Source organism: Roseospirillum parvum (assembly GCF_900100455.1).
GTDB lineage: Bacteria > Pseudomonadota > Alphaproteobacteria > Rhodospirillales > Rhodospirillaceae > Roseospirillum > Roseospirillum parvum.
Window position 1 is genome coordinate 1 of record NZ_FNCV01000006.1, and the last position, 55516, is coordinate 55516.

57 protein-coding genes and 3 tRNA genes (1 of these 60 cut by a window edge) are annotated in these 55516 nt (G+C 68.4%); 49 read left to right on the plus strand and 11 right to left on the minus strand.

All coding sequences use genetic code 11. From position 1 onward, the window contains the following. Nucleotides 1-154: 154 nt before the first annotated feature. Complete coding sequence (locus tag BLR95_RS09865; RefSeq protein WP_092619174.1) at nt 155-2623, minus strand: Lon protease family protein; 2469 nt, start codon at nt 2621-2623, stop codon at nt 155-157. A gap of 93 nt (nt 2624-2716) precedes the next feature. Then, entirely contained in the window at nt 2717-3952 is a 1236-nt protein-coding gene (locus BLR95_RS09870; RefSeq protein ID WP_092619177.1) for a CaiB/BaiF CoA transferase family protein, read from the minus strand. Between the two features lie 267 nt (nt 3953-4219). On the opposite strand from BLR95_RS09870, the gene BLR95_RS09875 reads away from it, so the two are divergent. Beyond that, nucleotides 4220-5728, plus strand: a complete 1509-nt coding sequence (locus BLR95_RS09875; protein WP_245689426.1) for a BCCT family transporter — start codon at nt 4220-4222, stop codon at nt 5726-5728. Between the two features lie 68 nt (nt 5729-5796). Here the strand turns inward: BLR95_RS09875 and BLR95_RS09880 are convergent, their stop codons facing one another. From BLR95_RS09880 to rlmB, 6 genes are all read right to left on the minus strand, one after another. Then, nucleotides 5797-6444 carry a dimethylsulfonioproprionate lyase family protein gene (locus tag BLR95_RS09880; protein WP_092619183.1) on the minus strand — a complete coding sequence of 216 codons (648 nt, stop codon included), beginning with the start codon at nt 6442-6444 and terminating at the stop codon, nt 5797-5799. A gap of 112 nt (nt 6445-6556) precedes the next feature. Beyond that, nucleotides 6557-6730 (minus strand): hypothetical protein, encoded by a 174-nt coding sequence (locus BLR95_RS15805; protein ID WP_176787776.1) that lies wholly within the window; start codon nt 6728-6730, stop codon nt 6557-6559. A gap of 163 nt (nt 6731-6893) precedes the next feature. Beyond that, entirely contained in the window at nt 6894-7781 is an 888-nt protein-coding gene (locus BLR95_RS09885; protein ID WP_092619186.1) for an NAD(P)-dependent oxidoreductase, read from the minus strand. Further along, the gene (locus BLR95_RS09890; RefSeq protein WP_281241295.1) at nt 7781-8197 is read right to left on the minus strand and encodes a tellurite resistance TerB family protein; all 417 of its coding nucleotides are present in this window, start codon (nt 8195-8197) and stop codon (nt 7781-7783) included. The genes BLR95_RS09885 and BLR95_RS09890 overlap by 1 nt, the downstream gene beginning before the upstream one ends. Before the next feature lie 105 nt (nt 8198-8302). Beyond that, nucleotides 8303-11188, minus strand: coding sequence for an ATP-dependent DNA helicase (locus tag BLR95_RS09895; protein ID WP_092619189.1), 2886 nt, complete (start codon nt 11186-11188; stop codon nt 8303-8305). After that, nucleotides 11185-12066 carry a 23S rRNA (guanosine(2251)-2'-O)-methyltransferase RlmB gene (gene rlmB, locus BLR95_RS09900; protein WP_092619192.1) on the minus strand — a complete coding sequence of 294 codons (882 nt, stop codon included), beginning with the start codon at nt 12064-12066 and terminating at the stop codon, nt 11185-11187. The genes BLR95_RS09895 and rlmB overlap by 4 nt, the downstream gene beginning before the upstream one ends. A 135-nt stretch (nt 12067-12201) precedes the next feature. Between rlmB and BLR95_RS09905 the strand changes: the two genes are divergently transcribed. The 46 genes from BLR95_RS09905 to BLR95_RS10130 all read left to right on the plus strand — a co-directional run bounded on the left by BLR95_RS09905 (nt 12202) and on the right by BLR95_RS10130 (nt 50767). Beyond that, a tRNA-Tyr gene (locus tag BLR95_RS09905) sits at nt 12202-12287 on the plus strand. 118 nt (nt 12288-12405) lie between these two features. Continuing rightward, a tRNA-Gly gene (locus BLR95_RS09910) sits at nt 12406-12480 on the plus strand. 128 nt (nt 12481-12608) lie between these two features. Next, on the plus strand, nt 12609-13799 hold the full coding sequence (tuf, locus tag BLR95_RS09915; RefSeq protein WP_092619195.1) for an elongation factor Tu: 1191 nt from the start codon (nt 12609-12611) through the stop codon (nt 13797-13799). 259 nt (nt 13800-14058) lie between these two features. Next, nucleotides 14059-14134: transfer RNA gene (locus tag BLR95_RS09920), tRNA-Trp, on the plus strand. Nucleotides 14135-14327: 193 nt separating this feature from the next. Next, nucleotides 14328-14525: a preprotein translocase subunit SecE gene (secE, locus tag BLR95_RS09925; RefSeq protein WP_092619198.1), complete on the plus strand. Its 198-nt coding sequence runs from the start codon at nt 14328-14330 to the stop codon at nt 14523-14525. Between the two features lie 11 nt (nt 14526-14536). Beyond that, complete coding sequence (gene nusG / locus BLR95_RS09930; RefSeq protein WP_092619201.1) at nt 14537-15067, plus strand: transcription termination/antitermination protein NusG; 531 nt, start codon at nt 14537-14539, stop codon at nt 15065-15067. A 203-nt stretch (nt 15068-15270) separates the two neighbouring features. Beyond that, nucleotides 15271-15699: a 50S ribosomal protein L11 gene (rplK, locus tag BLR95_RS09935; RefSeq protein WP_092619204.1), complete on the plus strand. Its 429-nt coding sequence runs from the start codon at nt 15271-15273 to the stop codon at nt 15697-15699. Between the two features lie 5 nt (nt 15700-15704). After that, the gene (gene rplA, locus BLR95_RS09940) at nt 15705-16400 is read left to right on the plus strand and encodes a 50S ribosomal protein L1 (protein ID WP_092619207.1); all 696 of its coding nucleotides are present in this window, start codon (nt 15705-15707) and stop codon (nt 16398-16400) included. A 467-nt stretch (nt 16401-16867) separates the two neighbouring features. Further along, a complete protein-coding gene (gene rplJ, locus BLR95_RS09945; RefSeq protein ID WP_092619210.1) occupies nt 16868-17383 on the plus strand; it encodes a 50S ribosomal protein L10 in 516 nt (171 codons plus the stop codon). A gap of 154 nt (nt 17384-17537) precedes the next feature. Continuing rightward, on the plus strand, nt 17538-17921 hold the full coding sequence (rplL, locus tag BLR95_RS09950) for a 50S ribosomal protein L7/L12 (RefSeq protein WP_092619212.1): 384 nt from the start codon (nt 17538-17540) through the stop codon (nt 17919-17921). 454 nt (nt 17922-18375) lie between these two features. Beyond that, complete coding sequence (gene rpoB / locus BLR95_RS09955) at nt 18376-22545, plus strand: DNA-directed RNA polymerase subunit beta (RefSeq protein WP_092619215.1); 4170 nt, start codon at nt 18376-18378, stop codon at nt 22543-22545. A 94-nt stretch (nt 22546-22639) separates the two neighbouring features. Continuing rightward, entirely contained in the window at nt 22640-26860 is a 4221-nt protein-coding gene (gene rpoC, locus BLR95_RS09960) for a DNA-directed RNA polymerase subunit beta' (RefSeq protein WP_092619218.1), read from the plus strand. A gap of 838 nt (nt 26861-27698) precedes the next feature. Continuing rightward, nucleotides 27699-28070, plus strand: coding sequence for a 30S ribosomal protein S12 (gene rpsL, locus BLR95_RS09965; RefSeq protein ID WP_092619221.1), 372 nt, complete (start codon nt 27699-27701; stop codon nt 28068-28070). 61 nt (nt 28071-28131) lie between these two features. After that, nucleotides 28132-28602 carry a 30S ribosomal protein S7 gene (rpsG, locus tag BLR95_RS09970; protein WP_092619224.1) on the plus strand — a complete coding sequence of 157 codons (471 nt, stop codon included), beginning with the start codon at nt 28132-28134 and terminating at the stop codon, nt 28600-28602. 63 nt (nt 28603-28665) lie between these two features. Then, nucleotides 28666-30744 (plus strand): elongation factor G, encoded by a 2079-nt coding sequence (gene fusA, locus BLR95_RS09975; protein ID WP_092619227.1) that lies wholly within the window; start codon nt 28666-28668, stop codon nt 30742-30744. A 96-nt stretch (nt 30745-30840) separates the two neighbouring features. After that, nucleotides 30841-32031: an elongation factor Tu gene (gene tuf, locus BLR95_RS09980; RefSeq protein WP_092619195.1), complete on the plus strand. Its 1191-nt coding sequence runs from the start codon at nt 30841-30843 to the stop codon at nt 32029-32031. 165 nt (nt 32032-32196) lie between these two features. Beyond that, the gene (gene rpsJ / locus BLR95_RS09985) at nt 32197-32505 is read left to right on the plus strand and encodes a 30S ribosomal protein S10 (RefSeq protein WP_092619230.1); all 309 of its coding nucleotides are present in this window, start codon (nt 32197-32199) and stop codon (nt 32503-32505) included. A 94-nt stretch (nt 32506-32599) separates the two neighbouring features. Then, nucleotides 32600-33358, plus strand: coding sequence for a 50S ribosomal protein L3 (rplC, locus tag BLR95_RS09990; RefSeq protein ID WP_092619233.1), 759 nt, complete (start codon nt 32600-32602; stop codon nt 33356-33358). A gap of 8 nt (nt 33359-33366) precedes the next feature. After that, nucleotides 33367-33987 carry a 50S ribosomal protein L4 gene (gene rplD, locus BLR95_RS09995; RefSeq protein ID WP_092619236.1) on the plus strand — a complete coding sequence of 207 codons (621 nt, stop codon included), beginning with the start codon at nt 33367-33369 and terminating at the stop codon, nt 33985-33987. Continuing rightward, on the plus strand, nt 33984-34304 hold the full coding sequence (locus BLR95_RS10000) for a 50S ribosomal protein L23 (protein WP_092619239.1): 321 nt from the start codon (nt 33984-33986) through the stop codon (nt 34302-34304). Before rplD ends, BLR95_RS10000 begins: the two co-directional genes overlap by 4 nt. 4 nt (nt 34305-34308) lie before the next feature. Then, nucleotides 34309-35145, plus strand: coding sequence for a 50S ribosomal protein L2 (gene rplB, locus BLR95_RS10005; protein WP_092619242.1), 837 nt, complete (start codon nt 34309-34311; stop codon nt 35143-35145). Between the two features lie 14 nt (nt 35146-35159). Then, nucleotides 35160-35438: a 30S ribosomal protein S19 gene (gene rpsS, locus BLR95_RS10010; protein WP_092619245.1), complete on the plus strand. Its 279-nt coding sequence runs from the start codon at nt 35160-35162 to the stop codon at nt 35436-35438. 2 nt (nt 35439-35440) lie between these two features. Then, the gene (gene rplV / locus BLR95_RS10015) at nt 35441-35821 is read left to right on the plus strand and encodes a 50S ribosomal protein L22 (protein ID WP_092619247.1); all 381 of its coding nucleotides are present in this window, start codon (nt 35441-35443) and stop codon (nt 35819-35821) included. Then, on the plus strand, nt 35822-36508 hold the full coding sequence (gene rpsC, locus BLR95_RS10020; RefSeq protein ID WP_092619250.1) for a 30S ribosomal protein S3: 687 nt from the start codon (nt 35822-35824) through the stop codon (nt 36506-36508). It abuts the gene before it with no gap. Between the two features lie 75 nt (nt 36509-36583). Then, entirely contained in the window at nt 36584-37003 is a 420-nt protein-coding gene (rplP, locus tag BLR95_RS10025) for a 50S ribosomal protein L16 (protein WP_092619253.1), read from the plus strand. Between the two features lie 4 nt (nt 37004-37007). Then, a complete protein-coding gene (gene rpmC / locus BLR95_RS10030; protein WP_092619256.1) occupies nt 37008-37205 on the plus strand; it encodes a 50S ribosomal protein L29 in 198 nt (65 codons plus the stop codon). A 40-nt stretch (nt 37206-37245) separates the two neighbouring features. Beyond that, nucleotides 37246-37482, plus strand: a complete 237-nt coding sequence (gene rpsQ, locus BLR95_RS10035) for a 30S ribosomal protein S17 (RefSeq protein WP_092619259.1) — start codon at nt 37246-37248, stop codon at nt 37480-37482. 240 nt (nt 37483-37722) lie between these two features. Continuing rightward, nucleotides 37723-38091, plus strand: a complete 369-nt coding sequence (rplN, locus tag BLR95_RS10040; protein ID WP_092619262.1) for a 50S ribosomal protein L14 — start codon at nt 37723-37725, stop codon at nt 38089-38091. Between the two features lie 4 nt (nt 38092-38095). Next, a complete protein-coding gene (rplX, locus tag BLR95_RS10045; protein WP_092619265.1) occupies nt 38096-38413 on the plus strand; it encodes a 50S ribosomal protein L24 in 318 nt (105 codons plus the stop codon). A gap of 11 nt (nt 38414-38424) precedes the next feature. Next, entirely contained in the window at nt 38425-38964 is a 540-nt protein-coding gene (rplE, locus tag BLR95_RS10050; protein ID WP_092619268.1) for a 50S ribosomal protein L5, read from the plus strand. An 18-nt stretch (nt 38965-38982) separates the two neighbouring features. Further along, on the plus strand, nt 38983-39288 hold the full coding sequence (gene rpsN, locus BLR95_RS10055; RefSeq protein WP_092619271.1) for a 30S ribosomal protein S14: 306 nt from the start codon (nt 38983-38985) through the stop codon (nt 39286-39288). Between the two features lie 12 nt (nt 39289-39300). Beyond that, entirely contained in the window at nt 39301-39702 is a 402-nt protein-coding gene (gene rpsH / locus BLR95_RS10060; protein WP_092619274.1) for a 30S ribosomal protein S8, read from the plus strand. Nucleotides 39703-39721: 19 nt separating this feature from the next. Further along, on the plus strand, nt 39722-40258 hold the full coding sequence (gene rplF, locus BLR95_RS10065; RefSeq protein ID WP_092619277.1) for a 50S ribosomal protein L6: 537 nt from the start codon (nt 39722-39724) through the stop codon (nt 40256-40258). 11 nt (nt 40259-40269) lie between these two features. Continuing rightward, nucleotides 40270-40632, plus strand: a complete 363-nt coding sequence (rplR, locus tag BLR95_RS10070) for a 50S ribosomal protein L18 (protein ID WP_092619280.1) — start codon at nt 40270-40272, stop codon at nt 40630-40632. Nucleotides 40633-40649: 17 nt separating this feature from the next. Beyond that, nucleotides 40650-41279, plus strand: coding sequence for a 30S ribosomal protein S5 (gene rpsE / locus BLR95_RS10075; protein WP_092619283.1), 630 nt, complete (start codon nt 40650-40652; stop codon nt 41277-41279). A gap of 6 nt (nt 41280-41285) precedes the next feature. Next, nucleotides 41286-41486, plus strand: coding sequence for a 50S ribosomal protein L30 (gene rpmD / locus BLR95_RS10080; RefSeq protein WP_092619286.1), 201 nt, complete (start codon nt 41286-41288; stop codon nt 41484-41486). A 38-nt stretch (nt 41487-41524) separates the two neighbouring features. Next, nucleotides 41525-42010, plus strand: a complete 486-nt coding sequence (gene rplO, locus BLR95_RS10085; RefSeq protein ID WP_092619289.1) for a 50S ribosomal protein L15 — start codon at nt 41525-41527, stop codon at nt 42008-42010. A gap of 77 nt (nt 42011-42087) precedes the next feature. After that, entirely contained in the window at nt 42088-43431 is a 1344-nt protein-coding gene (secY, locus tag BLR95_RS10090; RefSeq protein ID WP_092619292.1) for a preprotein translocase subunit SecY, read from the plus strand. Next, a complete protein-coding gene (locus BLR95_RS10095; RefSeq protein ID WP_092619295.1) occupies nt 43428-44006 on the plus strand; it encodes an adenylate kinase in 579 nt (192 codons plus the stop codon). Before secY ends, BLR95_RS10095 begins: the two co-directional genes overlap by 4 nt. 292 nt (nt 44007-44298) lie before the next feature. Next, nucleotides 44299-44667: a 30S ribosomal protein S13 gene (gene rpsM, locus BLR95_RS10100; protein ID WP_092619297.1), complete on the plus strand. Its 369-nt coding sequence runs from the start codon at nt 44299-44301 to the stop codon at nt 44665-44667. A gap of 58 nt (nt 44668-44725) precedes the next feature. Further along, nucleotides 44726-45115: a 30S ribosomal protein S11 gene (rpsK, locus tag BLR95_RS10105; RefSeq protein WP_092619300.1), complete on the plus strand. Its 390-nt coding sequence runs from the start codon at nt 44726-44728 to the stop codon at nt 45113-45115. Nucleotides 45116-45378: 263 nt separating this feature from the next. After that, nucleotides 45379-46392 (plus strand): DNA-directed RNA polymerase subunit alpha, encoded by a 1014-nt coding sequence (locus tag BLR95_RS10110; RefSeq protein ID WP_092619303.1) that lies wholly within the window; start codon nt 45379-45381, stop codon nt 46390-46392. A 170-nt stretch (nt 46393-46562) separates the two neighbouring features. Further along, entirely contained in the window at nt 46563-46982 is a 420-nt protein-coding gene (rplQ, locus tag BLR95_RS10115) for a 50S ribosomal protein L17 (RefSeq protein WP_092619306.1), read from the plus strand. A 230-nt stretch (nt 46983-47212) separates the two neighbouring features. After that, on the plus strand, nt 47213-48619 hold the full coding sequence (locus BLR95_RS10120; protein WP_245689428.1) for a Do family serine endopeptidase: 1407 nt from the start codon (nt 47213-47215) through the stop codon (nt 48617-48619). A gap of 140 nt (nt 48620-48759) precedes the next feature. After that, entirely contained in the window at nt 48760-50097 is a 1338-nt protein-coding gene (locus tag BLR95_RS10125) for a replication-associated recombination protein A (RefSeq protein WP_092619312.1), read from the plus strand. 367 nt (nt 50098-50464) lie between these two features. Then, entirely contained in the window at nt 50465-50767 is a 303-nt protein-coding gene (locus BLR95_RS10130) for a hypothetical protein (RefSeq protein WP_245689432.1), read from the plus strand. Nucleotides 50768-50808: 41 nt separating this feature from the next. Here the strand turns inward: BLR95_RS10130 and BLR95_RS10135 are convergent, their stop codons facing one another. Next, nucleotides 50809-52062, minus strand: a complete 1254-nt coding sequence (locus BLR95_RS10135; RefSeq protein WP_092619315.1) for an SAM-dependent methyltransferase — start codon at nt 52060-52062, stop codon at nt 50809-50811. Nucleotides 52063-52327: 265 nt separating this feature from the next. Here BLR95_RS10135 and BLR95_RS10140 point away from each other — a divergent pair, with 265 nt between their 5' ends. Further along, nucleotides 52328-52687, plus strand: coding sequence for a hypothetical protein (locus tag BLR95_RS10140; RefSeq protein WP_092619318.1), 360 nt, complete (start codon nt 52328-52330; stop codon nt 52685-52687). A 94-nt stretch (nt 52688-52781) separates the two neighbouring features. Continuing rightward, the gene (locus tag BLR95_RS10145) at nt 52782-53933 is read left to right on the plus strand and encodes a sensor histidine kinase (RefSeq protein WP_092619321.1); all 1152 of its coding nucleotides are present in this window, start codon (nt 52782-52784) and stop codon (nt 53931-53933) included. A 22-nt stretch (nt 53934-53955) separates the two neighbouring features. Here the strand turns inward: BLR95_RS10145 and lptG are convergent, their stop codons facing one another. Next, a complete protein-coding gene (lptG, locus tag BLR95_RS10150; protein WP_092619323.1) occupies nt 53956-55062 on the minus strand; it encodes an LPS export ABC transporter permease LptG in 1107 nt (368 codons plus the stop codon). 73 nt (nt 55063-55135) lie between these two features. After that, on the minus strand, nt 55136-55516 hold the 3' portion of the coding sequence (locus BLR95_RS10155; RefSeq protein ID WP_092619326.1) for a glycerophosphodiester phosphodiesterase family protein. The gene runs 354 nt beyond the window's last position; only the last 381 of its 735 coding nucleotides appear in the window; the start codon falls outside the window, past its right edge; it ends in the stop codon at nt 55136-55138.

Below are 55516 nucleotides of genomic sequence, written 5' to 3' on the forward strand. Positions count from 1 at the left end.
CCCTCGGCGATATCTGCGACCTCTACACTCCAGACGAATGCTGGAACTACCTCAAGCACGCCGGATATGCGTCAGATTAAAGGCTCACCGCTCTAGAGCACGGCCTCGCGGTTATATGGGGGCACAAAGCGCCCCCATATAACCGCGACGTGCTCTAACCCGGATCGGCCGCCTTGTCCTCCTCGCGCGGGCCCAGGCGGCGGCCGCGCGCCGGGTCCGGCGCTTCGCCGTACAGTTGGCGCTGGCGGCGGTGCAGGGCGGCGAGGCGGGCCGCCACCTTGCGGTTGACCGAGCCGGCCGGATAGCCGCCGTCGTCCTGGCGCTCGCCCGCCGGCAGTCCGGTCAGCGTCTCGATGGCCTGATCGACCGTCTCCACCGGGTGGATGGCGAAGCGGCCGTCCCGGCAGGCTTCCACCACGTCGGCCCTGAGCATCAGATGGCGAGCGTTGCTGGCCGGGATGATCACCCCCTGGTCGCCGCTCAGGCCGCGCGCCGCGCAGATGTCGAAGAAGCCCTCGATCTTCTCGTTGACCCCGCCGATGGCCTGCACCCGGCCGGTCTGGTCGACGGCGCCGGTGATGGCCAGCCCCTGGGCCAGTGGCACCTCGGCCAGCGCCGAGAGCAGGGCACACAGCTCGGCGGTGGAGGCGGAATCGCCCTCGATCGGCCCGTGCGACTGCTCGAAGACCAGGCTGGCCGACAGCGACAGCGGGGTGTCCTCGGCGAAGCGGGCGGCCAGGAAGGCCGACAGGATCATCACCCCCTTGCTGTGCAGCGGCCCGCCCAGATCGACCTCGCGCTCGATGTCGATCAGCTCGCCGCGCCCCATGCGGACCCGACACGAGATGCGGGCCGGGCGGCCGAACAGGGTGGTGCCCAGTTGCATCACGGTCAGCCCGTTGACCTGCCCCACCTCGGCGCCCGAGGTGGCGATCAGCACGGTGCCTTCCTCGATCTCCTCCTGGATGTGCTCGCGCACCCTATCGAGGCGGGCGATCTGCGCCTTCAGCGCCGCCTCGATGTGCGCCTGACCGACGGTGGCGGCGTTTTCCAGGCCGGCCAGATGGTCGGCCTCGCGCATCAGGTCGGCGAGGCTGGCCATGTGGGTGGTCAGCTTGCCCTGGTCCTCGACCAGCCGGGCCCCGTGCTCGATCACCCGGGCCACCGCGTCGCGGCTCAGCGGCTTCAGGCCCTCGCGCCGGGCGATGGTGCCGAGCAGGCCGGCCAGGGCGCGGGTGTTGGCCGGGCTGCGGGCCATCCGGTAGTCGAAGTCGGCGGCCACCTTGAACAACTCGCGGAAGTCGGGGTCGTGTTCGGAGAGCAGGTAGAAGATCATCGGCTCGCCGAGCAGCACCACCTTGACCCGAAGCGGAATGGCCTGCGGGTCGAGGCTTAAGGTGGGCAGCAGGCCGCTCGCCTGACCGGGCGGCTCGATGCGGATTTCCCGCGCCTTGAGGGCCCGCTTCAGGTCCTGCCAGGCGAACGGGTGGGCCAGCACCTTGTGCGCCTCAAGAACCAGGAAGCCGCCGTTGGCGCGGTGCAGGGCGCCCGGCTTGATCAGGTTGAAGTCGGCGATCAGGGCTCCGAAGTGCTGGAGGTGCTCCAGCCGGCCGACCAGATTGGGCTGGGTCGGGTGATCCTCGACCACCACCGGGGCGGTGTCGCCGTCGGCGTGGTGGACCAGACAGTTGACCCGGTAGCGCCGGAGCGCCGCCAGTGGCCCGCCGGGCTGGCTGGCCAGGGCGGCGGGCAGGGCCTCGCCCTCGGCCTCGCCGCGCAGCACCTCGCGCAGGTTGTCGACGATGTCGGCGGTCACGGCGTCCAGGTGCTCCAGCACCTGGGGCAGGTCGGCCATCTCGGCCTTCAGGTCCTCCATCAGGTGGTCCAGGGCCTCGGCGGCGACCTGACGCTCCAGGGCGCGCACCTTGCGCCGGGTATCGCGCTCCCAGCGCGGCATCTGGCGCAGCAGGTGGTCGAGCTGCTCCTGAAGCCGGGCCATGTCGCGCTTCAGGGCCTCTCGGCGCGCCTCGGGCAGCTTCTGGAAGGCGTCGCCGGCCAGCACCTCGCCGTCCTCGCCGAGCGGCGCCAGGGCCAGCCCGGAGGACAGCCGGACCAGGGTCAGGTGATGCTCGGTGGCGGCTTTCTGCACGTCGCCGAAAGCGGCCTCCTGGCGCGCCTTCAGCTCCTGCTCCAGGGCTTGGCGCCGGTGGGCCACCGCCTCGCTGTCCAGGGCCCGGGGCAGGGCCACGGTCATGTCCTCGATCAGGGCGGCCATGGCCTGGGCGAAGGGGCGCCCCCGGCCGTGCGGCAGCGACAGGGCGCGCGGCCGGTGGGGCTGGGCGAAGTCGTGCACGTAGCACCAGTCGTCGGGCCCCGGCATGGCGGCGGCCAGCTCGGCCAGATGGCGGCGGACCAGGCTTTCCTTGCCGGTGCCCTGGATGCCCAGGGCGAACAGGTTGTAGCCCTCGGCCGCCATCCCCATGGCGAAGGTCAGGGCGGCGACCGCCCGATCCTGGCCCACCGGGGCGTCGCTGTCGGGCAACTCGGCGGTGGTGGCGAAGGGCAGGTCGGCCGGGTCGCAGGCCACATAGAGCCTGTCCGGCGGCAGCGGGGAAACCGGCATGGAGGGGAACGCCTTTTGATCGAATGGACCCATCGGTCACAGGGTTTCGGTCACAGTGACAAACCGCCAGCCGGGTGTCCACCGCCACGCCGGTCAGCCGGCGATGATGCCCTGGGCAATCAGGTGGTTCACCTCGGCCTCGGACAGCCCGGCCTCGGCCAGCACCTCGCGGCCGTGCTCGCCGATGCGCGGCGGCGGCCGGCGGTAGGTCGGCGGGGTGGCCGACAGGGAAAGCGGGTTGGCGACCAGGGTCACCGGCTCGGGGCTGGCCGGATGGTCCATGGCCACGGTCATGCCGCGCGCCTTGACGTGGGGGTCGGCGAACACCTCGGGGATGGCGTTGACCGGGCCCGAGGGCACGCCGGCCGCCTCCAGGTCGGCCAGCCACTCGGCCCGGGTGCGGCCGGCGATGCAGGGGCGGATCAGGGCGTCCAGCTCCCAGCGGTTGGCGACCCGCGCCGGGTTGGTGGCAAAGCGCGCGTCGTCGGCCAGCCCGTCGAGCCCCGCCACCTGACAGAAGCGGCGGAACTGGCCATCGTTGCCGACCGCCAGGATGAGGTGGCCGTCCGAGGCCTGGAAGGTGTCGTAGGGCACGATGTTGGGGTGCCCGTTGCCGTGCCGCCCCGGCGGCTGGCCGGAGACCAGCCAGTTCTGGGCCTGATAGGTCAGCCAGGCGATCTGGCTGTCGAGCAGGTTGGCGTCGATGTGCTGGCCCTGCCCGGTGCGCCGCTTGTGGTCCAGGGCGGCGAGGATGGCGACCGCGGCGTAGAGGCCGGTCAACTGGTCGGCGTTGGCGTTGCCGACCTTGGTCGGCGGGCCCTCGGTGGGCCCGGTCAGGCTCATCATGCCGCCCATGCCCTGGGCCAGATAGTCGTAGCCGGCCCGGTGGGCATAGGGGCCGGTCTGCCCGAAGCCGGTGATCGAGCAGTAGATCAGGCCCGGGAATTCATCCTTGAGGTCGTCGTAGGAGAGCCCGTAGCGGGCCAGTCCGCCGACCTTGAAGTTCTCCACCAGCACGTCGGCCGAGGCGGCGAGGCGGCGGATCAGGGCCGGCGCGTCGGGGTGGGCCAGATCCACCGCCAGCGACCGTTTGTTGCGGTTGACCGACAGGAAATAGGCGCTCTCCCGGCTGTCGGCGCCGCTGCCGTCGTTCAGGAAGGGCGGCCCCCAGGCGCGGGTGTCGTCGCCGCTGCCCGGGCGCTCGATCTTGATCACCTCGGCCCCCAGGTCGGCCAGCGTCTGGGTGCAGAACGGTCCGGCCAGCACGCGGGACAGATCGAGGACCTTGAGGCCGGCCAGCGGGCCGGCGGGGGCGGGGGTGTCGGTCATGGTCGGGTGCTTCTCGGTTCGGGGGCGGAACGGGCGGCGGATTTCTCGCGGCCTCCCCGGGGGATAGCCCATGGCCGCCTGAAAATGAACCGTCATCTTGTGGGGGTTTGAAATCCGCCGGTGGATGTGGAAGAAAGACCGCCCTTCGCTTTCCTGAGGAAGCTCAAGGCGGCTTTGGCCGTCCCCACCCACAATCAGGAGGCATTCATGCCTGATACATACAATACCGAATACGAAGTGGGGCAAGATAATATTCAGAAATTCGGGATGGATATTCACAACCCCGTCTTCTGGGTTTCTGCCCTTCTGGTTATTTTCTTCGTCGTCGGCACCATCATGATGCCGGAGCAGGCCAAGCAGGTGTTCGACGGCGCCAAGGGCTGGTCGATCAACAACTTCGACTGGCTGTTCATGGTCGGCGCCAACATCTTCGTGGTCTTCTGCCTGCTTTTGATCGTCCTGCCGGTGGGCAAGGTGCGCATCGGTGGCGAGGAGGCGGTGCCCGAGTTCTCCACCCTGTCGTGGTTCGCCATGCTGTTTGCCGCCGGCATGGGCATCGGCCTGATGTTCTGGAGCGTCGCCGAGCCGACCGCCTATTTCACCGACTGGTGGGGCACGCCCTTGAACGCCGCCGCCAACACGCCGGAAGGGGCGCGCATGGCGATGAACGCCACCATGTTCCACTGGGGTCTGCACCCGTGGGCGATCTATGCCGTGGTGGCGCTGTCGCTGGCCTTCTTCGCCTACAACAAGGGCCTGCCGCTGACCATCCGCTCGGCCTTCTATCCCTTGATCAAGGATGGCTCGTGGGGCTGGTTCGGCAACCTGATCGACGTGGTGGCGGTGCTCGCCACGCTGTTCGGTCTGGCCACCTCGCTCGGCTTCGGGGCCCAGCAGGCGGCGGCCGGCCTGCATTTCCTGTTCGGCTTGCCCAACGGCATCACCACCCAGGTGGGGATCATCGTCGGGGTCACCTCGATCGCCGTCATCTCGGTGGTCCGGGGGCTCGATGGCGGGGTCAAGCTGCTTTCCAACATCAACATGAGCCTGGCCGGGCTGCTGCTTTTGTTCGTCCTGGTGGTCGGGCCGACGGCGACCATCTTCGCCACCATGTGGACCACCGGCCTGGGTTACCTCGAGAACCTGATCCCCTTGAGCAACTGGATCGGCCGCGAGGACGACAAGTTCTATCACGGCTGGACGGTGTTCTACTGGGCCTGGTGGATTTCCTGGTCGCCCTTCGTCGGCATGTTCATCGCCCGCATCTCGCGCGGGCGCACGGTGCGCGAGTTCATCACCGCCGTGCTGCTGGTGCCGACCCTGGTCACCCTGCTGTGGATGGCCGCCTTCGGGGGCACCGCGCTGGAGCAGATCCAGAACAACATCGGCGCCCTGGCCGGTGGCCTGGATGCGGTCGAGCTGGCCATGTTCCAGATGCTCGACAACCTGCCGCTGACCGGCATCGTGTCGTTCCTGGCCATCTTCCTGGTCCTGGTGTTTTTCATCACCTCGTCGGACTCGGGCTCGCTGGTCATCGATTCGATCACCGCCGGCGGCAAGCTCGACGCCCCGGTGCCGCAGCGCATCTTCTGGGCGGTGATCGAGGGCGTGGTCGCCGGCGCCCTGCTGTTCGGCGGCGGGGCCGATGCCCTGGGGGCGCTTCAGGCGGCGGCGATCACCGTCGGCCTGCCCTTCACCCTGGTTCTCATCGCCATGTGCGTGGCCCTCTACCTGGGCCTGGAGCACGAGCGCAAGATGGTCCTGGGCGAGCGCTGAGGCAGTCCCTGGCTCCTATCCAAGACGACCACCAGAGGGGGGCCGGCCGGGCCCCCCTTTTTTGTGGCCTATCCGCCCCGCCCGAGCCGCATCTCCGGGGCCGCCAGGCGCTCCGGCGGGCCGATCCAGGCGTAGGCCAGCAGGCAGGGCTCGTGGTCGCCCACGGTCAGCCGGTGGGTCTCGCCGACCTTGTTGAGGATCAACGAGCCCGGGGCGTGGACCGCCGCGTCGTTTTCCGACCACGCCCCGGTCAGCGAGATGTAGCTCTCCTCGATGTCGCGGTGGTGGTGCTGGGGGTAGGTGGTGCCCGGGGCCAGCAGGACCATGCCCAGGGTCAGCGGCTCGGCGATCACCGGACCGTTGGGGCCGAGCACCTCGGTATAGGCGAAGCGCCGGGCCAGGGCCGGCGGCGGCCGCCGGTAGCCCAGCCGCCAGTCGAGACGCGGCGCGATGCGCCCGACCGCCCGGGCCAGCGCGGCCAACGGCCCATCCACCGCCCGGTCCAGGGCGCGGCCCAGATGGGCCACCACCGGCTGGTCGGCGGGGGCCGCCTCGGCCACCGGCGGATTGCCCTGGACGACGCGGTTCAGGCGCTCGCGGACCTGGCGCTGGTGGGCCCGGATGGGGGCGCTGCCGCCGGCCGAGCCACGGCGGTAGATGCCATCGACCTCGCGCAACAGGTAGGCCCAGTCGGGATGATCGGCGAGGCGGGACATGGCGGACGCAACCTTGGGGCGGACGGTCGGGAAGGGGTTGGCACAGGCACCCGGGCCGCCGGCGGGGGGCGGGTGAACGGGTCGGAACGGGGCGTTCGCGGCTGGTTTCGGCTCAGCCGTTCCCGTGGTCCAGGGTGAAGGCGTCGGGCGTGGCCTGGGCGATGGTGCCGTCCAGGCTGATCCACGCGCCGTCGACCTGATCGTAGGGGTTGGCCGCGATGGCGGGCATGGTCGCTAGGCCGGTGGTTCCGGCGGCAACGGCCAGGGCGGTGAGTGTCTTGCGCATGACAATCCTCCCTCTGTGGGTTGCCGGGAAAAGGGGTGGCGGCGGGCGGCGTTCCGCCGGCTGCCACCCCGACAACGCCCGGCCGCCGCGGTGGGTTCCACCGGTCGGGGAAAAATCCGCCAAAGGGGGAAGGTCAAAGGGGGGAGGCCAAAGGGAGGAAGGTTCAGTCGGCCGTGTCGCCGAACAGCTTGTAGAGGGCCGAATGGTCCAACTCGCCCAGGCCGCGCTCGATCAGGCGGGCGTAGTGGTCGCGGGTCAGGGCGGTGGCCGGCAGCTCGATGCCGGACTGGGCGGCCAGGGCCAGGGCCTGGTCGAGGTCCTTGTGCTGGGTGGTCACCTTGCCGCCGGGTTCGAAACGGTCGGTCACCATGCGCGCCCCGTGCAGGGCGAGAATGCGCGAATCGGCGAAACCGCCCATGATCGCCTCGCGGACCAGGGCCGGATCGACCCCGGCGGCGCGGGCCAGGGCCAGGGCCTCGGCGACGGCGCCGATGGTCAGCCCGACGATGACCTGATTGGCCGCCTTGGCGACCTGCCCGGCGCCGGCCGGGCCGAGGTGGGTGAAGCGCTCGCCCAGCACCTCGAGGATCGGGCGGGCCCGGGCGATCGCCTCGGCCTCGCCGCCGGCCATGATGATCAGGTTGCCGGCCTCGGCGGCCACCGTGCCGCCAGACACCGGGGCATCGATGAAGCTGCCGCCGGCCGCCGCCACCCGCTCGGCCAGCCGCCGGGTGGCGGCCACCTCGGTGGTCCCCATGTCGATGACCAGCCCGCCCGGGGCCAGCCCCTGGAGCACCCCGTCGGGGCCGAGCACGGCCTGTTCCACCGCCGGGGTGTCGCTGACCGCGAGGATCACCACCTCGGCCGCCTCGGCGACCCGGGCCGGGCAGTCGAGGCCCATCAGCCCGACCTCGGCCAGCTTGCGCACCGGCCCCGGCGAGCGGCTGGCGATGGCCACCTTGGCCCCGGCCCGGAACAGGTTGAGGGCCATCGGCCGGCCCATCAGGCCCATGCCGACGACCCCCACCGAGTGGCCGGCCAGCGGGGTCATCAGAGGGCCCGGTAGCGGGCCGCGATGCCGCGCTCGATGGCCGCCGCGACCAGCCGCTCGACGTCCAGCTGGTGGCGCAGGATTTCCAGCAGGCGCAACTCCTCCTGGTGCGCCGTGCCGTCCACCGCCACCGTCTCGCAGGCCAGGGCATAGGCGGTTTCGCGCATCCGGGGGGGCAGGGCGCGGGCGATCATGTCGACCACCCGGTCCAGCCCCTCGTCGTCGTCGAGCAGGGCGGCGCAGTCGCCGGCCACGCGGCTGAGGCTTTCCGGGTCGAAGTTGGCGAAGGCCGGCAGGGTCTGGACCAGCCGGCCGATCAGCCGCAACTCCTTCTCGCTCATGTCCGTGTCGGCCGCCGAGGCGATGACCATGGCATAGATCAAGGCTTCCTCGGGACGGATGGTTGACGCGCTCACGCCCTTGCACTCCTTCGAAAAAAATACCGCGGATGGTTCCACTCTAACCCCGCCGCCCCGGCGACCCCAAGAACAACCGGAAAGGATAGACAACCGGAAAGGAGATCAAGGGGCCAGGAAATCGCTGGTCAGCCGGGTCGCCTCGGCCAGGCTGAGGCGCTCGGGGGTCACCCCCTCGGGGAAGGCGCCGAACAGCCGCGAGGGCATCATCGGGTCGAGCAGCACGAAGACGCCCCGGTCGTCGTGGCGGCGGATCAGCCGCCCGAAGGCCTGTTTCAGGCGCAGGCGGGTGATCATGTCGTCGTGGGCCCGGCGCTGGGCGGCCTCGGGCAGGGCGGCGCGGCGGGCCTTGTGCAGGATGTCCGGGCGCGGCCAGGGGACACGGTCGAAGACGACCAGGCGCAGGGCGTTGCCGGGCACGTCGACCCCGTCGCGCAGGGCGTCTGTGCCCAGCAGGCAGGCCCGTTCCTCGGCCCGGAAGATGTCGACCAGGGTGGCCGGGTCGAGGGCGTCGACGTGCTGGGCATAAAGGGTCAGGCCGGCCGCCTCGAGCGGCGCGGTGAGGCGGGCGTGGACCCCGCGCAGCCGCGAGATGGCGGTGAACAGTCCCAGGCCGCCGCCATCGGCGGCCAGGAACAGGGCCCGGTAGGCGGCCGCCACCTGGTCCAGGTCGTCCTTGCGCACGTCGGTGACGACGATCACCCGGGTCCGTTCGGGGTAGTCGAAGGGCGAGGCCAGGGCGGCGCGGCGCACCGTGCCGGTTGGCCCATCGGGCGCACCGGTGACGGCGGCTGGCAGGTGAGGGATGCCGGTGCGCGCCTCGGCCGCCGCCCAGTCGGCTTGCGGATCGCCCGAGCCGTCGCGCAGGGTGGCCGAGGTGATGAGCACCCCGTGGGCCGGGGTCAGCACCTCGCGGGCCAGGGGTTCGGTGGGGTCCAGCCAGTGGCGGTGCAGGCCGACATCGATGTCGCGCCCCTCCAGGCGATTGACCGCCATCCAGTCGACGAAGCGGGCCGGCTGCGGCGCCGACAGGGCGGCCAGCATGTCGCGCCACGCCTGAAGCGGCATCAGGGCGCGCCGCTCGAGGCTTCGGATGAGCGCCTCCAGACGCTGGCGCAGGGCGGCTTCCGGGGGTTCCCGAGGGGACTCCCAGGGGGCTGTCCCGGGGTCTTCGCGGGGCGTTTCGCCGGGCTGTTGGGCCAGCGTCCGGCGCAGCAGCCGGACCAGGGCGGTGAGCGGCGCGATCAGGCCATCGAGGCCGGCCGCCAGCTCGGTCGCCGCCGCGATCAGCCCGGGGATCGGCGGCGTCGTCTCGCACTCCAGGTCGTGCGGGCTGTCGGCATTGGGGGCCCGGGCATAGACCTGACGGCGGACCAGGGTCAGGAAGTGCTCGGTGGCGCCGTCCGGGGCGTCGCCGGCCAGCCGCGCCCCCCAGCCGGGGCCGGGCAGCACCCGGGCGGCGGCCAGGGCCTGGGCCAGGGCGTCGGCGGCCGGGCCGTGGTCGGCCCCGTCGGCGGCCACCATCAGGTCCTCGGCCCGGCGCTTCAGCCCGCGCGCCCGCGAGCGCGTGGTGTCGGCCTCGGCGCCGCGCAGCCAGCGCCTCAGTTCGGCCGTCTCCTGGCCGCTGAGATGGGCCGCGAAGGCCGAGTCGGCGGCGGCGAACAGGTGGTGCCCCTCGTCGAACACATAGCGCCGGGGCGGCGCCTCGCCGTCCAGCCCGCCGAGCGCCGCCTGGACCAGCACCAGGGCGTGGTTGGCAACCACCAGATCGGCCCGCCGGGCCCGGCGCACGGCGCGTTCGACCAGACAGCGGTTGTAATGCGGGCAGGCGGCGTGGATGCACTCGCCGCGCCGGTCGGCCAGCTCCATCAGGGGGCGCCCGCCGAGCAGCGGGATCAGCCAGCCGGGCAGGTCGCCGGCGACCATATCGCCGTCGCGGCTGGCCCGCGCCCAGCGGGCGATCAGGGTCAGCCCGAGGGCGCTTTGCGGGCTCATCGGCAGGCGCCGCACCGCCTCTTCCAGGTTGAGCAGGCAGAGGTAGTTTTCCCGCCCCTTGCGGACCACCACCCGACGCGCCTTTTCCACCGGATCGGGGCACAGCCGGTCCAGTTCGCCATCGAGCTGGCGTTGCAGGTTGCGGGTGTAGGTGGAAATCCACACCGCGCCCTGGTTGGCCTCGGCCCACAGGCTGGCCGGGGCGATGTAGCCCAGGGTCTTGCCCACCCCGGTGCCGGCCTCGGCGAGCAGCACCCGGGGCTCGTCCTCGCGGTCGCGGGGGGCGAAGGCGTGGCAGGCGGCCTCGGCATAGGCCACCTGCTGGGGGCGGCTTTCGGCATCCGGGCCGAGCAGGTCGGCGAGACGGTCGGCGGCCGCCTCGGGGGGCACCGGATGGGCGCCGGGCGGCGGCGGCGGGGCGTGCTCGCCGACCTCGGGCAGGCGCTCCCAGATCCTCAGGCCCCGCGTCAGGGCCGAGGAGTGGGGCACCTCGTCGGGAGCGCCCAGCGCCGCCCCCACCGGGCCGGCCCACGACCAGCCGGCCCAGGCCGGCGGCCACAGGCAGCCCAGGGCCTCGCGGTGCGCCGCCGGGGGCAGGGCGATCAGGCTGTCGAGCAGGGTCCGGGTGGCCTCGACCAAGCTCAGGGCCTGCTCGCCCAGATCGTCGTCGGGCGGCAGCGGCAGGGCCAGGGCGCGGGCCAGGCCGCGCGGCGTCGGCGCGGCGAAGCGGGCCGGGTGGACGAAGGCGAACAGCTCCAGCAGGTCGTGGGCCGGGAAGGGATCGACCTTGAGGCGCCGCGCCGCCATCTGGCGATGGCAGAGGATCGGTGTCAGGTTCTTCAGGCGGCGCCCGGCGGCCGGGCCGGGGCGCAGGTCCTCGACCTCGCCGCCCGGCCAGACCAGCACCCCGTGGGTCAGGCCGACGGCCAGCACCGGGGCATCGGGCAGGCGGCGGCGTCCTGGTGCTGGCGTGGGTGCTGGCGGGGACGGGGTCACGGGGTCTCCCGGGCCAGTTCGTAAAGGGCCACGGCCGCCGCCGTGGCCACGTTGAGGCTTTCCACCCGCGGGCTGATCGGCAGCTTGACCAGATGGTCGCAGGTTTCGGCGACGCGCCGCCGCAGGCCCGCCCCTTCCGCCCCCAGGACCAGGGCAAGGCGCCCCGACAGCCCGGCCGAGGCCAGCGCCACCGGCCCCCGGGCGTCCAGCCCGGCGACCCAGAAGCCGTGCTTTTTCAGCCCCTCCAGGGCCTGGGCCAGATTGGCCGCGCGGATCAGCGGCACCGTCTCCAGGGTGCCCGAGGCGGCCTTGGCCAAGACCCCGCTTTCGCCCGGCGAGTGGCGGTCCTGGACGATCACGGCCAGCCCGCCGAAGGCCGCCGTGGCGCGCAGGATGGCGCCCAGGTTGCGCGGGTCGCTGACCTGGTCGAGCACCACCACCGGCAGGTTGGCGCCGGGCCGGGCGGCCTCGGCGGCGGCGGCCAGCTCGGCCACCTCGTCGAGGGCCCGGGCGGGCAGCGGGCGCACCTTCAGGGCCAGCCCCTGGTGCACCGTGCCGGGCGGCAGCTGGCGGTCGAGATCGGCCCGTTCGACCCGGCTCACCTCGGGCCAGCGGGCCGGGTCGAGGTCGGCCAGCAGGGGCTCGGCCCGGAGGTTCGCTTCCGCCTCGACCGTGGTCAGCAGGGCGAGGCAGCGCCGGGCCGGATTGGCCAGGGCGGCGGCCACCGCGTGGTGGCCGAACAGCCACACCGCGTTCGGCCCGTCGTCGAGCGGCGGGGTGGGGCGGCGCGGCCCCGGGGCGCGGGGCGGCTTGGCCGGGGCGGCGGAAGACGCCTCGGGCGGGCGGGGGCGGCGGCGGGGCGGCGGCCGGGAGGCCATGGGGGAGGCTCCTGCTTGAAGGGGGGCGTGGGGTGGTTGGCTCAGGCGTAGTCGGCTTTTTCCCGGTTGACAAGGCCGGGCCGGACCGCCTATGTGCTGCCTTCCGCGGCCGGCAGGGCCGGTTTCGCGGAACCCGGAGGGGTGGCCGAGCGGTCAAAGGCAACAGACTGTAAATCTGTCGGGTTTTCCCTACGTAGGTTCGAATCCTACCCCCTCCACCAACATCGTTTCGCGGGGTCGCATCCCCTTCCCCTGACCTGGCCCCAGCCCTCCCGGAAGGCTGGGATGGACCGGCCGGGGCGGGTGGGGGCGACCCTCTTGGTATGACGGGTGCCGGTCGCGGGCGTAGCTCAATGGCTAGAGCCCCAGCCTTCCAAGCTGGTGATGTGGGTTCGATTCCCATCGCCCGCTCCAACCCGACGCCCTTGGCGGCGGGGCGACACCCGGCGGGCGACCCCGACGCCAGCGGTCGGCGGGCGATCCTCTTGAAGTGACGTCGCGTGACGGGTTTTTTTCCAGGCAATAGAGGCGGATGAGACACGATGGCCAAGGCAAAGTTTGAGCGGAGCAAGCCGCACTGCAACGTGGGGACGGTTGGTCACGTTGACCATGGCAAGACGACCCTGACGGCGGCGATCACGAAGGTTCTGGCGGAGACCGGCGGGGCGACTTTTTCGGCCTACGACATGATCGACAAGGCTCCTGAGGAGCGGGCGCGCGGGATCACGATTTCGACGGCGCACGTTGAGTACGAGACGGAGAACCGTCACTACGCGCACGTGGACTGCCCTGGCCACGCGGACTATGTGAAGAACATGATCACGGGTGCGGCGCAGATGGACGGCGCGATCCTGGTGGTTTCGGCGGCCGACGGCCCGATGCCGCAGACCCGCGAGCACATTCTTCTGGCCCGTCAGGTTGGTGTTCCGGCGCTGGTTGTTTACCTGAACAAGGTTGATCAGGTTGACGACGAGGAGCTTCTTGAGCTGGTCGAGATGGAAGTTCGCGAGCTTCTGAGCTCGTACGAGTTCCCGGGCGACGACATTCCGATCGTGAAGGGCTCGGCGCTGGCGGCTCTGGAGGACGGCGACGCGAAGATCGGCAAGGAGTCGATCCTTGAGCTGATGAAGGCGGTTGACGAGTACATCCCGCAGCCGGAGCGTCCGAAGGACCAGCCGTTCCTGATGCCGATCGAGGACGTTTTCTCGATTTCGGGTCGTGGCACGGTGGTGACGGGTCGTGTTGAGCGGGGCATCGTGAAGGTCAACGAGGAAGTGGAGATCGTCGGCCTGAAGGACACCACGAAGACGGTGTGCACGGGTGTTGAGATGTTCCGCAAGCTCTTGGATCAGGGCGAGGCGGGCGACAACATCGGCGCGCTGCTGCGTGGCGTGAAGCGCGACGACGTGGAGCGTGGCCAGGTTCTGGCCAAGCCGGGGTCGATCACCCCGCACACCAAGTTCAAGTGCGAGTGCTACATCCTGACCAAGGAAGAGGGTGGGCGTCACACCCCGTTCTTCTCCAACTACCGTCCGCAGTTCTACTTCCGCACGACGGACGTGACCGGGACCATCGGTCTGCCCGAGGGCACCGAGATGGTGATGCCGGGCGACAACATCTCGATGGAAGTGAACCTGATCGCGCCGATCGCCATGGACGAGGGCCTGCGCTTCGCCATCCGCGAGGGCGGCCGCACCGTCGGCGCCGGCGTCGTCGCCTCGATCATCGAGTAGGGCCAACGGCGGCGTTCCGCCCCGCCGAACAGCCGCGCGCGCGGCGACCGGCGGGGCGGGGCGAATTATGGGTTGATCCCGAGCCTCGGGCCGGGTATACCCTCCGCCTCCAGCCTGCCGCCCGAGCCAGTCAAGCCATTCGGCATCCCGGTCCATCCGGCACGGGACCTGACGTGGACGGCGCTGGAAGGCGGGCCGACGGTCCGAGGCAACCCGGGCGGCGGTCCTCCAAGGGGGCGCGGCCGTGGGCGCCGAATGCAGGGGTGTAGCTCAGTTGGTAGAGCACCGGTCTCCAAAACCGGGTGTCGGGAGTTCGAGCCTCTCCACCCCTGCCAGGCGCCGCCCTGGCGCCGCGACGGCGGCCGGCGGGGTCTGAAGACGGCGGCTTTGAGGGCGCCCCGGCGCCGCGACGTCGCGACTTTTTGCAGGCGAGCCCGCCCGCGTCGGCCCGTTCTTCGAAGGGGGCCGGCGTCGGTGGGCCTCGCTTTCTTGATTGAACTCTTTCTAGAGGTCGAAAAGACGCTTCCCATGGCAAGGACCAATCCGGGGCAGTTCGTCCGTCAGGTGCGCCAGGAAATGGCCAAGGTCACCTGGCCGTCGCGCAAGGAAACCACGCTGTCCACCACCATGGTCTTCATCATGGTGACGCTGGCGGCGCTGTTCTTTCTGGTCGTCGATCAGCTCATCGCCTGGGTGGTGAAGCTGCTCTTCGGCCTTGGTGGATGAGGCCTTAAGCGATGGCTGCCCGTTGGTACGTCCTTCACGTCTATTCCGGCTTCGAGAACAAGGTCGCCCAGTCGATCCGCGAACAGGCCGCCCAGCAGGCGATGAGCGAGATGTTCGAGGAGGTCCTGGTGCCGACCGAGGAAGTGGTCGAGGTGCGCCGCGGCTCCAAGGTCTCGTCGGAGCGCAAGTTCTTCCCCGGCTACGTGCTGCTGAAGATGGAAATGACCGACCAGACCTGGCATCTGGTCAAGAACACTCCCAAGGTGACCGGGTTCCTGGGCGGCGGCAGCCGGCCGATCCCGATCAGCCAGGCCGAGGCCGAGCGCATCCTGCATCAGGTGCAGGAGGGCATCGACCGTCCCAAACCGTCCATTTCCTTCGAGGTCGGCGAGCAGGTGCGGGTCTGCGACGGGCCCTTCGCCTCGTTCAACGGTCTGGTCGAGGATGTGGACGAAGAGAAGGCGCGGCTCAAGGTGTCGGTGTCCATTTTCGGGCGCTCCACCCCGGTCGAGCTTGAGTACACCCAGGTGGAGAAGGCTTGATCGCCAAGCCCGCCACCGGGGCCCGCCGGCCGCCGGGCCGCCCCGTCGGGGCGCCGCCGGGCCGGATCAATGCCGTGGGAGGTCGCAACGCCGCTTGACGCGGGCGTCGGCCGTTGAACCGCGGGCCTCAAACCCCGCCCGCCGGGTGCCCCTTCTCGGGGATGCGCGGCGGGCCTTGATCACGAGGTAGACAAGAAAGAGCCATGGCAAAGAAAGTCGCCGGCTACATCAAGCTGCAGATCCCGGCCGGTCAGGCCAACCCGTCGCCGCCGGTCGGTCCGGCGCTGGGTCAGCGCGGTCTGAACATCATGGAGTTCTGCAAGGCGTTCAACGCCGCCACCCAGAACATGGAGCAGGGGATGCCGATCCCGGTGGTCATCACCGCCTATTCGGATCGCACCTTCTCGTTCATCACCAAGACCCCGCCGGTCTCCTACTTCCTGAAGAAGGCCGCCGGCCTGAAGAAGGGCGGCAGCGCCCCGGGCCGCGACAGCGCCGGTCAGGTGAGCCGCGAGCAGTGCCTGGAGATCGCCCGCCAGAAGATGCCCGACCTCAACTGCGCCGATGAAGAGGCGGGGTTGGCCATGGTCATGGGCTCGGCCCGCTCGATGGGCCTCAAGGTGGCGGAGTAACGATCATGGCGAAAATCGGCAAGCGACTGAAGGCGGCCTACGAGGCCATCGACACCAAGGCCCTGCTCGAGGTTTCCGAGGCGGTGGCCAAGGTCAAGGCCAATGCCTCGGCCAAGTTCGACGAGACGGTGGAAGTGGCGATCAGCCTGGGTGTTGACCCGCGCCACGCCGACCAGATGGTGCGTGGCGTGGTCGAGCTGCCGCACGGCACCGGCAAGACGGTGCGCGTCGCGGTGTTCGCCAAGGGCGACAAGGCGACCGAGGCCGAGCAGGCCGGGGCCGACATCGTCGGCGCCGAGGACCTGATGAAGACGGTCCAGGACGGCACCATCGATTTCGACCGCTGCATCGCCACCCCGGACATGATGGGCGTGGTCGGCCGGCTGGGTAAGATCCTCGGCCCGCGCGGCCTGATGCCCAACCCCAAGCTGGGCACGGTGACCATGGACGTGGCCGGTGCGGTGCGCGCCGCCAAGGCCGGTCAGGTGCAGTTCCGGGTCGAGAAGGCGGGCATCGTCCACGCCGGCGTCGGCAAGGCCAGCTTCACCGAGGAAGCCCTGGTCGACAACGTCAAGGCGGTCTTCGACGCCCTCAACAAGGCCAAGCCCTCGGGCGCCAAGGGGACCTACTTCAAGAAGGCCTCGCTCAGCTCGACCATGGGCCCGGGTGTGAAGGTCAACGTGCAGAGCGCCCTGGGCTGAGGCCCGGTCGACGCGCTGATCAAGATACCCGCCGGCCGCTTCCTTGAAAAAGGGCGCGGGCGGCGGGGGCAGGCGGGAGGCCCGTTTGGGTATGGGGTTTCCCGCCGACCTGTCCGAGACCGCAGGTCCCGGGCGTTGGGCCTCTCCTTTCCTTCGGGAAAGGGGCGGCGGCGTCCCGGGGTAACGGAGTTGCCGCCTGCGCAGACGGGGAGATTTGAGGGTTTCGGAGTGGCTTCGCCGCGCAGCGCGGGGCGGGCCGGTCGGAGCGTCTCTTCTTTCCCGGGCAGGTTCGTTTTAGGAGCACGCCCGGTCCGGCCCCTGGCAACGGGGACCGGCAGCGGGTGGACCGCCGGCGTCGGCCGGCGCGGCTCACCGTTACCGCCCCGGCAGGGTCGGGTGGTGGGCCGGGCAGGCCCGACGCTCGATACCAACCTGAGCGGAGACGCAAAGAACCAGCGGAGACACTCGTGAACCGTACGGAAAAAGAATCCCTGGTCTCCGAGCTGAGCGATCTGTTCGCGTCGCGTTCCTTCGTCGCGGTGGCCCACTACAAGGGCCTGACCGTGCGCGACCTGGAAACGCTGCGTGGCCAGATGCGCGAGGCCGGTGCCGGGTTCCGCGTCACCAAGAACCGGCTCACCAAGCTGGCCCTGAAGGGCTCGAAGTTCGAGGGCCTGAGCGACCTGTTCACCGGACCGACGGCGATTGCCTTCTCGGATGATCCGGTGTCGGCCGCCAAGGTCTGTGCCACCTACGCCAAGAAGAACGACAAGCTGGTCATTCTTGGCGGGGCGATGGATGGCCAGGTGCTGGATGCCAGTGGCATCGAGACCCTGTCCAAGCTGCCGTCGCTGGACGAACTGCGGGCCAAGCTGGTCGGCATGATCCAGACCCCGGCCACCCGCATCGCTGGCGTGCTTCAGGCGCCCGGCGGCCAGGTGGCCCGTGTCCTTCATGCCTACTCGGAGAAGGACGCCGCCTGAGCGCGGTGAATTCTTGGCTGATGGCGACCCGACACGGAGATCGACCCCCGATTTCCTTGACCCCGATCCCGGCGCGGCACCGTTTCGACCGCAAGGCCCTGGCGCCGCGCCTGATGAACCCTCAAATCACAAACTGACCCAGGAGTTTTGACCCATGGCTGATCTGGAAAAGCTGGTCGACGAGCTGTCCAACCTGACCGTGCTGGAAGCCGCCGAGCTGTCGAAGATGCTCGAGGAGAAGTGGGGCGTTTCCGCCGCCGCTCCGGTGGCCGTGGCTGGTGTGGCCGCGGCTGGCGGTGACGCCGGCGGCGCCCCGGCCGAGGAGCAGACCGAGTTCGACGTCATCCTGGCCGCGGCCGGCGACAAGAAGATCAACGTCATCAAGGAAGTCCGCGCCATCACCGGGCTCGGCCTGAAGGAAGCCAAGGACCTCGTCGAGGGCGCGCCCAAGCCGGTCAAGGAAGGCGTCTCCAAGGACGAGGCCGCCGAGCTGAAGAAGAAGCTGGAAGAGGCTGGCGCCACCGTCGAGGTGAAGTAAGGCGTCGCCTGCCCGTGGTTGAGCGGGGGGCGGCCGGCCAGCGTCGGCCGCCCCCCGTCGCCCACACCGAGACCGTCCTCCGTCCTGCTTCGGCGTCCGCCGCCCGGTTTCACCGGCCCGGCGGGGAGCGGAAGCGGGGCGGGGGATATCGGTGTCGGATGACCGTCAAGGGGAAGGGCCGAGGGGCCCTTTTCCGGACCGCCGCCCCGTTTCCCGAAGCCCCGGGGTGGCGGCAGAGGACGCCCGTGGATGCCCGGCCAAAGAGGCCGCGGACGCCCGGGGCGGCCCCGATCCGCCCGCCCGCCAAGCGCCCGTCAAGCCGGGCCGGCGGGGCGGGCCTGGGGCACAGAATCGACGTGGGCACCATCGCCCCGCTCGCCGCCGTTCCCCGATCCCCTGGCGGGGCGGCGTGGCGGCGCGGTCGCGGTGGGCCGAAACAGTGAAGAGGACCGACATGGCCAAGTCCTTTACGGGTCGCAAGCGCGTTCGCAAGAACTTCGGGCGCATCCCTTCCGTGGTCCCCATGCCCAACCTCATCGAGGTGCAGAAGGCCAGTTACGACACCTTCCTGCAAACCGGCATCGAGGCCCCGGCGCGCACCGACTCGGGTCTTCAGGAAGTGTTCAAGTCGGTCTTTCCGATCAAGGACTTCTCCGGTCGCGGCGAGCTTGAGTTCGTGCGCTACGAGCTGGAAGAGCCGAAGTACGACGTGGAGGAATGCCAGCAGCGCGGCCTGACCTTCGCGGCGCCCCTGAAGGTGACCCTGCGCCTTTTGGTGTGGGACGTCGACGAGGACACCGGCGCCCGCTCGGTGCGCGACATCAAGGAGCAGGACGTCTACATGGGCGACATGCCCCTGATGACGGTCAACGGCACCTTCATCGTCAACGGCACCGAACGCGTCATCGTCAGCCAGATGCACCGCTCGCCGGGTGTCTTCTTCGACCACGACAAGGGCAAGACCCACAGCAGCGGCAAGTACCTGTTCGCCGCCCGGGTGATCCCCTATCGCGGCTCCTGGCTCGACTTCGAGTTCGACGCCAAGGACCTCGTCTACGTGCGCATCGACCGGCGCCGCAAGCTGCCGGTGACCACCCTGCTCTATGCCCTGGACAACGACGCCACCCTGGCCCGCCGCGAGGCCGGCGAGTCGCTGGACCCGACCGAGATGGTCGGTCTGGGGGGCGAGGACATCCTCGAGTACTTCTACGACCGGGTCAGCTTCGTGCGCGACGCCGGCGGCTGGAAGACGCCCTTCGATGCCGAGGCCATGCGCGGCCAGAAGCTGGTCACCGACCTGATCGACGCCGACAGCGGCGAGGTCAAGGCCCAGGCCGGCGCCAAGCTCAGCCCGCGTCAGCTGCGCCGGCTGGCCGAGGGCGGCATGGCCTATCGCCGGGTCGAGGCCGACGAGCTGATCGGCCGTTACGCCGGCGAGGACATCATCGATGCCGAGAGCGGTCTGGTCTTCGCCGAGGCCGGCGAGGAGATCACCGAGGAGGTCCTGGCCGAGATGGACAAGGCCGGGCTCAGTGAGCTGTCGACCCTGAACATCGACCACGTCAACGTCGGGCCCTACATCCGAAACACGTTGTTCGCCGACAAGAACAGCTGCCGCGAAGAGGCCCTGATCGACATCTACCGGGTCATGCGCCCGGGCGAGCCGCCCACCCTGGAAACCGCCGAGGCGCTGTTCCACGGCCTGTTCTTCGACCCCGAGCGCTACGATCTGTCGGCGGTCGGCCGGGTCAAGATGAACGCCCGCCTGGACATCTCCAACGACGACGTGCCCGACACCATGCGGGTGCTGCGCCGCGACGACATCCTGTCGATCATCAAGACCCTGGTCGAGATGAAGGACGGCCGCGGCGAGATCGACGACATCGACCACCTGGGCAACCGCCGGGTGCGGTCGGTCGGCGAGCTGATGGAGAACCAGTACCGGGTCGGCCTGTTGCGCATGGAGCGCGCCATCCGCGAGCGCATGAGCAGCGTCGAGATCGACAACGTCATGCCGCACGACCTGATCAACGCCAAGCCGGCGGCGGCGGCGGTGCGCGAGTTCTTCGGCTCCTCGCAGCTCTCGCAGTTCATGGACCAGACCAACCCGCTGTCGGAGATCACCCACAAGCGGCGCCTGTCGGCGCTTGGCCCGGGCGGTCTGACCCGCGAGCGGGCCGGCTTCGAGGTGCGCGACGTGCACCCCACCCACTATGGCCGGATCTGCCCCATCGAGACCCCGGAAGGGCCCAACATCGGGCTGATCAACAGCCTGGCCACCTATGCCCGGGTCAACCAGTACGGCTTCATCGAAAGCCCCTACCGCAAGGTGGTGGACGGCAAGGTCACCGACGAGGTGATCTACATGTCGGCCATGGAGGAAGGGCGCCACACCATCGCCCAGGCCAACGCCGAGCTGGACGCCGAAGGACGCTTCGTCGGCGACCTGATCAGCGTCAGGAAGGGGGGCGACTACGAGATGGTCAACCCCGAAGAGATCAGCTACATGGACGTCTCGCCCAAGCAGCTGGTCTCGGTGGCGGCGGCGCTCATCCCGTTCCTCGAGAACGACGACGCCAACCGCGCCCTGATGGGCTCGAACATGCAGCGTCAGGCGGTGCCCCTGATCCGCGCCGAGGCGCCCTACGTGGGCACCGGCATGGAGCAGGCGGTGGCCCAGGACTCGGGGGCCACCGTGGTGGCCCGCCGGGCCGGCATGGTGCAGCAGGTGGACGCCACCCGCATCGTGGTCCGGGCCACCGAGGACACCGACAGCGCCGCTCCGGGCGTCGACATCTATCGGCTGTCCAAGTTCCAGCGCTCCAACCAGAACACCTGCATCACCCAGCGGCCGCTGGTCCGGGTCGGTGACCGGGTGGCCAAGGGCGACATCATCGCCGACGGCCCCTCGACCGAGCTCGGCGAGCTGGCCCTGGGGCGTAACGTGCTGGTCGCCTTCATGCCCTGGAACGGCTACAACTTCGAGGACTCGATCCTGATCTCCGAGCGCATCGTCCGCGACGACGTGTTCACCTCGATCCACATCGAGGAATTCGAGGTCATGGCCCGCGACACCAAGCTGGGCCAGGAAGAGATCACCCGCGACATCCCCAACGTCGGCGAGGAAGCCCTGAAGAACCTCGACGAGGCGGGCATCGTCTACATCGGGGCCGAGGTGAAGGCCGGCGACATCCTGGTCGGCAAGGTGACGCCCAAGGGCGAAAGCCCGGTCACCCCGGAAGAGAAGCTGCTGCGCGCCATCTTCGGCGAGAAGGCTTCCGACGTCCGCGACACCTCCATGCGGGTGCCGCCGGGGGTCACCGGCACGGTGGTCGAGGTGCGCCTGTTCAACCGCAGGGGCGTCGACAAGGACGAGCGCTCGCTGGCCATCGAGCGGGCCGAGATCGAGCGTCTGGCCAAGGACCGCGACGACGAGCGGGCCATCCTGGAAGGCAGCTTCGCCACCCGCATGAAGGACATGATCCTCGGCCAGACGGTGGTCGCCGGGCCCAAGGGCATGCCCACCGGGGTGATCCTGTCGGAGGACATCCTGGGCCAGTACACCCCCGGCCAGTGGCGCCACATCGCGGTCGAGGACGACGCCGTGATGGGCGAGGTGGAGGCCCTGAAGAAGTCCTATGAGGACAGCATCAAGGCCTTGAACGACCGCTTCGACAACAAGGTCGACAAGCTGCAGCGCGGCGACGAGCTGCCCCCGGGCGTGCTCAAGATGGTCAAGGTCTTCGTGGCCGTGAAGCGCAAGCTTCAGCCGGGCGACAAGATGGCCGGCCGTCACGGCAACAAGGGTGTCATCTCGCGCATCGTGCCGATCGAGGACATGCCGTACCTGGACGATGGCACCCAGGTCGACGTGGTGCTCAATCCGCTGGGCGTGCCGTCGCGCATGAACGTCGGGCAGATTCTCGAAACCCACCTGGGCTGGGCCTGTCGCGGCCTGGGCCGGCAGGTCAACGAGATGCTGCTCGCCTGGCGGGCCGGCCAGGCCGACCGCGAGGGCGTGCTGGAAGGCCTCAAGGGCATCTACGGCAAGACCTTCGACGACGAGGATCTGACCGAGCTCAACGACGGCGAGTTGACCGAGCTGTGCCGCAACCTGGTCAACGGCGTGCCCATCGCCACCCCGGTCTTCGACGGGGCGCGCGAGGACGACATCAACGCCATGCTGACCCAGGCCGGCCTCAACACCACCGGTCAGGTGACGCTGTATGACGGGCGCACCGGCGAGCCGTTCGACCGTCAGGTGACGGTGGGCTACATCTACATGCTGAAGCTCCACCATCTGGTCGACGACAAGATCCACGCCCGCTCCATCGGCCCCTACTCGCTGGTCACCCAGCAGCCGCTGGGCGGCAAGGCGCAGTTCGGCGGCCAGCGCTTCGGCGAAATGGAGGTGTGGGCGCTGGAGGCCTATGGCTCGGCCTACACCCTGCAGGAGATGCTGACCGTGAAGTCGGACGACGTCTCCGGGCGCACCAAGGTCTACGAGGCCATCGTGCGCGGCGAGGACACCTTCGAGGCCGGCATTCCCGAATCCTTCAACGTGCTGGTGAAGGAAATGCGCTCGCTGGGGCTCGACGTGGCCCTCGGCCAGGAAACCAACTGATCCGCGCCGGACCGCCGGCCGGGGCGCCGCTGACAGGCGCCCCGGCGGCGGCAGTTTTCAAAATCCGGCCCACCACCCTTGGGGAGACGTACCCATGAGCGAGCTTATGAAAATCTTCGGCCAGGTCAGCGGCGCGCAGTCGTTCGACCGGATGAAGATTTCGATCGCCAGCCCCGAAAAGATCCTGTCCTGGTCGTTCGGCGAGATCAAGAAGCCCGAGACCATCAACTACCGCACCTTCAAGCCGGAGCGGGACGGCCTGTTCTGCGCCCGCATCTTCGGGCCGGTGAAGGACTACGAGTGCCTGTGCGGCAAGTACAAGCGCATGAAGTATCGCGGCATCATCTGCGAGAAGTGCGGCGTTGAGGTCACCCTGTCCAAGGTGCGCCGCGAGCGCATGGGCCACATCGAGCTGGCCGCCCCGGTGGCCCACATCTGGTTTTTGAAGTCGCTGCCCTCGCGGGTCGGTCTGCTCATCGACATGACCCTGAAGGACCTCGAGCGGGTTCTCTACTTCGAGAGCTATGTGGTGGTCGAGCCGGGCCTCACCCCCTTGAAGCAGTTCGAGCTGCTCTCGGAAGAGCAGTATCAGGTGGCGGTCGAGGAATACGGCGAGGACAGCTTCACCGCCGGCATCGGCGCCGAGGCGGTGCGCGACCTTCTGGCCGCCATCGACCTGGAGGAGCTGCGCGGCGAGCTGCGTGTCGATCTCAAGGAGACCACCAGCGAGGCCAAGCGCAAGAAGCTGGTCAAGCGCCTGAAGCTGGTCGAGGCCTTCCTCGAGTCGGGCTGCCGGCCGGAGTGGATGATCCTGACCGTCATCCCGGTCATCCCGCCCGAGCTCAGGCCCCTGGTGCCGCTGGACGGCGGGCGCTTCGCCACCTCCGACCTGAATGACCTGTACCGCCGGGTCATCAACCGCAACAACCGCCTGAAGCGGCTGATCGAGCTGCGCGCCCCGGAGATCATCATCCGCAACGAGAAGCGGATGCTTCAGGAGTCGGTCGACGCCCTGTTCGACAACGGGCGGCGCGGCCGGGCCATCACCGGGGCCAACAAGCGCCCCCTGAAGTCGCTGGCCGACATGCTGAAGGGCAAGCAGGGCCGCTTCCGCCAGAACCTGCTGGGCAAGCGCGTCGACTACTCGGGCCGTTCGGTCATCGTGGTCGGGCCGGAGCTCAAGCTGCACCAGTGCGGCCTGCCCAAGAAGATGGCGCTGGAGCTGTTCAAGCCCTTCGTCTACTCCAAGCTCGAACTCTACGGCATGGCCACCACCATCAAGGCGGCCAAGAAGATGGTCGAGAAGGAGCGTCCCGAGGTCTGGGACATCCTGGAAGAGGTGATCCGCGAGCACCCGGTGCTGCTGAACCGCGCCCCGACCCTGCACCGTCTGGGCATCCAGGCCTTCGAGCCGGTGCTCATCGAGGGCAAGGCGATCCAGCTTCACCCGCTGGTCTGCACGGCGTTCAACGCCGACTTCGACGGCGACCAGATGGCCGTGCACGTGCCCTTGAGCCTGGAAGCCCAGCTCGAGGCCCGGGTGTTGATGATGTCGACCAACAACATCCTGTCGCCGGCCAACGGCAAGCCGATCATCGTGCCCACCCAGGACATGGTGCTGGGTCTCTATTACATGACGCTGGATCGCAAGGACGAACCGGGCGAGGGCATGGTCTTCGGCAGCCTGTCGGAGGTCGAGCACGCCATGACCGCCGGCGTGGTCAGCCTGCAGGCCAAGATCCGGGCCCGCCTGACCACCTACAACGAGGCCGGCGAGATGGCCACCCAGCTGATCGAGACCACCCCCGGTCGCCTGATGCTGGCCGAGATCCTGCCCAGGCATCCCAAGGTGCCGTTCGGCACCGTCAACCGGCTGCTGCGCAAGAAGGAGATCAGCGACGTCATCGACGTGGTCTACCGCCACTGCGGGCAGAAGGAGACGGTGATCTTCTGCGACCGCATGATGTCCATGGGCTTCAAGCAGGCGGCGCGGGCCGGCATCAGCTTCGGCAAGGACGACCTTTTGATCCCCGAGGCCAAGGCCAAGCTGGTCGCCGACACCGAGGCCCAGGTCAAGGAGTTCGAGCAGCAGTACCAGGACGGCCTGATCACCCAGGGCGAGAAGTACAACAAGGTGGTCGACGCCTGGCACCACTGCACCGATCAGGTGGCCGACGAGATGATGAAGGTGACCGCCGTGCTCGACCCGGGCAAGCCGGTCAACTCGATCTACATGATGGCCCACTCCGGGGCCCGTGGCTCGCCCGCCCAGATGAAGCAGTTGGCCGGCATGCGCGGCCTGATGGCCAAACCCTCGGGCGAGATCATCGAGACCCCGATCATCTCCAACTTCAAGGAAGGCCTGACCGTGCTGGAGTACTTCAACTCCACCCACGGGGCCCGTAAGGGGCTGGCCGACACGGCGCTCAAGACCGCCAACTCGGGCTACCTCACGCGGCGTCTGGTCGACGTTGCCCAGGACGCCATCATCATCGAGGAAGATTGCGGCACCGAGCGTTACCTGACCGTCTCGCCGGTGGTCGAGGGTGGCGACACCATCGTCTCGCTGGGCGACCGCATCCTGGGCCGCACGGCGGCCGAGGAGATCACCGACCCGACCAGTGGCGAGGTCATCGTGCCGATCGGCGGGATGATCGACGAGCCGGCGGTGGAACGCATCGAGGCGGTCGGCCTGGAGCAGATCCGGATCCGCTCGGTGCTGACCTGCGACACGGTCAGCGGCGTCTGCGGCAAGTGCTACGGGCGCGATCTGGCGCGCGGCACGCCGGTCAACATCGGCGAGGCGGTGGGTGTCATCGCCGCCCAGTCGATCGGCGAGCCGGGCACCCAGCTGACCATGCGGACCTTCCACATCGGCGGCGCCGCCCAGCGCGGCACCGAGCAGTCGTCCATCGAGGCCGGCTTCGAGGCGACGGTGAAGATCAACAACAAGCACGTGGTCGCCAACAGCGACGGCGTGATGGTGGTCATGAACCGCACCTGCGAGCTGGTCCTGGTCGATGCCCAGGGCCGCGAGAAGGCGCATCACCGCCTGCCCTACGGCGCCAAGCTGCTGGTCGACGACGGCGAGGCGGTCACCAAGGCCTCCAAGCTGGCCGAGTGGGACCCCTACACCCTGCCCATCATCACCGAGCGCGAAGGCATCGTGAACTACATGGACCTGGTCGATGGCCTGTCCATGCGCGAGGTCACCGACGAGGCGACCGGCATCTCGGCCCGCGTGGTCACCGACTGGAAGCAGCAGCCGCGGGGCAGCGACCTCAAGCCGCGCATCACCCTGCGCGACGACACCGGCGAGGTGATCACCCTGCCCAGCGGTCACGAGGCGCGCTACTTCATGACCGTGGACGCCATCCTCTCGGTGGAGAACGGCCAGCGGGTGCATGCCGGCGACGTGCTGGCCCGCATCCCGCGCGAAGGCACCAAGACGCGCGACATCACCGGCGGTCTGCCCCGGGTGGCCGAGCTGTTCGAGGCCCGGAAGCCCAAGGATCACGCCATCATCAGCGAGATCGACGGGCGGGTCGAGTTCGGCAAGGACTACAAGTCGAAGCGCCGCATCCTGGTGGTTCCCGAGGAGGGCGATCCGGTCGAGTTCCTGATCCCCAAGGGCAAGCATCTGGCGGTTCAGGAAGGCGACTTCGTCAAGCGCGGCGACGCCCTGATGGACGGCAACCCGGTGCCCCACGACATTCTGCGCGTGATGGGTGTCGAGGCGCTGGCCGACTACCTGATCAAGGAGATCCAGGACGTCTACCGGCTGCAGGGCGTGAAGATCAACGACAAGCACATCGAGGTGATCTGTCGCCAGATGCTGCAGAAGGTCGAGATCGTCGAGCCCGGCGAGACCACCTTCCTGGTCGGCGAGCTGGTCGACCGCCTCGACTTCCAGGCCGAGAACGAGAAGGTGCTGAAGGAGGGCGGGCGCACCGCCACCGCCTCGCCGGTGCTGCAGGGCATCACCAAGGCCTCGCTGCAGACCCACTCGTTCGTCTCCGCCGCCTCCTTCCAGGAGACCACCCGCGTGCTCACCGAGGCCGCGGTCTCCGGCAAGGAGGACAGCCTGATCGGCCTCAAGGAGAACGTCATCGTCGGGCGTCTCATCCCGGCCGGCACCGGGGCGGTGATGAATCGCCTGAAGGCGATCGCCGCCGAGCGCGACCAGCGCATCCAGGAGGCCCGTGCCGCCGAGGCGGAGGCAGCCGCCGAGGCGGCGGCGCCGGAGGCCCTGCCCCCGGCGCTGACCGAGGCCGTGGCCGCCGCCCAGTCGACGCCTCCGGCCAACGAGGAGTAGGCTGAGGGGCTGTAGAGCGTGCCGCGTGATTTGTGAATCACGCGACACGCTCTAAACTTTTGATATTGGTGCAAATCGTCGTCGCGATCCGTTCTGGATCGCTCGGGCTTTGCTCTAATGGGCTCGCCGACCCATACCTTATATGGTGGGGGCCACACCGGGAACGGTGTGGCCCCTGCCATGTCTGGCCGGCTTCTGGCCGGCCTCTGGCCGGCCTCTGGCCGACCTCTTGGCCGACCTTTGGCCATCCCCCGGCGAGTGGCCCGGAAGGGCCCGGGGATTCAATGCTTGACGCCCGGAAGGGCGGGGACTATAAAGCCGCCTCCGCGGGTCCGGTGGTGGCCTGACGCTCCCGACCGGGGCGGTGCCGGATTGTCTCGACAACCTGGATGGTTTCGAAGGCAGGGCGGCACCTTCCGTTAACGGTCGAACCGGGGTGGCAGGTCAGACGCGGCTCCCGAAGCGGTCATCAGACGAGCCAGGCGGTTGTCAGCCTTTCAGGCCCTGGTTTTTGGCTCGTGACTGTCCTTTCTCGCAGAGAGCGGCTCGCCGCCCAGTGCCTGCTTCAGGCCCCGGGGGCGCTTTTGCCGGCTCGGTGCGGGGCGCGGCGGCGCCGGTTCCTTCAAGGGCTCCTTGAAGGGGGCGGGGTCGGCCCGGGGACCTGATGTGCTGCCTTTGGGATTCGGGTCAGCCAGGGCCTTTGCGACAGGTCATGTGATCGATCACGGATCGCCCCCGCGACACAGCAAGAGGGGCGCGCCGGCGTGTCCGTACCGGGTTCTCTCAAGGCAGGGGGGCTCATGGGCGGCGTGACGGCCATCGAGTGCAAGGAATCGAGATGCCGACGATCAACCAGTTGATCCGCGCTGGCCGCAAGGTGCCGGTGAAGCGCAACAAGGTGCCGGCCATGCAGGCCTGCCCGCAGAAGCGTGGGGTGTGCACCCGGGTCTACACGACCACCCCCAAGAAGCCCAACTCGGCGCTTCGCAAGGTGGCGCGTGTGCGCCTGACCAACGGGTTCGAGGTCACCAGCTACATCCCGGGTGAGGGCCACAACCTGCAGGAACACTCGGTGGTGATGATCCGCGGCGGGCGCGTCAAGGATCTGCCGGGTGTGCGCTATCACACCATTCGCGGCACCCTGGACACCCAGGGCGTCAAGGACCGCAAGCAGCGCCGTTCCAAGTACGGCGTGAAGCGTCCGAAGTAAGTTTCGAGCCGGTTTTTTTGTGTAAGCCCACTTTTCGGGTAGGCGAAGGAAAGAGACGACCATGTCCCGACGTCGCGCAGCGGTAAAGCGTGAGGTTCTGCCGGACGCCAAGTTCGGCGACCGCGTTCTGGCCAAGTTCATCAACTCGGTGATGCTGGACGGCAAGAAGTCCACCGCCGAGCGGATCGTCTATGGCGCGCTCGACAAGATGGCGGGCCGTGGCGGTCAGGACCCCGTGCGCCTGTTCCACGATGCGGTGGACAACGTGAAGCCGGCGGTCGAGGTGCGCTCGCGCCGCGTCGGTGGCGCCACCTATCAGGTGCCGGTGGAGGTCCGCCCGGAGCGTCGTCAGGCGCTGGCCTTCCGCTGGCTGGTCGATCAGGCCCGCAAGCGCTCCGAGACGACCATGGTGGATCGTCTGTCGGGCGAGCTGTCGGATGCCGCCAACAACCGTGGCGGCGCCGTCAAGAAGCGCGAAGACACCCACCGCATGGCCGAGGCCAACAAGGCCTTCAGCCACTATCGCTGGTAACCCCCGACCGACCGTTTCTAAAAAGACCCCGGCCGCCCCCCGGACGCCAAGGAGTTCCAGGTGATGAAGCGCGACACGCCGCTCGAGCGATACCGCAACATCGGCATCATGGCCCACATTGATGCCGGCAAGACGACCACGACCGAGCGAATCCTCTACTACACCGGCAAGTCGCACAAGATCGGCGAGGTCCATGACGGCGCCGCCACCATGGACTGGATGGAGCAGGAGCAGGAACGCGGCATCACCATCACCTCGGCGGCGACCACGGCGTTCTGGAAAGAGCACCGGATCAACATCATCGACACCCCGGGCCACGTCGACTTCACCATCGAGGTGGAGCGTTCGCTGCGCGTGCTCGACGGTGCGGTGGCGGTGTTCGACTCGGTGGCCGGCGTGGAGCCGCAGTCGGAGACGGTGTGGCGCCAGGCCGACAAGTACCACGTGCCGCGCATGTGCTTCGTCAACAAGATGGACCGCATGGGCGCCGACTTCTATCGCTGCGTCGACATGATCGTCGATCGCCTGGGCGCCACCCCGCTGGTCATGAACCTGCCCATCGGCTCGGAGTCGGACTTCGTGGGCGTGGTCGATCTGATCGTCAACAAGGCGGTGGTCTGGAAGGGCGACGACCTGGGCGCCTCGTTCGAGTACACCGACATTCCGGCCGAGCTGGCCGACAAGGCCGCCGAGTACCGCGAGAAGCTGATCGAGACCGCGGTCGAGGCCGATGACGCCGCCATGGAAGCCTACCTGGAGGGCAACGAGCCCGACGAGGCGACCCTGAAGGCGTGCATCCGCAAGGGCACCATCGCCATGCAGTTCGTGCCGGTGCTGTGCGGCTCGGCGTTCAAGAACAAGGGTGTCCAGACCATGCTGGACGCCGTCATCGACTTCATGCCGGCGCCGACCGACGTCGCCTCGATCCGCGGCGTGCTGCCCGACACCGAGGAAGAGGTCAAGCGCGTCAGCTCGGACGACGAGCCCTTCTCGGCGCTCGCCTTCAAGATCATGAACGACCCGTTCGTCGGCTCGCTGACCTTTGCCCGCATCTACTCGGGCATCCTGGAAAGCGGCTCCTACGTGCTGAACACCGTGAAGGGCAAGCGCGAGCGCATCGGCCGCATGCTGCTCATGCACGCCAACAGCCGCGAGGAGATCAAGTGGGCGGCGGCCGGCGACATCGTGGCCATCGTGGGCCTGAAGGACACCACCACCGGCGACACCCTGTGTGACCCGGTCAAGCCGGTGATCCTCGAGCGCATGGAGTTCCCCGACCCGGTCATCGAGGTCGCCGTGGAGCCCAAGACCAAGGCCGACATGGAAAAGATGGGCGTGGCCCTGGCCCGCCTGGCGGCCGAGGACCCGTCGTTCCGCGTCGCCACCGATCCGGAGAGCGGGCAGACGGTGATCAAGGGCATGGGCGAGCTGCACCTTGAGATCATCGTCGACCGCCTGAAGCGCGAGTTCAAGGTGGACGCCAACGTCGGTGCCCCGCAGGTGGCCTACCGCGAGACCATCGTCGGCACCCACACCATCGACTACACCCACAAGAAGCAGACCGGCGGTTCGGGCCAGTTCGCCCGCATCAAGCTGGAGTTCTCGCCCGCCGAGCCCGGCGAGGGTTTCATCTTCAACAACACCATCGTCGGCGGTTCGGTGCCCAAGGAGTACATCCCGGGTGTGCAGAAGGGGCTGGACAGCGCGTCGGACAACGGCGTCATCGCCGGCTTCCCGATGACCGACTGGAAGGCCACCCTGATCGACGGCGCCTACCACGACGTCGACTCCTCGGTGATGGCCTTCGAGATCGCCGCCCGCGCCGCCTTCCGCGAGGGTATCCCGCAGGCCAAGCCGCGCCTGCTCGAGCCGATGATGAAGGTCGAGGTGGTGACCCCGGAAGAGTACATGGGCGACATCATCGGCGACCTGAACAGCCGCCGGGGCAACGTCTCGGGCATGGATCAGCGGGGCAACGCCCGGGTGGTCTCCGCCAAGGTGCCGCTGGCCAACATGTTCGGCTACGTCAACACCCTGCGCTCGATGTCGCAGGGGCGGGCCCAGTACACCATGCACTTCGACAGCTATGCCGAGGTGCCGAACAATGTGTCCGAGGAGATCCGGGCCAAGATGGCCGGCTGATCCCGGCGCTGGGCGACAGCCGACCAGCGGATTATTTGGAACACGCCCCTGACCGCAGCGCGGCAGGCGTTCTGACGAAAGACGGAGTGCTTAAAGATGGCCAAGGCAAAGTTTGAGCGGAGCAAGCCGCACTGCAACGTGGGGACGGTTGGTCACGTTGACCATGGCAAGACGACCCTGACGGCGGCGATCACGAAGGTTCTGGCGGAGACCGGCGGGGCGACTTTTTCGGCCTACGACATGATCGACAAGGCTCCTGAGGAGCGGGCGCGGGGTATCACGATTTCGACGGCGCACGTTGAGTACGAGACGGAGAACCGTCACTACGCGCACGTGGACTGCCCTGGCCACGCGGACTATGTGAAGAACATGATCACGGGTGCGGCGCAGATGGACGGCGCGATCCTGGTGGTTTCGGCGGCCGACGGCCCGATGCCGCAGACCCGCGAGCACATTCTTCTGGCCCGTCAGGTTGGTGTTCCGGCGCTGGTTGTTTACCTGAACAAGGTTGATCAGGTTGACGACGAGGAGCTTCTTGAGCTGGTCGAGATGGAAGTTCGCGAGCTTCTGAGCTCGTACGAGTTCCCGGGCGACGACATTCCGATCGTGAAGGGCTCGGCGCTGGCGGCTCTGGAGGACGGCGACGCGAAGATCGGCAAGGAGTCGATCCTTGAGCTGATGAAGGCGGTTGACGAGTACATCCCGCAGCCGGAGCGTCCGAAGGACCAGCCGTTCCTGATGCCGATCGAGGACGTTTTCTCGATTTCGGGTCGTGGCACGGTGGTGACGGGTCGTGTTGAGCGGGGCATCGTGAAGGTCAACGAGGAAGTGGAGATCGTCGGCCTGAAGGACACCACGAAGACGGTGTGCACGGGTGTTGAGATGTTCCGCAAGCTCTTGGATCAGGGCGAGGCGGGCGACAACATCGGCGCGCTGCTGCGTGGCGTGAAGCGCGACGACGTGGAGCGTGGTCAGGTTCTGGCCAAGCCGGGTTCGATCACCCCGCACACCAAGTTCAAGTGCGAGTGCTACATCCTGACCAAGGAAGAGGGTGGGCGTCACACCCCGTTCTTCTCCAACTACCGTCCGCAGTTCTACTTCCGCACGACGGACGTGACCGGGACCATCGGTCTGCCCGAGGGCACCGAGATGGTGATGCCGGGCGACAACATCTCGATGGAAGTGAACCTGATCGCGCCGATCGCCATGGACGAGGGCCTGCGCTTCGCCATCCGCGAGGGCGGCCGCACCGTCGGCGCCGGCGTCGTCGCCTCGATCATCGAGTAGGGCTTCAAAGCCCAGATATCGGCCGGCGCCCGGGTTGGGCAACCACGCGGGCGCCGGAGAGTTTTTTGACACGTTGAAGCCAGATCGCGCCCCAGCAGGGGGCCGACAGACTTTGAAGCGCTCCGCTTGTTGAGGGCGGGCACCGGGAACGGGTTCGAAAAGACCATGGACAGCCAGAACATTCGCATTCGCCTGAAGGCGTTCGATCACCGCGTGCTCGACCAGTCGACGCGCGAGATCGTCAACACCGCCAAGCGCACCGGGGCCCAGGTCCGCGGGCCGATCCCGCTGCCGACCCGGATGGAGCGCTTCACCGTCAACCGCTCGCCGCACATCGACAAGAAGTCGCGCGAGCAGTTCGAGATCCGCACCCACAAGCGGGTGCTGGACATCGTCGATCCCACTCCGCAGACCGTGGACGCGCTGATGAAGCTCGACCTGGCCGCCGGGGTGAACGTCGAGATCAAGCTTTAATCGAGAACAACGCCGACAACACCGGTCGGTTCCCTTCCCGTCCCAGCCAAGCGGCACGGGGAAACGGGCCGACCAAGAAAGCGGAAACAACGACATGCGTTGCGGTCTGATTGCAAGAAAAGTGGGAATGACCCGCTTTTTCACCGACGACGGGATCCACGTCCCGGTTACCGTGCTCCACCTGGAGGACGGCGTGCACGTCACCGCCCAGCGGACCGAGGAGCGCGACGGCTACACCGCCGTGCAGCTCGGCGTGGGCAAGGCCAAGGTGCGCCGCACCGGCAAGGCGATGCGCGGCCACTTCGCCAAGGCGAAGGTCGAGCCCAAGCGCCATCTGGTCGAGTTCCGGGTCAGCCCGGACAACCTGATCGAGCCCGGCGCCGAGCTGTCGGCCGAGCACTTCCTGGCCGGCCAGAAGGTCGACGTCGCCGGGACGAGCATCGGTAAGGGCTTCGCCGGTGGCATGAAGCGCCACAACTTCTCGGGCCTCGAGGCGACCCACGGTGTGTCGGTCAGTCACCGCTCGCACGGTTCGACCGGTCAGTGCCAGGACCCCGGCAAGGTGTTCAAGGGCAAGAAGATGGCCGGCCACATGGGCGACCGTCGGGTGACCACCCAGAACCTCACCGTGCACGCCGTCGATGCCGCGCGCGGTCTGATTTTCGTCAAGGGCCCGGTGCCCGGCTCGGCCGGCGGCTGGGTCGAGATCCGCGACGCCGTCAAGCGGCCGCGCCCCGAGGGCGTGCCCACCCCGGGCGCCCTGAAGGTTGCCGAGGCGGCCGCCGAGGCGCCGGTCGAGGCTCCCGCCGAGGCGGCCGAGGCCGCCGGTGACGCCGCCGAGCAGAAGGACTGAGCCGAACCATGAAGTGCGACGTCATCTCCCTGGACAACGCCAAGGTCGGCGACATCGAGCTGGCCGACGAGGTGTTCGGTCTTGAGGTGCGGCCCGACGTGCTGCACCGGATGGTCCGCTGGCAGCAGGCCAAGCGCCAGGCCGGGACCCACAAGACCAAGGGCATCTCCGAGATTTCCGGCACCACCAAGAAGCCGTTCAAGCAGAAGGGCACCGGTGGGGCCCGTCAGGGCTCGCGGCGCAGCCCGCAGTTCCGCGGCGGTGCCACCATTTTTGGTCCGGTGGTGCGCAGCCACGCCCACGAGCTGACCAAGAAGTTCCGCCGCCTGGGCCTGAAGACCGCGCTGTCGGCCAAGGCCAAGGACGGCAAGCTGGTGGTCCTCGACAAGGCCGAGACCGACACCCCGAAGACCAAGGACATGGCCGGCCGCTTCGCCAGCCTGGGCTGGTCCTCGGTGCTGGTCATCGACGGCCCCGAGGTCAACGAGGGGTTCCGCAAGGCGACCCGCAACCTGGTCGGGGTGGACGTGCTGCCCAGCCAGGGGGCCAACGTCTATGACATCCTGCGCCGCGACACCCTGGTTTTGACCAAGGCCGCCGTGGAAAGCCTGGAGGAGCGCCTGAAATGAGCCGCAAGTACCAAGCCGTGACGGTTGGCCCGGAGCGTGCCTACGACATCGTCCGCGCCCCGGTCATCACCGAGAAGGGCACCCTGCTCGGCGAATTCAACCAGGTCGTCTTCCGGGTTCCCCTGGAGGCCACCAAGCCGGAAGTGAAGAGCGCTGTCGAGCAGGTGTTCGGGGTCCAGGTGACGGCCGTCAACACGCTGCGCCAGAAGGGCAAAGTGAAGCGCTTCCGGGGCCGTCTGGGCCGTCGCAGCGACACCAAGAAGGCGATCGTCACCTTGGCCGAGGGCCAGTCGATCGACGTGACCACGGGAATCTGACGCCATGGCACTGAAGACGCACAATCCCATCACTCCGGGCATGCGCCAGCTGGTGCTGGTGTCGCGCAAGGAGCTCCACAGCGGCGGTCCGGTCAAGCACCTCACCGAGGGTCTGACCAAGAAGGGCGGGCGCAACAACACCGGTCGGATCACCACCTTCAATCGTGGTGGCGGTCACAAGCGGCGCTATCGCCTGGTCGACTTCAAGCGCACCAAGTGGGACGTGCCGGGCACCGTCGAGCGCCTGGAGTACGATCCCAACCGGACCGCGTTCCTGGCCCTGATCCGTTACGAGGACGGCGAGCTGGCCTACATCCTGGCCCCGCAGCGTCTGGCCCCGGGTGATACCGTGGTCGCCGGCGAGCGGGCCGACATCAAGCCCGGCAACGCCATGCCGCTGAAGAACATGCCGGTCGGCACCATCATCCACAATGTGGAGATGAAGCAGGGCAAGGGCGGCCAGATCGCCCGCTCCGCCGGCTGCTACGCCCAGCTGGTCGGCAAGGACGCCGGCTACGCGCAGATCCGCCTCAATTCGGGCGAGCTGCGGCTGGTTCGTGGCGAGTGCATGGCCACCTGCGGCGCGGTGTCCAACCCGGACAACCAGAACATCAAGCTGGGCAAGGCGGGGCGTTCCCGCTGGCTGGGCCGCAAGCCGAGCGTGCGGGGCGTGGCGATGAACCCCATCGACCATCCGCACGGCGGCGGCGAGGGTCGCACCTCGGGCGGCCGGCACCCGGTCACCCCGTGGGGCAAGCCGACCAAGGGCAAGCGTACCCGCAACAACAAGGCGACGGACAAGCTGATCATGCGCAGCCGTCACAAGGCCAAAAAGAAGTAACGGAGGTCGGGATCGTGGCACGTTCCGTGTGGAAAGGTCCGTTCGTCGACGGATATATGCTTAAGAAGGCCGAGACGGCCCGTTCGTCGGGGCGCAAGGATGTGATCAAGACTTGGTCGCGGCGCTCCACCATTCTGCCCCAGTTCGTCGGTCTGACGTTCGGGGTGCACAACGGGCGCAAGTTCGTGCCGGTGCTGGTGACCGAGAACATGATCGGCCATCGTTTCGGGGAGTTCGCCCCGACCCGCACCTACTACGGCCATGCCGCCGACAAGAAGGCGAAGAGGAAGTAGAGATGGGTAAAGTTTCCGCCCCCCGGGCGCTGGCCGACAGCGAGGCCAAGGCCTCGGCGACCACCCTTCGGGTCAGCCCCCAGAAGCTCAACCTGGTGGCCGGCAGCATCCGCGGCAAGTCGGCCGAGGCGGCCCTGGCCGAGCTCACCTTCTCGCCCCGGCGCATCGCCCAGGACGTGAGGAAGGTGCTGCAGTCGGCCATCGCCAATGCCGAGAACAACCACCAGCTCGACGTCGACCGGCTCTACGTGGCCGAGGCTTTCGTCGGCCGGGCCCTGGTCATGAAGCGCTGGCGGCCGCGCGGCCGCGGCCGGGTGGGGCGCATCCTGAAGCCCTTCTCCAACATCACCATTGTGGTCCGCGAGCGCGAGGAGACGGTTTAGATGGGTCACAAAGTCAATCCGACCGGCCTGCGTCTGGGCATCAACCGGACCTGGGATTCGCGCTGGTTCGCCGACCGCGAGTATGGCGATCTGCTGCTTGAGGACGTCAAGCTGCGCGACTACCTGAAGAAGCGCCTGCAGGGCGCCGGGGTGTCGAAGATCATCGTCGAACGGCCGGCCAAGAAGGCCCGCATCACCATCCATACCGCCCGTCCGGGCGTGGTGATCGGCAAGAAGGGCGCCGACATCGAGGTGATGCGCCGCGAGCTGGCCAAGATGACCGGCAGCGATGTGCACCTGAACATCGTCGAGATCAGGAAGCCCGAGATCGAGGCCCAGCTGATCGCCGAGAACATCGCCCAGCAGCTGGAGCGCCGGGTCAGCTTCCGCCGCGCCATGAAGCGCGCCGTGCAGAACGCCATGCGTCTGGGCGCCCTGGGCATCCGGATCAACTGCGCCGGCCGTCTGGGCGGGGCCGAGATCGCCCGCACCGAGTGGTACCGCGAGGGCCGGGTGCCCCTGCACACGCTGCGCGCCGACATCGACTATGGCACCGCCACGGCGATGACCACCTATGGCGCCTGCGGGGTCAAGGTCTGGGTCTTCAAGGGCGAGATCATGGAGCACGACCCGATGGCCCAGGACAAGCGCCTGGCCGATCAGCAGGGGCCGGGGCGCTCGAACTAACGCAACAACAGCGGTCCTTAGTAAGCGGCGCCGCGCCGCCAGGACCCAGGTAAGAACGCTGACGGGAAAACGACCATGCTCAGTCCGAAGCGCACAAAATTCCGCAAGATGCACAAGGGCCGCATCAAGGGCAACGCCAAGGGCGGCTCGGCGCTGAACTTCGGCGCCTATGGCCTCAAGGCCCTGGAGCCCGAGCGGATCACGTCGCGCCAGATCGAGGCCGCCCGGCGGGCCATCACGCGCCACATGAAGCGTCAGGGGCGGGTGTGGATCCGCATCTTCCCGGACGTCCCGGTGTCGAAGAAGCCGGCCGAGGTGCGGATGGGCTCGGGCAAGGGCTCGCCCGAGTACTGGGCGGCCAAGGTCAAGCCCGGGCGCATCATGTTTGAAGTGGACGGGGTCTCCGAGGAGATCGCCCGCCGAGGCCTGGAGCTGGCTGCCGCCAAGCTCCCGGTGAAGACCAAGTTCGTGGCCCGTATCGGGGCGGAGGGTTAAGACCATGGCCAACAAAGAGGCCGAGGACATGCGCGCCAAGTCCGACGACGAGCTGAAGAAGCGCCTGATCGAGCTGAAGAAGTCGCAGTTCAATCTGCGCTTCCAGAAGGCTTCGGGCCAGCTCGAGGACACCTCGCAGTTTCTGAAGGTGCGGCGCGAGATCGCCCGCATCAAGACCACCCTGGCCGGCCGCACCGCCTGACCGGACCCTTTTAGGTTTAAGTGGAAGGACCAATCCCGTCATGCCGAAGCGTATCCTTCAGGGCACGGTGGTCAGTGACAAGCAGGACAAGACCGTCACCGTGCTGGTCGAGCGCCGCTTCAAGGACCCGCTCTACAAGAAGTTCATCCGGCGCACCAAGCGCTATGCGGCCCACGACGCCGAGAACACCCACAAGGTGGGCGACGTGGTGCGCATCCGCGAATGTGCGCCCATCTCGCGCAAGAAGCGCTGGGAAGTGCTGGTCGAACCGTCCTGATCTCAAGGGACGGCAAGGCCTTTAAAAAAAGCCAAGGCTGGGCCCCACGTCGGGACCCCGGCCAAGGTCTTGAGAAAGCCAAGGCCGGGTCCCGTGTCGGGACCCCGGCCAAGGTCTTAAGAAAGCCAAGGCCGGGTCCCGCGTCGGGACCCCGGCATTGTCAACGGTCGGTCGGCCAGGGCGTTATCCTTCTTTGAGGGATGATCGGCCGGGCGGCCAGGTTTCAAGGAACGAAGACCCATGATCCAGATGCAAACCAACTTGGACGTGGCCGACAACAGCGGGGCCCGTCGAGTGCAGTGCATCAAGGTGCTTGGCGGCTCCAAGCGCAAGACCGCCGGGGTCGGCGACATCATCGTTGTTTCGGTGAAGGACGCCATCCCCCGCGGCCGCGTGAAGAAGGGCGACGTGCACCGGGCGGTGATCGTCAGGACCGCGAAAGAGGTCCGGCGGCCCGACGGCAGCGCCATTCGCTTCGACCGCAACGCCGCGGTGCTGTTGAACAAGCAGGGCGAGCCGATCGGCACCCGCATCTTCGGCCCGGTCACCCGTGAGCTGCGCGCCAAGCGCTTCATGAAGATCATTTCGCTGGCCCCGGAGGTGCTGTAAAGCCATGGCCCAGAAGATCAAGAAAGGCGACCGCGTGGTCGTCGTCGCCGGGCGCGACAAGGGCAAGACCGGCGAGGTGGTCAAGGCCCTGCCGGCCGAGGGCCGGGTCGTCGTTTCGGGCGTCAACGTGGTCAAGCGCCACCAGCGCCAGAGCCAGACCCAGGAAGGCGGCATCCTGACCAAGGAGGCGGCGATCGACGCCTCCAACGTGATGCACGTCGACCCCAAGGACGACAAGCCGACCCGGGTCGGGTTCAAGTTTCTCTCCGATGGCCGCAAGGTGCGCTTCGCCAAGCGCTCCGGCGAAGTCATCGACAATTGACGGGGGCGAGCATGGCACGCCTGAAAGAACACTACGACACCGTGCTCAAGGCCGAGCTGACCGAGCGGTTCGGTTACGCCAACCCGCAGCAGACGCCGCGCCTTGAGAAGATCGTCATCAACATCGGGGTCGGCGAGGCTTCGCAGGACTCCAAGAAGATCGACAGCGCGGTGCGCGAGCTGACCGCCATCGCCGGCCAGAAGCCGGTGGTGACCAAGGCCAAGAAGTCGATCGCCGGCTTCAAGCTGCGCGAGGGCCAGATGGTGGGCTGCAAGGTCACCCTGCGCCGGGAGCGGATGTACGAGTTCCTGGACCGCCTGGTCACCATCGCCCTGCCCCGGGTGCGCGACTTCCGCGGCCTGAATGGCAAGTCCTTCGACGGCCAGGGCAACTACAACATGGGGGTGAAGGAGCAGATCATCTTCCCGGAGATCGACTACGACCGGGTCGAGACCATCCGTGGGATGGACATCACCATCTGCACCACCGCCAAGACCGACGAGGAAGCCAAGGCCCTGCTTGAGGGTTTTGATCTTCCCTTCCAGGCCTAAGAAGAGGGACAGCAGACCATGGCCAAGAAGAGTGCTGTCGAGAAGAACAAGAACCGGGCCCGCCTGGTTGCCAATCAAGCCAATCGCCGGGCCGCCCTGAAGGCAATGGTGATGGACCGTGAGGCCTCGCCCGAGGAGCGCTTCGAGGCGACCCTGAAGCTGGCCGAAATGCCGCGCAACGGCGCCAAGGTGCGTCTGCGCAATCGCTGCCAGATCACCGGCCGGCCGCGCGGCACCTATCGCAAGTTCAAGCTGGCCCGCGTCAAGCTTCGGGACATGGCCTCGGAAGGTCAGATCCCCGGCATGGTCAAGTCGAGCTGGTAAGGAGAGACGTCCATGTCGATGACCGATCCCGTGGCCGATCTTCTGACCCGCATTCGTAACGGGCAGATGGCCAAGAAAAGCAGCATCACCTCGCCGGCGTCCAAGCTGCGCGCCAACGTGCTGGAAGTGCTCAAGCGCGAGGGTTACATCCGCGGCTTCGAGGCCTACGAGGTGCGCCAGGGCATCAACAACCTGCGCATCGAGCTGAAGTACGCCGAGGGCGGGGTGCCGGCGATCCGCGAGATCACCCGCATCTCCAAGCCGGGGCGGCGTGTGTACTCGAAGATCAAGGACCTGCCCCAGGTCTACAACGGCCTGGGCATCGCGATCCTGTCCACCCCCAGGGGCGTCATGTCCGACCACGAGGCCCGTCAGGCCAACGTGGGCGGCGAGGTCCTGTGCCGCGTCTTTTAACGGTTAGAGGTGAATTCCCATGTCCCGTGTTGGCAAATATCCCGTCAAGGTGCCGGACGGCGTGAACGTCACCCTGGCCGATGGCCTGATTTCGGTGAAGGGCAAGCTCGGTGAGATGAGCTTCGCGCTGTCCGAGGATCTGGTCGAGACCAAGGTCGAGGACGGCGCGATCAGCGTCGCCCCGCGCAAGGACGACAAGCGGTGCCGCGTCATGTGGGGCACCACCCGGGCCCGCATCCAGAACATGGTGACCGGCGTTTCGGCCGGCTTCACCCGCACGCTGGAAATCAACGGCGTCGGCTACCGCGCCCAGGCCCAGGGCAAGACCCTGAGCCTGGCGCTGGGCTACAGCCACGACATCAACTATCCGATCCCCGAGGATCTTGATATCAAGACCCCGCAGCCCAACCAGATCCATATCTCGGGCCGCGACAAGCAGCGGGTCGGCCAGGTGGCCTCGGAAATCCGGGCGATGCGCCCGCCCGAGCCCTACAAGGGCAAGGGCGTGAAGTACGCCGAGGAGACCATCCTGCGTAAGGAAGGCAAGAAGAAGTAGGGACCCTGGCAATGAAGTCCACCAAGGAACTGTTCCAGCGGCGCATGAAGCGTGTGCGCTTTCAGCTGAAGAAGAAAGCCGCCGGGCGCCCCCGTCTGTCGGTCTTCCGCTCCGGGCGTCACATCTACGCCCAGGTCATCGACGATGGCGCCGGCCGCACCCTGGTCGCCGCCTCCTCGCTCGACAAGGAGGTCAAGGGCGACCTGAAGACCGGGGCCGACAAGTCGGCCGCCGAAAAGGTCGGCCGCCTGCTCGCCGAGCGGGCCAAGGGCGCCGGCATCGAGCAGGTGGTCTTCGACCGCGGCGGCTACATCTACCATGGCCGGGTCAAGGCCCTGGCCGACGGCGCCCGCGAGGGCGGCCTGTCGTTCTAAGGGAAGGTTGAAGAAGCATGGCTACGAACCCCTCCGCTGGCGCCGAGCGCAAGCCCCGCGACCAGGCTCGCGGCGGCCGTGACCGCTCGGATCGCCGGGATCGTCGGGACTCCACCGAGGAGCGTCCCGAGGACGATCTGATCGACAAGCTGGTCCACATCAACCGCGTGGCCAAGGTGGTCAAGGGCGGCCGGCGTTTCGCCTTCGCGGCGCTGGTCGTGGTCGGCGACGGCAAGGGCCGGGTCGGCTTCGGGACCGGCAAGGCGCGCGAGGTGCCGGAGGCCATCCGCAAGGCCACCGAGCAGGCCAAGCGCGAGATGATCCGCGTGCCGCTGCGCGACGGGCGCACCCTGCACCACGACATCAAGGGCCACTTCGGGGCCGGTCGGGTGATCCTGCGCGCCGCCCCGCCGGGCACCGGCATCATCGCCGGCGGTCCCATGCGCGCCGTCTTCGAGACGGTCGGCGTGCAGGACATCGTCTGCAAGTGCACCGGCACCACCAACCCCTACAACATGGTCAAGGCCACCTTCGAGGCCCTGACCCAGGTCCGCTCGCCGGCCCAGGTGGCGGCGGTGCGGGGCCTCAAGCGCAGCGAACTGACGGCCCGGCGCGATGGCGCCCAGGCCGCCGCGGTCGGGGAGTAAGGGGTCATGGCTGACACCACCAACAAGGCCACCGTCACCGTCACCCAGATCGGCAGCCCGATCGGCCGTCGCGGCGACCAGCGGGCGACCCTGGTCGGCCTGGGCCTCAACAAGCTGCACCGCACCCGCGAGCTGGAGGACACTCCGGCGGTGCGCGGCATGATCCGCAAGGTGCAGCATCTGGTCCGCGTCGACGAGGCCGGCTGAACGGCTGCCCGAGACTCCCTGCGAAGGTTACCCAGACCATGAAACTCAATGAACTGAACGACAACGCCGGGGCCGTGAAGCGCCGCCTTCGGGTCGGGCGCGGCATCGGCTCGGGCAAGGGCAAGACCGGCGGCCGGGGCGTGAAGGGTCAGAAGTCGCGCACCGGCGTGGCGATCAACGGCTTCGAGGGCGGCCAGATGCCGCTCTACCGCCGCATGCCCAAGCGCGGCTTCACCAACGCGGTGTTCAAGAAGGACTTCGCCGAGGTCACCCTGGAGCGCATCCAGGGCGCCATCGACGCCGGCCGGCTGGACGGCTCCAAGGAACTGGACGCCGCGGCGCTGGTCGCCGCCGGGGTGGCCCGCAAGAGCCGCGACGGTGTGCGCGTGCTCAACAAGGGCACCCTGTCGGCCAAGGTCACGCTGAAGGTGGCGCACGTCACCGCCGGCGCGCGGACGGCCATCGAGGCCGCCGGCGGCTCGGTCAGCCTGATCGAGCCGGCCGCCGAGGACAAGGCGTCCTGACACGGATCACGGCGCCGCGCCCGACGTCTCGGGCGCGGCGCGGTGCCTGACCAATCCCCTGGAACGGATCGAGGGTGATGGCTTCTGCCGCCGAACAGCTTGCCGCCAACATGAACTGGGGGGTCCTGGCCAAGGCCACGGACCTCAAGAAGCGTATCTGGTTCACCCTGTGGGCGCTGATCGTCTACCGCATCGGCACCTACATCCCGCTGCCCGGCATCGACCCGCAGGTGATGGCCGACATCTTCGCCCAGCAGCAGGGCGGCGTGCTCGGCATGTTCGACATGTTCGCCGGCGGGGCGCTGGGGCGGATGACCATCTTCGCCCTCAACATCATGCCCTACATCTCGGCCTCCATCATCATGCAGCTGATGACGGCGGTCAGCCCGTCGCTGGAGCAGATGAAGAAGGAAGGCGAGGCCGGGCGCAAGAAGATCAACCAGTACACCCGCTACCTGACGGTGATCATCGCTGCGCTTCAGGCCTACGGCATCGCCCTGGGCATGGAGGGCATGACCTCGACCGCCGGGCCGGCGGTGGCCGATCCCGGGCTGTTCTTCCGCTTCACCACGGTGACCACCCTGGTCGGCGGCACCCTGTTTTTGATGTGGCTGGGCGAGCAGATCACGGCGCGCGGGGTGGGCAACGGCATTTCGCTGATCATCTTCGCCGGCATCGTCGCCAACCTGCCGGGGGCCCTGGTCGGGGTGCTCGAGCTGATGCGCACCGGCGCCCTGGCGCCGCTGCTGGGGGTTGGCCTGCTGGTCATGGCGGTGGCGGTGATCGCCTTCATCGTCTTCATCGAGCGGGCCCAGCGGCGCATCCTGATCCAGTATCCCAAGCGTCAGATGGGCAACCGCATGATGGGCGGGGAAAGCAGCCATCTGCCGCTGAAGATCAACACCCCGGGTGTCATCCCGCCGATCTTCGCCAGCTCGCTGCTGCTGCTACCGATGACCGCCGCCGGCTTCTCGGCTGGCCAGGGTCCGGAGTGGCTGGCCACCATCACGGCGCTGCTGGGGCGCGGTCAGCCGCTGTACTTGGGGCTGTACGCCTCGCTGATCATGTTCTTCGCCTTCTTCTACACGGCGATCGTCTTCAATCCGGCCGACACGGCGGACAACCTGAAGCGCTACGGCGGCTTCATCCCCGGCATCCGGCCGGGCAAGAACACCGCCGACTACCTGGACTATGTGCTGACCCGCCTGACCATGGTCGGCTCGCTGTACCTGATCTTCATCTCGATCCTGCCGGAGCTTCTGATCTCCCGACTGGCGGTGCCCTTCTACTTCGGCGGCACCAGCCTGCTGATCGTGGTCACCGTGACCATGGACACCGTGGCCCAGGTTCAGTCGCACCTTCTGGCCCACCAGTACGAGGGCCTGATCAAAAAGAGCAAGCTGAGAGGGAAGAAACGATGAGCAAGCGGCTGATCCTGATCGGCCCGCCGGGGGGCGGCAAGGGGACCCAGGCCAAGCGCCTGGAGGCGACCCACGGCCTCAAACACCTGTCGACCGGCGACATGCTGCGCGCCGAGGTGGCCGCCGGCAGCGAGCTGGGCAGCCAGGCCAAGGCCCTGATGGACGAGGGCAAGCTGGTCCCCGATGACCTGATCGTCGCCATGATCGCCGGCCGCATCGAGCAGCCCGACTGCGCCGACGGCTTCATCCTCGACGGCTTCCCGCGCACCGTGCCCCAGGCCGAGGCGCTGGACACCATGCTGGCCCAGCGCGGCGTGGCGCTGGACGCGGTGATCAAGCTGGACGTGCCCGACGGGATCCTGATCGATCGCATCCGCACCCGGATCGCCGAATCGGGCGGCAACGCGCGGGCCGACGACAACGAGGAAACCCTGGCCAAGCGCCTCAAGGTGTACCACGAGCAGACCGCCCCGGTGCTGCCCTACTATCAGGGCAAGGGGCTGCTGACGGTTCTCGACGGCAACCGCGCCATGGACGCGGTGACCGCCGATCTGGAAAGCACCCTGGGCCTGTAATCGGGTCGGGTGCCGGTTGGGCCGAGGCGCGGGGGCTTCCCCCTGCCCTTGGTTGAGGTTGACAGATGCCGGACGGGGCCTATAATCCCGCGCCTCGGTTCCCCGGCGTCCGAAGATGTGGTTGGGCTGTGTCGCTGCCTGGTGACGGCAAGTTGCCGGGGCGGCGCCGGCCCGCCCGTCCGTTTTGTCGAGTGGGGCGTCGCCGGCGGCGGGTCCCGGAAGGAAACTCGACCCGGAAGGAAACTCGACCCGGAAGGAAACTTGCGCGGTCTATATTTAGGGAGTACGGGCCTTGGCACGTATCGCTGGCGTCAACGTCCCCACCAACAAGCGGGTGGAGATCGCTCTGACCTATATCTATGGTATCGGCCGTCACAAGGCCCGGGAGATTTGCGGCAAGGTGGGCATCGCCGATTCGGTGCGTGTCAACCAGCTGTCCGACGACGAGGTGGTGCGCATCCGCGAGATCATCGACGCCGACTACAAGGTGGAAGGTGATCTTCGGCGCGAGGTGGCGATGAACATCAAGCGCCTGATGGACCTGGGCTGCAACCGCGGCCTGCGCCATCGTAAGGGGCTGCCGGTGCGCGGCCAGCGCACCCACACCAACGCCCGCACCCGCAAGGGGCCGGCCAAGCCGATCGCCGGCAAGAAGAAGTAGGCGACGCCCGTTCGCGTCCTTATCCAGGCATTCCGATCAGACAAGGCAAGGGTAGAACATGGCCAAACCGGCAGCACGCCCCCGGCGGCGGGAGCGCAAGAACATCACGTCCGGCATCGCCCACGTCGCCTCGACGTTCAACAACACGATGATCACCATCAGCGACGTGCAGGGCAACACCATCTCGTGGTCGTCGGCCGGCATGCAGGGCTTCAAGGGGTCGCGCAAGTCGACCCCGTACGCCGCCCAGATGGCCGCCGAGGACGCCGGCCGAAAGGCCCAGGAGCACGGCATGAAGACGCTCGAGGTGCTGGTCAAGGGCCCCGGTTCGGGCCGCGAATCGGCGCTCAGGGCCCTGCAGGCGGTGGGCTTCACCATCACCGCCATCCGTGACGTCACTCCCATTCCGCACAACGGCTGCCGGCCGCGCAAGCGTCGGCGGGTGTAGGGCCTTCAACGTCAAGGCCCACCACCCCCTTGCCGGGGCGCCCGCGATCCCCGGGCCCACGGGCGGCCCTGGCGCCGCCCTGGGGTCGCCTTGGGGCCGGGGTGCCCGGCCCGGGTGGCCCTCTTTGGGCCAGCCCGTGAAAGACCAAACGCTTCCCGGTCGGCGAGGAAGCAGCGGGGCCGCGGCGGAAGGTCGAGAACCCTCCCTTCGCGCCGCGTCAGCCGCCGCCACATGAACAGACCATCGGTTCGAGGACAGGCCCCGTGATTCAGAAAAATTGGCAGGAACTCATCAAGCCCGGCAAGCTGGATATCCAGAGCGCCCAGGGCGGCCTTGTCGCCACCATCGTGGCCGAGCCGCTGGAGCGCGGCTTCGCCATGACGCTGGGCAACTCGCTGCGGCGCATCCTTCTGTCGTCGTTGCAAGGGGCGGCGGTGACCGCCATCCAGATCGATGGCGTGCTGCACGAGTTCAGCTCCATCCCCGGAGTGCGCGAGGACGTCACCGACATCATCCTCAACGTCAAGCAGCTGGCCCTGAGCCTGCACGGCGAGGGGCCCAAGCGCATGTCGCTGAAGGCCACCGGCCCGGGCGAGGTGACCGCCGGCCAGATCGAGACCGGCCACGACATCGAGCTGATCAACAAGGATCTGGTGCTGTGCACCCTGGACGAGGGCGCCACCCTGTCCATGGAGCTGACCGTCAACACCGGCAAGGGCTACGTGCCGGCGGCGCTGAACCGCAGCGAGGACAGCCCGATCGGCCTGATCCCGGTGGACAGCATCTTCAGCCCGGTGCGCCGCGTCTCCTACAAGGTGGACAACACCCGCGTCGGCCAGGTCACCGACTACGACAAGCTGTCGATGAACGTCGAGACCAACGGCACCATCACGCCCGAGGACGCGGTCGCCCTGGCGGCGCGCATCCTGCAGGACCAGCTCGCCCTGTTCATCAACTTCGAGGAGCCGCACGCCACCTTCGAGGACAAGAGCGACGACGACCTGCCGTTCAACAAGAACCTGCTGCGCAAGGTCGACGAGCTGGAACTCTCGGTGCGTTCGGCCAACTGCCTGAAGAACGACAACATCATCTACATCGGTGATCTGGTCCAGAAGTCCGAGGCGGAGATGCTGCGGACCCCCAACTTCGGCCGCAAGTCGCTGAACGAGATCAAGGAAGTGCTGGCCCAGATGGGCCTGTCGCTGGGCATGGAAATCACCAGCTGGCCGCCCGAGAACATCGAGGAGTTGGCCAAGAAGCTGGAAGAGCCCTACTAAACCAAGGGCACGTTGCGGGCGCCGCCGGGAGATCGGCGGCGCCAAGTCGGGTCCATGGGGGACCCGCCCCGGTCGTTCCCGCCCACCCACCTAGGGGCGCGGCGATGCGGGCAGTTGGGATCGGTTCGGCACCGCCGGGCCCGGCCTGGGATGTAAGGAGGTAAAGCGTCATGCGTCACGGTATGAGCGGTCGCAAGTTCAACCGCACCAGCAGCCATCGCAAGGCGATGTTCGCCAACATGGCCACCGCGCTCATCAAGCATGAGCAGATCAAGACCACCCTGCCCAAGGCCAAGGACCTGCGTCCGGTGGTCGACAAGCTGATCACCCTGGGCAAGCGTGGCGACCTGCACGCCCGCCGCCAGGCTGCCGCGATGATCCGCGAGGACGCCGTGGTGCGCAAGCTGTTCGACACCCTGGCCAAGCGCTATCAGGACCGCCCCGGTGGCTACACCCGGGTGCTCAAGGCCGGCCTGCGCTACGGCGATGCCGCCCCGATGGCGATCATCGAGCTGGTCGACCGCGACCCGGCCGCCAAGGGCACCGACAGCGGCCCGCGTCCCGACGAGGACGACGAAGACCTGGACTGAGCGCCCACCGCCGCGCCACAATCAAAGGGGCGCTGCCCCTTTGGAACCCCGCCGGGGGACCCAGGGGGTCCCCCGGACCCCCGCCATGATCTGAAACCTCCCGGAGGGGGCGCGCCCCCTCCGGGAGGTTTCAATTCGTGGAGGGGTCCGGGGAAGCCCTGCTTCCCCGGCGGGGGTTCCAAGGGGGCAGCGCCCCCTTGGGTATGGTCGCCGCGAACGGGAGCTGGTGCATGAGGTGGTTGGGTGCGATCCTCGCGATTCTGTTGGTCCTTGGTCTGCCGGCCGGGGTCGGGGCCCGGGTGCCGGACAGCGCGGCCGAGATCAGTCTGACCTTCGCCCCGGTGGTCGAGGCGGCGGCGCCGGCGGTGGTCAACGTCTACAGCCGCAAGGTGATCGAGAACGCCGACCAGATGCAGGGGGTCTTCCGCGACCCCTTCTTCCGTCGCTTTTTCGGCGATCATTTCGGCCTGGGCCTGCCGCGCCGTCAGCGCATCGAGAACGCGCTGGGCTCCGGCGTGCTGATCCGCGAGGATGGCATCGTGGTGACCAACCACCATGTCATCGAGGGCTCCGACGAGATCACCGTGGTGCTCAGCGACCGCCGCGAGTTCGAGGCCGAGATCGTCGGCGCCGACGAGCGCACCGACATCGCCGTGCTGCGCCTGATCGACCCACCGCCCGGCCTGCCTCATCTCATCCCCCGGCGCAGCGACGACCTCAAGGTGGGCGATCTGGTGGTGGCGGTGGGCAACCCCTTCGGTGTGGGCCAGACGGTGACCATGGGCATCGTCTCGGCGCTCGCCCGGACCACCGTGGGGGTGACCGATTTCCGCTCCTTCATCCAGACCGACGCGGCCATCAACCCGGGCAACTCGGGCGGCGCGCTGGTCGATACGCAAGGCCGGCTGGTCGGCATCAACACGGCCATCTATTCGCGCTCCGGAGGCTCCAACGGCATCGGTTTCGCGATCCCGGCCGAGCTGGTCTCGGCCACCGTGGCCGGCATCCTGGAGTACGGCCGCCCGGTGCGCCCCTGGCTGGGCGCGGAGGGGCAGGCGGTGGAGGCCGACATGGCCGAGGCGCTGGGCCTTGAGGTGCCGCGCGGCGTGCTGATCAATCAGGTGACGGCGAACGGCCCGGCGGCCCGGGCCGGGCTCGCGGTGGGCGACGTGGTGGTGGCGGTGGACGGCCGCCCGGTGAGCGACGAACAGGCCCTGCGCTTCCGCGTCGCCACCCTGAGCGTCGGCGGGCAGGCCGCGCTGCGGGTGCTGCGCAACGGCCAGCCGCGCGACCTGACCATCGAACTGGTCGCCCCGCCCGAGCAGCCGCCGAGCAACATCAACCGCATCGACGGCCGCTCGCCCTTCGCCGGGACCACGGTGGCCAACCTCAACCCGGCGCTGATCGAGGAGTTGGGGCTGGGACCCGGGGAGGGGGTGGTCATTCTCGACGTGGCGCGCGGCACCCCGGCCCGGCGGGTGGGGCTGCGCCCGGGCGACCGGGTGGCCGAGGTCAATGGGTCCGAAATCACCCGGGTGGTCGACCTGATCGGCGAGTTGCGGCGCCATCGCGGGCCGGCCTGGCGGGCGGTGATCCTGCGCGGCGAACGCCGGCTGGTCCTCTCGCTGGGCGGCTAGAGCCGAGGGCGAAAAATCGGAACCACTTTGTGAGTCCCGATTTTTCACCCTCGGCTCCATACTAAAGATGGAGAGCAGATCGTGCGAAATTTGAAGTGCCCTGCGATTCACATTTCGCACGATCTGCTCTAGGCGGGGCGATGGCGGACCTGTTCGGCGACGACACACCCCCTCCCAAGGCACCCGAGCCACCGGCCGCCGACCGGCCGCTGGCCGACCGGCTGCGGCCGCGCAGTCTGGAGGAGGTGGTCGGCCAGGGCCACCTGCTGGCCGCCGACGCGCCGCTGGGCCGCATGGTGGCGGCCGGGCGGCTGGCCTCGCTGATCCTGTGGGGGCCGCCGGGCTGCGGCAAGACGACCATCGCCCGCCTGCTGGCGGCCGGCACCGATCTCGCCTTCGAGCCCCTGTCGGCGGTGTTCTCCGGCGTCGCCGACCTGCGCAAGGTGTTCGAGGCGGCGCGCGCCCGGCGCCGCACCGGGCGCGGCACGCTGTTGTTCGTGGACGAGATTCACCGCTTCAACCGGGCCCAGCAGGACGGCTTCCTGCCTTATGTGGAGGACGGCACGGTGGTCCTGGTCGGGGCGACCACCGAGAACCCCAGCTTCGAGCTGAACGCGGCGCTGCTGTCGCGCTGCCATGTGCTGGTGCTCAACCGGCTGGACGGCGCCGCCCTGGAGGCGCTGCTGGAACGCGCCGAGGCCGGTCTGGGCCGCGCCCTGCCGCTCAGCGAGGGGGGGCGGGCGGCCCTCAAGGCGATGGCCGACGGCGACGGGCGCAGCCTGCTGTCGATGGTCGAGCAGGTGGTGGCGGCCAGCGGCGAGGGCGAGGAACTGGGTCCGGCCGAGTTGACCCGCATCGTGCAGCGCCGGGCCCCGGTCTACGACAAGGACCGCGAGGGCCACTACAACCTGATCAGCGCCCTGCACAAGTCGTTGCGCGGCTCCGATCCCGATGCCGGGCTGTACTGGATGGCCCGCATGCTGGATGGCGGCGAGGACCCGGCCTACCTCCTGCGGCGCCTGACCCGCTTCGCGGTGGAGGACGTGGGGCTGGCCGACCCCGGCGCCCTGACCCAGGCCATCGCCGCCTGGGAGGCCTACGACCGTCTGGGCAGCCCGGAGGGCGATCTGGCGATTGCCCAACTGGTGGTCTATCTGGCCACGGCGCCCAAGTCGGTGGGCGTCTACCGGGCCCACAAGCGGGCCGGCAAGGCGGCGCGCCAGACCGGCTCGCTGATGCCCCCGGCGCACATCCTGAACGCCCCCACCGGGCTGATGAAGGACCTCGGCTACGGGGCCGGCTACGCCTACGACCCGGACACCGAGGACGGCTTTTCCGGCCAGGACTACTTCCCCGAGGAGATGGGGCGGCAGACCTTCTATGAACCGGTGGAGCGCGGCTTCGAACGCGAGATCAAAAAGCGGCTGGCCTACTGGGAGGGCCTGCGGACGAAGAAGCGGGACGGCGCGGCGGAATAGGTCCCGAAGGTTGTGGGCCGTCAACACCTCGCCTTGGCTCGCCCGAGTCGCGAAGATTTGATGAATATTTTCGACGCAGGCCCCGGAAATCAGGAAGCGACTCGACAGAGAACCACAGGTTTTGTAGTATCTGCCCAGTCAACTACGAAATCAGGTGGCGGTGGGTCTTGTCGCTGGAAAACGTTGAAATCCTAGCGCTTTAGGCCCATTGTTTTGACTTGCGCATGAACAACCCGTGTCACGCGCTTGGTGGGGCGCAGCCTCCAGGGTCTTCATGAACGGCCCAGGGGTTTTTTGAATGGCCCAGGGGCTTTTTTGAGTGATCGCCGTGTCCCGGCGAAGGGATGCTTATTCGAGGAACGCGCTGGTGAAGTTGATCTCCCGTCTGATCGGCTGGGCGTTGGTTCTGGTCGCCATCCTGATGGCCTCGGGCGAGGCTGTCCTGGCGCTGGGCACCGGCAGCTACGATGGCATCGCCACCGGCGAGGTGCTGACCCTGCTCGCCGGCTCCAACCCCGCCTTTTCCGATGCGAACGGCGGCGGCGTGTTCAGCCGCCTTCTGCTCGATCTGCCGGCCTGGCTGGCCATGGCGATACTGGGCACCCTGCTCATCGTCACCTGCCGCAAGCGCCGCCACCGCTTCGTCTGCCGCGAGCGTCGCCTGGGCTGAGCCTTGATCCGCAATCCCTGATCTCTCTCCGGAACGGGCAATCAGAACCGGCTTGGCGGGGTGACCGGCGGCGGCAGCGGGTGGCGGCGTTCGGTTTCGGTGATGTAGTCGCGGACCAGCGGCACGGCATCCTGGCGGCGGGCCATCTGGATCTGGAAGACGACCATGCCGCCATGGCGGAAGGCCATCTCCGAGCCGGCCAGATAGAACTCCCACATGCGTTGGAAGCGGGCGTCGTGCACGGCGTCGAACTGGGCGCGGTTGGCCTGGAAGCGGGCCAGCCAGTGCGCCAGGGTCTGGGCATAGTGCAGGCGCAACACCTCGATGTCGGTGACGATCAGGCCGCTGTCCTCGATGTGGGGCAGGATTTCCGACAGGGCCGGGATGTAGCCGCCGGGGAAGATGTACTTTCTGATCCAGGGGTCGGTGGCGCCGGGGCCGTCGCTGCGCCCGATGGTGTGCAGCAGGGCCACCCCGTCGTCGCTCAGAAGATCGTGCAGGCGGCGGAAGAACGCGCGGTAGTGGGTGACGCCCACGTGCTCGAACATGCCCACCGAGACGACGCGCTCGAAGCGCCCCTGAAGGTGGCGGTAGTCGCGGTACTGGAAATCGACCCGCTGGGCCAGTCCGGCCCGCTCGGCGCGCGCCGTGGCGATTCGCAACTGCTCGCGCGACAGGGTGATGCCGATCACCGACGCATCCCCCTGATGCTGGGCCAGATGCAGGGCCAGCCCTCCCCAGCCGCAGCCGATGTCGAGCACCCGCTGGCCCGGGGCGAGGCACAGCTTGGCGGCGATGTGGCGCTTCTTCTGGGCCTGCGCGGTGTCCAGATCGTCGTCCCCGGACAGGAAATAGGCCGCCGAGTACTGACGGTCGGCGTCGAGGAACAGGTCGTACAGGCGGTCCGGCAGGTCGTAGTGGTGGGCCACCCGGTCGGCCGCCCGGTGGGCCGGGTTGTGCTGCGCCGCCCGGCGGGCCACGAAACGCGCCGCCCGGGCCAGGCGGTTGACCGCCCAGGGCGCCGAGCCGGTGCCCAGGTTGCGGCACAACAGGTCGAGCAGTTGGCGGATGTCGGCGCTGGGCAGGGTCACGGTGCCATCCATGTAGGCATCGCCCAGGGCCAGCGACGGGTTGAGCAGCAGGCGCCAGGGCAGGCGGCGGTCGTGCACCGCCATCACCACCTCGGGCCCGGTGTCGTCGCCGAAGCCGCGCCGGCGCCCATCGACCCAGACCCGGGTCAGGGTGCCCGTGCGCACGATGCGTTCCAGCAGATGATCGAGCAGCCAAAGCGTCATCACGGTTCCCTCCCGGTTGCGTGGACGATTTGCGGCAATATCAAAAGCCCGGAGCATGTTGCGTGAGCCACGAGGCACGCGACGTGCCCTAAGGGCAAGGTGTTGCCGTGGTCGCGCCGGATCAAGGGCGGGGGGACCGGTCGGGCGGGGTGTCGGCCCTTTCCACCAGCGGTGGCTCGGGGTAAACAAGGGGGCGACGGTTTGGTATCCTCAACGCCATGCTACCGTCGCCCACCTGTGCGACCCGGTTTTGGAGAGGTTGTGGATGCAGTTCACCGACCCCGATCTGCTTTCCGCCCTGGATCGCGCCAGTCCGGCCGAGTTGGACAAGCTTGCTTTCGGCGTCATCGGCATGGACGCGGCCGGCGTGGTCGAGCACTACAATGCCTGGGAGGCTCGGGCGGCGCGGCTCGACCCGGCCTGGGTGATCGGACGCAACTTCTTCCACGAGGTCGGCCTGTGCATGAACAACTTCATGGTCGGCCACCGGTATCGCAGCGCCGAGCGCCTGGATGAGATCCTCGACTACGTGCTGACCTTCCGCATGAAGCCGACCCCGGTCCGCCTGCGCCTGCTGAAAGGCCCGGAGGCGCGGCTCGACTGGATGGCGGTGGACTGGTCGTGAGCCCCATCCGCCTGTTGTTCCGCCGCTTTTTCCGCGCTCTGTTGCGCGCCCTGTTTCGCACCTTGTGCCACCCCGCGGCGACCGGACCCGGACCATGCAGCATCATCCTCCCGGCCCGCCCCACGACCCGTCCCGCGACCCGCTGATTGAACCGCTGGCGCAACTGGTCCACCAGGCGCCGATCGGTTTGGCGGAAATCGCCGAAGACGGCACCGTGCTGCTGATCAACCCGACCGCCGCCCAGGTGCTGATGCCCTTCGTCGTCGACCGGCGGCTGGACAACCTGTTCGTCGCCCTGGGGCCGGCCGGCGAGGCGCTGAAAAGCCTGTGCCAAGCCTCCGGCCGGCGGGCCGGGCGGCTGTTGCATGGCTATCGGATCAACCGCCCGGGGGGCGGGCCGACCACCGAGGGGCCGACCACCGGCGGGCCGACCACGCTGGGGGTGAACGTCACCCGGGCCGAGGTCGACCGCCTGATCGTCGTGCTCGAGGACCTGAGCGAGTTGATCGCCGCCGAGCGCGCGGCGCGTCAGGCCCAGGCCCAGGCCGACGCCGCCAACATGGCGAAAAGCAGCTTCCTGGCCGGCACCAGTCACGAGTTGCGCCAGCCGCTGAATGCCATTCTCGGCTTTGCCGAGGTGATGCGCGAAGAGGTGTTCGGTCCGCTGCCCGAGCGCTATCGGGGCTATCTCGGCGACATTCACAGCGCCGGCGGGCACCTTTTGGCCCTGATCAACGATCTGCTCGACCTGTCCAAGGTGGAGGCCGGGGAGATGCATCTGGCCCGCGACCCGGTGGACCTCGACGCGGTGTTCGCCGACTGCCGCCGTCTGTTCGCCGCCCGGGCCGAGGCCAAGAACCTCGACCTTCAGGCCGAGGCGGGCGGACTGGTCGTGCTGGCCGATCGCCGGCGGCTGGATCAGGTGTTGATCAATCTGGTCTCCAACGCCCTCAAGTTCACCCCCGCCGGCGGCACCGTGCGTCTGGCCGCCGATCCCGAGCCGCCCGACCGGGTGCGCCTCACGGTCACCGACAGCGGGGTGGGCATCGCGCCGGAGGACCTGAACCGGGTGATGCAGCCCTTTGGGCAGACCGCCGAGGGGCGGCGCCAGGACGACGGCACCGGGCTTGGCCTGTCGCTGGCCCGGGCCCTGGCCGAGGCCATGGGCGGCGGGCTGGAGTTGGCCAGCCAACCCGGCGTCGGCACCACCGCCACCGTGCTGCTGCCGGCCCCGCCGGCCGACTGAGTCCCGGCCGGCGATCAGCCGATCAGCCGTCTTCCAGGTGGAACAGCAGGGTCATCCCGAACAGGGCGGTGACCAGGGCCGGGCTCCAGGCGGCCAGGGCCAGGGGCAGGGTTTCCGACAGGCCCAGGGCGAAGGTGACCTCGGAGAAGAAATAGACCAGAAAGCCGGTGCCCAGGGCCAGCACCATGCGCAGCAGCCAGTTGCCGGTCCGCTGGTTGACGTTGAGCGCGAACCCGGCGGCGACCAGGACCAGGGCGCACAGCAGCATCGGCGAGGCGATCAGCCCGTGCCAGTAGACCCGATGCTGCTGGGCCGAAAAGCCCGAGGCCTCGTAGAAGCGGATGAAGTCGGGCAGCTCCCAGAACGACAGGGTCTCCGGCGAGGCGAAGTTCTCCTGCACCTTGGCCAGGGTCAGGGTGGTCGAAAGTTCCAGCCGCTCGAACTGCTCGGCCGGCTGGCCGGGGGTCAGCACCCAGGCCTGCTCCAGGCGGATCAGGCCGTCGTCCAGGGTGCCCAGGCGGGCCTCGATGCGCCTCTCGAAGCGGTCCTTGTCGTCCAGCTCGAAGATGGTTACCTCGCGCATGGCCAACTGGAAGGCTTCCTGGCGGACGTGCGCCGCGTGGACCACGGTGTGTCCGTCGCCGTCCGCCTCGCGCAGCCACAGGCCGCCGCCGGCGGGCAGGCTGAGGGTGCCACCCTGGCGACGCACGAAGGTGTCCTCCATGCGCTCGTAGGAACGGTACATGGTGGCGGCCAGCGGGTTGACGGCGGTGATGTCGACCACCCCGACCAGCAGGGCAAGGACCAGCGGCGGCACCAGGAACTGCCACGCCGAGACCCCGGCGGCGCGCAGCACGGTGAGTTCGTGGCTGCGGCTGAGGCGCCACAGCACCACCAGGGCGGCGATCATCACCCCGAACGGCAGCACCTTGTGAAGCATGTTGGGCAGCTTCAAAAGGGCCATGCCGAGCAGCACATCGAGCCCGGTGTCGGGCCGCGCCGCCGCCCGGCGCATCAGCTCCACGGTGTCGAACAGCAGGATCAGCCCCATGATCACCAGCAGGGTGGCGAACAGGCTGAACAGGAAGTGGCGGCCGATGTAGACGGCCATGGTCGAGGACAGACGCATCTCACCCCGTCGTCGAAGGCCAGCGATGCCCCATCGATAGCAGACCTGTCGCCGGCTGTCTTGCCCGGTGGGCTCAGGCGCCGGGGGCGATCCCCAACAGATGCGGCGCATCGCTGATCAGGCTGTCGACCCCGAAGCCCAGCAACTCGGCCGCCCGCTCGGGGGCGTTGACGGTATAGGCCGCGACGCTCAGCCCGGCCTCCCGGGCCGTCGCCACGGTGGCCGCGTCGAGGCCGCGCTGCTCGACGAACAGGCCGGCGCAGCCCAACTCGCCGGCCGCCGCCCGGGCGTCGGCGTCGGCCCGCTCGACCAAGAGGGCGCGCGGCCAGTCGGGCACCACCTCGCGGGCCACCGCCAGACAGGGGGCGGTGAACGAGGAGATCACCGGCGGCGCCACCTCGGCCGGCCACAGTCCGGCGGCCACCGCCAGGGCGACCCGGGCGGTCTCCTCGGC

Bases quoted from the DNA above. Each gene is read 5' to 3' on its own strand.
- BLR95_RS09880 (WP_092619183.1), bottom strand. From the start codon at position 6,444: ATGTCCCGCCTCGCCGATCATCCCGACTGGGCCTACCTGTTGCGCGAG.
- rplB (WP_092619242.1), top strand. From the start codon at position 34,309: ATGGCACTGAAGACGCACAATCCCATCACTCCGGGCATGCGCCAGCTG.
- rplK (WP_092619204.1), top strand. From the start codon at position 15,271: ATGGCAAAGAAAGTCGCCGGCTACATCAAGCTGCAGATCCCGGCCGGT.
- rplX (WP_092619265.1), top strand. From the start codon at position 38,096: ATGGCCCAGAAGATCAAGAAAGGCGACCGCGTGGTCGTCGTCGCCGGG.
- rplO (WP_092619289.1), top strand. From the start codon at position 41,525: ATGAAACTCAATGAACTGAACGACAACGCCGGGGCCGTGAAGCGCCGC.
- rplA (WP_092619207.1), top strand. From the start codon at position 15,705: ATGGCGAAAATCGGCAAGCGACTGAAGGCGGCCTACGAGGCCATCGAC.
- tuf (WP_092619195.1), top strand. From the start codon at position 30,841: ATGGCCAAGGCAAAGTTTGAGCGGAGCAAGCCGCACTGCAACGTGGGG.
- rpsJ (WP_092619230.1), top strand. From the start codon at position 32,197: ATGGACAGCCAGAACATTCGCATTCGCCTGAAGGCGTTCGATCACCGC.
- rpsC (WP_092619250.1), top strand. From the start codon at position 35,822: ATGGGTCACAAAGTCAATCCGACCGGCCTGCGTCTGGGCATCAACCGG.
- rpoC (WP_092619218.1), top strand. From the start codon at position 22,640: ATGAGCGAGCTTATGAAAATCTTCGGCCAGGTCAGCGGCGCGCAGTCG.
- rplE (WP_092619268.1), top strand. From the start codon at position 38,425: ATGGCACGCCTGAAAGAACACTACGACACCGTGCTCAAGGCCGAGCTG.
- rpsN (WP_092619271.1), top strand. From the start codon at position 38,983: ATGGCCAAGAAGAGTGCTGTCGAGAAGAACAAGAACCGGGCCCGCCTG.
- rplP (WP_092619253.1), top strand. From the start codon at position 36,584: ATGCTCAGTCCGAAGCGCACAAAATTCCGCAAGATGCACAAGGGCCGC.
- rplL (WP_092619212.1), top strand. From the start codon at position 17,538: ATGGCTGATCTGGAAAAGCTGGTCGACGAGCTGTCCAACCTGACCGTG.
- rpoB (WP_092619215.1), top strand. From the start codon at position 18,376: ATGGCCAAGTCCTTTACGGGTCGCAAGCGCGTTCGCAAGAACTTCGGG.
- BLR95_RS09885 (WP_092619186.1), bottom strand. From the start codon at position 7,781: ATGACCCCGCTGGCCGGCCACTCGGTGGGGGTCGTCGGCATGGGCCTG.
- BLR95_RS09875 (WP_245689426.1), top strand. From the start codon at position 4,220: ATGGATATTCACAACCCCGTCTTCTGGGTTTCTGCCCTTCTGGTTATT.
- rpmC (WP_092619256.1), top strand. From the start codon at position 37,008: ATGGCCAACAAAGAGGCCGAGGACATGCGCGCCAAGTCCGACGACGAG.
- BLR95_RS10120 (WP_245689428.1), top strand. From the start codon at position 47,213: ATGAGGTGGTTGGGTGCGATCCTCGCGATTCTGTTGGTCCTTGGTCTG.
- BLR95_RS10125 (WP_092619312.1), top strand. From the start codon at position 48,760: ATGGCGGACCTGTTCGGCGACGACACACCCCCTCCCAAGGCACCCGAG.
- rplF (WP_092619277.1), top strand. From the start codon at position 39,722: ATGTCCCGTGTTGGCAAATATCCCGTCAAGGTGCCGGACGGCGTGAAC.
- secY (WP_092619292.1), top strand. From the start codon at position 42,088: ATGGCTTCTGCCGCCGAACAGCTTGCCGCCAACATGAACTGGGGGGTC.
- BLR95_RS10000 (WP_092619239.1), top strand. From the start codon at position 33,984: ATGAGCCGCAAGTACCAAGCCGTGACGGTTGGCCCGGAGCGTGCCTAC.
- BLR95_RS10140 (WP_092619318.1), top strand. From the start codon at position 52,328: ATGCAGTTCACCGACCCCGATCTGCTTTCCGCCCTGGATCGCGCCAGT.
- rplQ (WP_092619306.1), top strand. From the start codon at position 46,563: ATGCGTCACGGTATGAGCGGTCGCAAGTTCAACCGCACCAGCAGCCAT.
- rplD (WP_092619236.1), top strand. From the start codon at position 33,367: ATGAAGTGCGACGTCATCTCCCTGGACAACGCCAAGGTCGGCGACATC.
- rplR (WP_092619280.1), top strand. From the start codon at position 40,270: ATGAAGTCCACCAAGGAACTGTTCCAGCGGCGCATGAAGCGTGTGCGC.
- rpmD (WP_092619286.1), top strand. From the start codon at position 41,286: ATGGCTGACACCACCAACAAGGCCACCGTCACCGTCACCCAGATCGGC.
- BLR95_RS15805 (WP_176787776.1), bottom strand. From the start codon at position 6,730: ATGCGCAAGACACTCACCGCCCTGGCCGTTGCCGCCGGAACCACCGGC.
- lptG (WP_092619323.1), bottom strand. From the start codon at position 55,062: ATGCGTCTGTCCTCGACCATGGCCGTCTACATCGGCCGCCACTTCCTG.
- rpsE (WP_092619283.1), top strand. From the start codon at position 40,650: ATGGCTACGAACCCCTCCGCTGGCGCCGAGCGCAAGCCCCGCGACCAG.
- secE (WP_092619198.1), top strand. From the start codon at position 14,328: ATGGCAAGGACCAATCCGGGGCAGTTCGTCCGTCAGGTGCGCCAGGAA.
- tuf (WP_092619195.1), top strand. From the start codon at position 12,609: ATGGCCAAGGCAAAGTTTGAGCGGAGCAAGCCGCACTGCAACGTGGGG.
- BLR95_RS10145 (WP_092619321.1), top strand. From the start codon at position 52,782: ATGCAGCATCATCCTCCCGGCCCGCCCCACGACCCGTCCCGCGACCCG.
- nusG (WP_092619201.1), top strand. From the start codon at position 14,537: ATGGCTGCCCGTTGGTACGTCCTTCACGTCTATTCCGGCTTCGAGAAC.
- BLR95_RS10095 (WP_092619295.1), top strand. From the start codon at position 43,428: ATGAGCAAGCGGCTGATCCTGATCGGCCCGCCGGGGGGCGGCAAGGGG.
- rpsK (WP_092619300.1), top strand. From the start codon at position 44,726: ATGGCCAAACCGGCAGCACGCCCCCGGCGGCGGGAGCGCAAGAACATC.
- BLR95_RS09865 (WP_092619174.1), bottom strand. From the start codon at position 2,623: ATGCCGGTTTCCCCGCTGCCGCCGGACAGGCTCTATGTGGCCTGCGAC.
- BLR95_RS10135 (WP_092619315.1), bottom strand. From the start codon at position 52,062: ATGACGCTTTGGCTGCTCGATCATCTGCTGGAACGCATCGTGCGCACG.
- rpsG (WP_092619224.1), top strand. From the start codon at position 28,132: ATGTCCCGACGTCGCGCAGCGGTAAAGCGTGAGGTTCTGCCGGACGCC.
- BLR95_RS09870 (WP_092619177.1), bottom strand. From the start codon at position 3,952: ATGACCGACACCCCCGCCCCCGCCGGCCCGCTGGCCGGCCTCAAGGTC.
- rpsL (WP_092619221.1), top strand. From the start codon at position 27,699: ATGCCGACGATCAACCAGTTGATCCGCGCTGGCCGCAAGGTGCCGGTG.
- rlmB (WP_092619192.1), bottom strand. From the start codon at position 12,066: ATGGCCTCCCGGCCGCCGCCCCGCCGCCGCCCCCGCCCGCCCGAGGCG.
- fusA (WP_092619227.1), top strand. From the start codon at position 28,666: ATGAAGCGCGACACGCCGCTCGAGCGATACCGCAACATCGGCATCATG.
- rplN (WP_092619262.1), top strand. From the start codon at position 37,723: ATGATCCAGATGCAAACCAACTTGGACGTGGCCGACAACAGCGGGGCC.
- rplV (WP_092619247.1), top strand. From the start codon at position 35,441: ATGGGTAAAGTTTCCGCCCCCCGGGCGCTGGCCGACAGCGAGGCCAAG.
- rpsQ (WP_092619259.1), top strand. From the start codon at position 37,246: ATGCCGAAGCGTATCCTTCAGGGCACGGTGGTCAGTGACAAGCAGGAC.
- rpsH (WP_092619274.1), top strand. From the start codon at position 39,301: ATGTCGATGACCGATCCCGTGGCCGATCTTCTGACCCGCATTCGTAAC.
- rplC (WP_092619233.1), top strand. From the start codon at position 32,600: ATGCGTTGCGGTCTGATTGCAAGAAAAGTGGGAATGACCCGCTTTTTC.